This is a genomic window from Echinicola strongylocentroti, from assembly GCF_003260975.1.
Lineage (GTDB): Bacteria > Bacteroidota > Bacteroidia > Cytophagales > Cyclobacteriaceae > Echinicola > Echinicola strongylocentroti.
On sequence record NZ_CP030041.1, the window covers coordinates 57,672 to 115,342 of the forward strand.

49 protein-coding genes, 5 tRNA genes and 1 pseudogene (2 of these 55 cut by a window edge) are annotated in these 57,671 nt (G+C 42.0%); 18 read left to right on the forward strand and 37 right to left on the reverse strand.

Annotated elements, in window-relative coordinates:
* On the forward strand, positions 1-844 hold the 3' portion of the coding sequence (locus tag DN752_RS00240; RefSeq protein ID WP_112782116.1) for a phytanoyl-CoA dioxygenase family protein. The gene continues 386 nt to the left of window position 1, outside the view; the window shows 844 of its 1,230 coding nt (coding positions 387-1,230); the start codon falls outside the window, past its left edge; the stop codon is at positions 842-844.
* A 151-nt stretch (positions 845-995) separates the two neighbouring features.
* Here the strand turns inward: DN752_RS00240 and DN752_RS00245 are convergent, their stop codons facing one another.
* A complete protein-coding gene (locus DN752_RS00245) occupies positions 996-1,595 on the reverse strand; it encodes a tetratricopeptide repeat protein (protein WP_112786365.1) in 600 nt (199 codons plus the stop codon).
* 67 nt (positions 1,596-1,662) lie between these two features.
* Positions 1,663-2,478 carry a 2,3,4,5-tetrahydropyridine-2,6-dicarboxylate N-succinyltransferase gene (locus DN752_RS00250; protein WP_112782117.1) on the reverse strand — a complete coding sequence of 272 codons (816 nt, stop codon included), beginning with the start codon at positions 2,476-2,478 and terminating at the stop codon, positions 1,663-1,665.
* A 45-nt stretch (positions 2,479-2,523) separates the two neighbouring features.
* Here DN752_RS00250 and DN752_RS00255 point away from each other — a divergent pair, with 45 nt between their 5' ends.
* From DN752_RS00255 to DN752_RS00280, 6 genes are all read left to right on the forward strand, one after another.
* Positions 2,524-3,636, forward strand: a complete 1,113-nt coding sequence (locus DN752_RS00255; protein ID WP_112782118.1) for a glycosyltransferase — start codon at positions 2,524-2,526, stop codon at positions 3,634-3,636.
* A gap of 759 nt (positions 3,637-4,395) precedes the next feature.
* Positions 4,396-5,064, forward strand: a complete 669-nt coding sequence (locus tag DN752_RS00260; RefSeq protein WP_112782119.1) for a metal-dependent transcriptional regulator — start codon at positions 4,396-4,398, stop codon at positions 5,062-5,064.
* Entirely contained in the window at positions 5,061-6,005 is a 945-nt protein-coding gene (locus DN752_RS00265; RefSeq protein ID WP_112782120.1) for a metal ABC transporter solute-binding protein, Zn/Mn family, read from the forward strand. Before DN752_RS00260 ends, DN752_RS00265 begins: the two co-directional genes overlap by 4 nt.
* Positions 5,974-6,762: a metal ABC transporter ATP-binding protein gene (locus DN752_RS00270; protein ID WP_112782121.1), complete on the forward strand. Its 789-nt coding sequence runs from the start codon at positions 5,974-5,976 to the stop codon at positions 6,760-6,762. The genes DN752_RS00265 and DN752_RS00270 overlap by 32 nt, the downstream gene beginning before the upstream one ends.
* 1 nt (position 6,763) lies before the next feature.
* Positions 6,764-8,056 carry a metal ABC transporter permease gene (locus tag DN752_RS00275; RefSeq protein ID WP_112782122.1) on the forward strand — a complete coding sequence of 431 codons (1,293 nt, stop codon included), beginning with the start codon at positions 6,764-6,766 and terminating at the stop codon, positions 8,054-8,056.
* On the forward strand, positions 8,053-8,949 hold the full coding sequence (locus DN752_RS00280) for a metal ABC transporter permease (protein ID WP_112782123.1): 897 nt from the start codon (positions 8,053-8,055) through the stop codon (positions 8,947-8,949). Before DN752_RS00275 ends, DN752_RS00280 begins: the two co-directional genes overlap by 4 nt.
* Before the next feature lie 342 nt (positions 8,950-9,291).
* Here the strand turns inward: DN752_RS00280 and DN752_RS00285 are convergent, their stop codons facing one another.
* Positions 9,292-9,732, reverse strand: a complete 441-nt coding sequence (locus DN752_RS00285; protein ID WP_112782124.1) for a rhodanese-like domain-containing protein — start codon at positions 9,730-9,732, stop codon at positions 9,292-9,294.
* A gap of 321 nt (positions 9,733-10,053) precedes the next feature.
* Here DN752_RS00285 and DN752_RS00290 point away from each other — a divergent pair, with 321 nt between their 5' ends.
* A complete protein-coding gene (locus DN752_RS00290; RefSeq protein WP_112782125.1) occupies positions 10,054-10,614 on the forward strand; it encodes a type 1 glutamine amidotransferase domain-containing protein in 561 nt (186 codons plus the stop codon).
* A gap of 477 nt (positions 10,615-11,091) precedes the next feature.
* Here DN752_RS00290 and DN752_RS00295 read toward each other — a convergent pair whose 3' ends face one another.
* The gene (locus tag DN752_RS00295; protein ID WP_112782126.1) at positions 11,092-12,171 is read right to left on the reverse strand and encodes an AI-2E family transporter; all 1,080 of its coding nucleotides are present in this window, start codon (positions 12,169-12,171) and stop codon (positions 11,092-11,094) included.
* A gap of 822 nt (positions 12,172-12,993) precedes the next feature.
* Here DN752_RS00295 and DN752_RS00300 point away from each other — a divergent pair.
* Positions 12,994-14,322, forward strand: coding sequence for an ammonium transporter (locus DN752_RS00300; protein ID WP_112782127.1), 1,329 nt, complete (start codon positions 12,994-12,996; stop codon positions 14,320-14,322).
* Between the two features lie 323 nt (positions 14,323-14,645).
* On the opposite strand, the gene DN752_RS00305 is transcribed toward DN752_RS00300, so the two are convergent.
* The 11 genes from DN752_RS00305 to DN752_RS00350 all read right to left on the reverse strand — a co-directional run bounded on the left by DN752_RS00305 (position 14,646) and on the right by DN752_RS00350 (position 21,313).
* The gene (locus DN752_RS00305) at positions 14,646-16,058 is read right to left on the reverse strand and encodes a DUF1593 domain-containing protein (protein WP_112782128.1); all 1,413 of its coding nucleotides are present in this window, start codon (positions 16,056-16,058) and stop codon (positions 14,646-14,648) included.
* A 253-nt stretch (positions 16,059-16,311) separates the two neighbouring features.
* Positions 16,312-16,692: a PH domain-containing protein gene (locus DN752_RS00310; RefSeq protein ID WP_112782129.1), complete on the reverse strand. Its 381-nt coding sequence runs from the start codon at positions 16,690-16,692 to the stop codon at positions 16,312-16,314.
* A 236-nt stretch (positions 16,693-16,928) separates the two neighbouring features.
* A complete protein-coding gene (locus tag DN752_RS24280; RefSeq protein WP_162633055.1) occupies positions 16,929-17,075 on the reverse strand; it encodes a hypothetical protein in 147 nt (48 codons plus the stop codon).
* Positions 17,076-17,190: 115 nt separating this feature from the next.
* A tRNA-Thr gene (locus DN752_RS00315) sits at positions 17,191-17,274 on the reverse strand.
* 1 nt (position 17,275) lies between these two features.
* Positions 17,276-17,569, reverse strand: a complete 294-nt coding sequence (locus DN752_RS00320) for a GIY-YIG nuclease family protein (protein WP_211324103.1) — start codon at positions 17,567-17,569, stop codon at positions 17,276-17,278.
* Positions 17,570-17,604: 35 nt separating this feature from the next.
* Positions 17,605-17,688, reverse strand: a tRNA-Thr gene (locus tag DN752_RS00325).
* Position 17,689: 1 nt separating this feature from the next.
* Positions 17,690-17,983, reverse strand: coding sequence for a GIY-YIG nuclease family protein (locus DN752_RS00330; RefSeq protein WP_211324105.1), 294 nt, complete (start codon positions 17,981-17,983; stop codon positions 17,690-17,692).
* A 35-nt stretch (positions 17,984-18,018) separates the two neighbouring features.
* A tRNA-Thr gene (locus tag DN752_RS00335) sits at positions 18,019-18,091 on the reverse strand.
* A gap of 178 nt (positions 18,092-18,269) precedes the next feature.
* Positions 18,270-18,342, reverse strand: a tRNA-Thr gene (locus DN752_RS00340).
* A 465-nt stretch (positions 18,343-18,807) separates the two neighbouring features.
* Entirely contained in the window at positions 18,808-20,688 is a 1,881-nt protein-coding gene (locus tag DN752_RS00345; RefSeq protein WP_112782130.1) for a DUF349 domain-containing protein, read from the reverse strand.
* 55 nt (positions 20,689-20,743) lie between these two features.
* Positions 20,744-21,313, reverse strand: a complete 570-nt coding sequence (locus DN752_RS00350; RefSeq protein ID WP_112782131.1) for a YqgE/AlgH family protein — start codon at positions 21,311-21,313, stop codon at positions 20,744-20,746.
* 96 nt (positions 21,314-21,409) lie between these two features.
* Between DN752_RS00350 and pdxH the strand changes: the two genes are divergently transcribed.
* Positions 21,410-22,045, forward strand: a complete 636-nt coding sequence (gene pdxH / locus DN752_RS00355; protein ID WP_112782132.1) for a pyridoxamine 5'-phosphate oxidase — start codon at positions 21,410-21,412, stop codon at positions 22,043-22,045.
* Between the two features lie 27 nt (positions 22,046-22,072).
* Here pdxH and bshB1 read toward each other — a convergent pair whose 3' ends face one another.
* From bshB1 to DN752_RS00395, 8 genes and pseudogenes are all read right to left on the reverse strand, one after another.
* Entirely contained in the window at positions 22,073-22,789 is a 717-nt protein-coding gene (gene bshB1 / locus DN752_RS00360) for a bacillithiol biosynthesis deacetylase BshB1 (RefSeq protein WP_112782133.1), read from the reverse strand.
* A gap of 63 nt (positions 22,790-22,852) precedes the next feature.
* Complete coding sequence (locus DN752_RS00365; protein ID WP_112782134.1) at positions 22,853-23,881, reverse strand: M23 family metallopeptidase; 1,029 nt, start codon at positions 23,879-23,881, stop codon at positions 22,853-22,855.
* 6 nt (positions 23,882-23,887) lie between these two features.
* The gene (gene trxB, locus DN752_RS00370) at positions 23,888-24,832 is read right to left on the reverse strand and encodes a thioredoxin-disulfide reductase (protein ID WP_112782135.1); all 945 of its coding nucleotides are present in this window, start codon (positions 24,830-24,832) and stop codon (positions 23,888-23,890) included.
* A 191-nt stretch (positions 24,833-25,023) separates the two neighbouring features.
* The gene (locus tag DN752_RS00375; protein WP_015267200.1) at positions 25,024-25,887 is read right to left on the reverse strand and encodes a sigma-70 family RNA polymerase sigma factor; all 864 of its coding nucleotides are present in this window, start codon (positions 25,885-25,887) and stop codon (positions 25,024-25,026) included.
* A gap of 83 nt (positions 25,888-25,970) precedes the next feature.
* Positions 25,971-28,111: pseudogene (gene pnp, locus DN752_RS00380) on the reverse strand (polyribonucleotide nucleotidyltransferase).
* A 110-nt stretch (positions 28,112-28,221) separates the two neighbouring features.
* Positions 28,222-28,497 (reverse strand): 30S ribosomal protein S15, encoded by a 276-nt coding sequence (rpsO, locus tag DN752_RS00385; protein WP_112782136.1) that lies wholly within the window; start codon positions 28,495-28,497, stop codon positions 28,222-28,224.
* Between the two features lie 79 nt (positions 28,498-28,576).
* Positions 28,577-30,397, reverse strand: coding sequence for an LptF/LptG family permease (locus DN752_RS00390; protein ID WP_112782137.1), 1,821 nt, complete (start codon positions 30,395-30,397; stop codon positions 28,577-28,579).
* Between the two features lie 84 nt (positions 30,398-30,481).
* Entirely contained in the window at positions 30,482-30,877 is a 396-nt protein-coding gene (locus tag DN752_RS00395) for an START-like domain-containing protein (RefSeq protein WP_112782138.1), read from the reverse strand.
* A 158-nt stretch (positions 30,878-31,035) separates the two neighbouring features.
* On the opposite strand from DN752_RS00395, the gene DN752_RS00400 reads away from it, so the two are divergent.
* Positions 31,036-31,109: transfer RNA gene (locus tag DN752_RS00400), tRNA-Met, on the forward strand.
* Positions 31,110-31,809: 700 nt separating this feature from the next.
* Here DN752_RS00400 and rplT read toward each other — a convergent pair.
* From rplT to DN752_RS00430, 6 genes are all read right to left on the reverse strand, one after another.
* The gene (gene rplT / locus DN752_RS00405) at positions 31,810-32,154 is read right to left on the reverse strand and encodes a 50S ribosomal protein L20 (RefSeq protein ID WP_112782139.1); all 345 of its coding nucleotides are present in this window, start codon (positions 32,152-32,154) and stop codon (positions 31,810-31,812) included.
* A 109-nt stretch (positions 32,155-32,263) separates the two neighbouring features.
* Positions 32,264-32,458 carry a 50S ribosomal protein L35 gene (rpmI, locus tag DN752_RS00410; protein ID WP_112782140.1) on the reverse strand — a complete coding sequence of 65 codons (195 nt, stop codon included), beginning with the start codon at positions 32,456-32,458 and terminating at the stop codon, positions 32,264-32,266.
* Between the two features lie 22 nt (positions 32,459-32,480).
* Positions 32,481-33,032 carry a translation initiation factor IF-3 gene (gene infC / locus DN752_RS00415; protein WP_112782141.1) on the reverse strand — a complete coding sequence of 184 codons (552 nt, stop codon included), beginning with the start codon at positions 33,030-33,032 and terminating at the stop codon, positions 32,481-32,483.
* A gap of 89 nt (positions 33,033-33,121) precedes the next feature.
* Positions 33,122-35,071, reverse strand: a complete 1,950-nt coding sequence (gene thrS / locus DN752_RS00420; protein WP_112782142.1) for a threonine--tRNA ligase — start codon at positions 35,069-35,071, stop codon at positions 33,122-33,124.
* A 509-nt stretch (positions 35,072-35,580) separates the two neighbouring features.
* Positions 35,581-37,290 carry a sodium:solute symporter gene (locus DN752_RS00425; RefSeq protein WP_112782143.1) on the reverse strand — a complete coding sequence of 570 codons (1,710 nt, stop codon included), beginning with the start codon at positions 37,288-37,290 and terminating at the stop codon, positions 35,581-35,583.
* A 93-nt stretch (positions 37,291-37,383) separates the two neighbouring features.
* Positions 37,384-39,861 (reverse strand): PIG-L family deacetylase, encoded by a 2,478-nt coding sequence (locus tag DN752_RS00430; protein ID WP_112782144.1) that lies wholly within the window; start codon positions 39,859-39,861, stop codon positions 37,384-37,386.
* 267 nt (positions 39,862-40,128) lie between these two features.
* Between DN752_RS00430 and DN752_RS00435 the strand changes: the two genes are divergently transcribed.
* The 4 genes from DN752_RS00435 to DN752_RS00450 are packed head-to-tail and all read left to right on the forward strand — an operon-like array spanning position 40,129 to position 42,631.
* The gene (locus DN752_RS00435; RefSeq protein ID WP_112782145.1) at positions 40,129-40,788 is read left to right on the forward strand and encodes a DUF4136 domain-containing protein; all 660 of its coding nucleotides are present in this window, start codon (positions 40,129-40,131) and stop codon (positions 40,786-40,788) included.
* A gap of 2 nt (positions 40,789-40,790) precedes the next feature.
* Positions 40,791-41,396, forward strand: coding sequence for an OmpW family outer membrane protein (locus DN752_RS00440; protein WP_112782146.1), 606 nt, complete (start codon positions 40,791-40,793; stop codon positions 41,394-41,396).
* Positions 41,397-41,412: 16 nt separating this feature from the next.
* Positions 41,413-41,961, forward strand: a complete 549-nt coding sequence (locus DN752_RS00445) for a DUF4136 domain-containing protein (protein ID WP_245949403.1) — start codon at positions 41,413-41,415, stop codon at positions 41,959-41,961.
* 55 nt (positions 41,962-42,016) lie between these two features.
* Complete coding sequence (locus tag DN752_RS00450) at positions 42,017-42,631, forward strand: hypothetical protein (RefSeq protein WP_112782147.1); 615 nt, start codon at positions 42,017-42,019, stop codon at positions 42,629-42,631.
* A 115-nt stretch (positions 42,632-42,746) separates the two neighbouring features.
* Here DN752_RS00450 and DN752_RS24285 read toward each other — a convergent pair whose 3' ends face one another.
* Both DN752_RS24285 and DN752_RS00460 read right to left on the reverse strand, forming a co-directional pair.
* Positions 42,747-42,986 carry a hypothetical protein gene (locus DN752_RS24285; RefSeq protein ID WP_162633056.1) on the reverse strand — a complete coding sequence of 80 codons (240 nt, stop codon included), beginning with the start codon at positions 42,984-42,986 and terminating at the stop codon, positions 42,747-42,749.
* 593 nt (positions 42,987-43,579) lie between these two features.
* Positions 43,580-47,872 (reverse strand): PDC sensor domain-containing protein, encoded by a 4,293-nt coding sequence (locus tag DN752_RS00460; protein WP_162633057.1) that lies wholly within the window; start codon positions 47,870-47,872, stop codon positions 43,580-43,582.
* 58 nt (positions 47,873-47,930) lie between these two features.
* Between DN752_RS00460 and DN752_RS25080 the strand changes: the two genes are divergently transcribed.
* Positions 47,931-48,065, forward strand: coding sequence for a hypothetical protein (locus DN752_RS25080; RefSeq protein WP_262511687.1), 135 nt, complete (start codon positions 47,931-47,933; stop codon positions 48,063-48,065).
* A gap of 206 nt (positions 48,066-48,271) precedes the next feature.
* On the opposite strand, the gene DN752_RS00465 is transcribed toward DN752_RS25080, so the two are convergent.
* Positions 48,272-48,778: a hypothetical protein gene (locus DN752_RS00465; RefSeq protein ID WP_112782150.1), complete on the reverse strand. Its 507-nt coding sequence runs from the start codon at positions 48,776-48,778 to the stop codon at positions 48,272-48,274.
* A gap of 1,559 nt (positions 48,779-50,337) precedes the next feature.
* Between DN752_RS00465 and DN752_RS00470 the strand changes: the two genes are divergently transcribed.
* Positions 50,338-50,691 carry a hypothetical protein gene (locus DN752_RS00470; RefSeq protein ID WP_112782151.1) on the forward strand — a complete coding sequence of 118 codons (354 nt, stop codon included), beginning with the start codon at positions 50,338-50,340 and terminating at the stop codon, positions 50,689-50,691.
* A 126-nt stretch (positions 50,692-50,817) separates the two neighbouring features.
* Here DN752_RS00470 and DN752_RS00475 read toward each other — a convergent pair whose 3' ends face one another.
* Both DN752_RS00475 and DN752_RS00480 read right to left on the reverse strand, forming a co-directional pair.
* Complete coding sequence (locus tag DN752_RS00475; RefSeq protein WP_112782152.1) at positions 50,818-52,128, reverse strand: O-acetylhomoserine aminocarboxypropyltransferase/cysteine synthase family protein; 1,311 nt, start codon at positions 52,126-52,128, stop codon at positions 50,818-50,820.
* A gap of 181 nt (positions 52,129-52,309) precedes the next feature.
* On the reverse strand, positions 52,310-54,355 hold the full coding sequence (locus DN752_RS00480) for a sulfatase-like hydrolase/transferase (protein WP_112782153.1): 2,046 nt from the start codon (positions 54,353-54,355) through the stop codon (positions 52,310-52,312).
* Positions 54,356-54,808: 453 nt separating this feature from the next.
* On the opposite strand from DN752_RS00480, the gene DN752_RS00485 reads away from it, so the two are divergent.
* Positions 54,809-55,948, forward strand: a complete 1,140-nt coding sequence (locus tag DN752_RS00485) for an ATP-binding protein (RefSeq protein WP_112782154.1) — start codon at positions 54,809-54,811, stop codon at positions 55,946-55,948.
* 141 nt (positions 55,949-56,089) lie between these two features.
* On the opposite strand, the gene DN752_RS00490 is transcribed toward DN752_RS00485, so the two are convergent.
* From DN752_RS00490 to DN752_RS00500, 3 genes are all read right to left on the reverse strand, one after another.
* A complete protein-coding gene (locus DN752_RS00490) occupies positions 56,090-56,803 on the reverse strand; it encodes a nickel uptake transporter family protein (RefSeq protein ID WP_112782155.1) in 714 nt (237 codons plus the stop codon).
* A gap of 17 nt (positions 56,804-56,820) precedes the next feature.
* The gene (locus DN752_RS00495) at positions 56,821-57,147 is read right to left on the reverse strand and encodes a DUF6686 family protein (protein ID WP_112782156.1); all 327 of its coding nucleotides are present in this window, start codon (positions 57,145-57,147) and stop codon (positions 56,821-56,823) included.
* Between the two features lie 190 nt (positions 57,148-57,337).
* A protein-coding gene (locus DN752_RS00500) for a TonB-dependent receptor (protein WP_112782157.1) crosses the window boundary here: on the reverse strand, positions 57,338-57,671 show its final stretch. It continues 2,030 nt past the right edge of the window; only the last 334 of its 2,364 coding nucleotides appear in the window; the start codon falls outside the window, past its right edge; its stop codon occupies positions 57,338-57,340.

Sequence of the window (57,671 nt, forward strand, 5' to 3'; positions counted from 1 at the left end):
TGAAATTTTGACCCTAGGTCATTCCGATCCGTCTTCGGTGATACCTGCTATAGAAAATACGCAGAACGAAGTGGAAGACATAAATAAGCAGTCTCCCCTCCTTCTAAATGAACAAAGACTGTCTGCATTGGATTGGAAATTACGTGAGAGAGGATCGTATATTTTTCCTCCTATTTACACCCAGAACGAAATTAAACTGATCACTGAGCACATCGACAAGTACCTGTATGAAAACAGTACAAATAACTCGTCTTCGTTAATTCACAGCCTATTTCAAAAAATACCTGAATTATCCCCTTTGATTTTCAATAAAAACCTGACAACTATTCTAAATGCTGTGGATATTGACTTGTTTGTGATGAAAGCTGCTGTAGTCGACACCTTGTCACTTGGAGACCAACGCGCTAACAATTGGCGCGAAGACATCACTATCAATGTAAAAAACAGTACACCAATAGCAGGATATACAGACTGGCGTGAATGCGATGGTTATTATAATGTCCGTCCTCCTGCCAAATTATTAAAACACGGCTTGGTCATCAGGATCCATTTAGAGGAAACGATCGAAGAAAATGGTGCATTAAGAATCTTGCCAGGCTCCCACAAGAAGAAATTGATTGAAGATGAAGTATATTCACCACCAATTAACCGGTTTCCTGCGATTGCGGAGGTGAGTTCAGGAGGCCTTCACCTGATGAAACCGTTACTGGTACACAGCACTTCCTATAACGAGATGGGAAATTCGGCAAAAGTTATCCACATCGCACTTAACTCCCTGAACCTCCCCCGTGGCCTTGATTGGGCCGAAAAGCATGAAATTGGGATGGAACGCAGTTACCACTGATGCGGCAGATAAATCGCTGATATTCTCATAAACGGCGGCTGAGCGAAGCCGAAGCCAACGGAGCCGAAGCCAAATGACCCCAAGCCATAAAAACCAAAAGCCCAAGGAAAAATCCTTGGGCTTTTGCGTGGACAGATGAGCTGCATCTACCTTACTTGCAGTACTTTTCCACCGCTGCTTCAGCAGCTGCATAGTTCAGTGAAGCGGCTTTTTCAAAGTCCGCACAAGCACTGCGTTGTTTTTTGGTGGCATACTCCAGCACGCCACGATAATAATATGCCTGACCAAAATCCTTATCTTGTTCGATTGCTGCGGTATATTCCTTCATAGCTTCTTCGGTACTTCCTATCTGGTGAAGTGCCCTGGCTTTCATGAAATAGGCCATGGCGGGAGCACCGGGGGCAGTTGTAGCATATTCCGCATACAACAGCGATCGTTCGTGATTACCTTCCTTTTGATAGACATTGGAAAGTGCCATGAGAAGTTTTACATTCTTATCATCCAGCTTAAATCCTGCCTCAAAGTCGGCTTTTGCACTCTCTAGGTCGCCCAGCTCCTCATAAGCCCGACCTCTGCTGTAGAGTGCTTCCACATCTTTGGGCTTAGTGGCCAAGCGATCTGAATAAGCAGCTATCGCTTCTTGGTAGCTTCCCTGTTGGAAGAGTGCATCCCCTTTGGATTCTCCACTATTTCCACATCCCGAAAAAAGGGCTGCACATACGCACAGCCCCATAAATGATCTTTTTAGCATAAACATATTTTTATTAAGTCCATTTGATAGCTGCCGCTATGGCGCTATTCGGTGTTCCTCCGCGGACCTATACGGCTACGTTGTTTTCACGCAATGCCTCATTTAGTGAGGTCTTGCGATCCGTAGACTCCTTGCGCTGTCCAATGATCAAGGCACATGGCACCTGGTATTCTCCAGCGGCAAATTGCTTGGCGATAGATCCTGGGATCACTACTGATCTTGGAGGAACATAGCCTCTATATTCTTTTGGCTCATCACCAGTAACGTCAATGATCTTGGAGCTGGCTGTCAAAGTGACTCCGGCACCAATAACAGCTTCTTTGCCCACACGGACACCTTCCACGATGATTGCCCTTGATCCTACAAAGGCTCCATCCTCAATGATCACGGGAGCGGCCTGTATAGGCTCTAGTACGCCACCTATTCCCACGCCACCGCTAAGGTGTACATCTTTGCCGATCTGGGCACAAGAGCCTACTGTCGCCCAAGTATCCACCATCGTGCCACCTTCTACATAAGCACCGATGTTGACATAGGAAGGCATCATTACCACTCCACTTGCAAGAAACGCGCCATATCGTGCCACTGCATGAGGAACCACCCTCACTCCTTGCTTGGCATAATCAGACTTAAGGGCCATCTTGTCATGAAATTCAAAAGGCCCTACTTCGATAGTGCGCATTTTTTGGATGGGAAAATACAGGATGACAGCCTTCTTTACCCAGTCATTCACCTGCCACTCGCCATCTTCCAATGGTTCTGCCACACGGAGCTTACCTTTGTCCAATTCTTCGATGACCGTTTTGATGGTGATTTGAACATCCTTTTCCTTCAGCAACTCCCGGTTTTCCCAGGCGTTTTCGATGATAGTCTTTAATTCCATAAATTTTATATTAGATTCGCTCTTGTTAAGCACATCACGTTGTACATGAAAAAAACCAATATTGTCATTGCTTCAATATTAAAGCCTCTTACCGATAGTAGGGCTTTTTACAAGCTGGCAATTTCACTTCGTGAAACAAATAAATACCACATTAACATCATAGGATTTTTAGAAAAAAATCCGCCAAAACTGGAAAATATTGAATTTACTGCAATCTTCGACAAGGACCGGTTGCACCCTACACGACTGCTAGTGCCTTTTAGGTTTTTTTCACAGCTGCTCCACATTCGACCGAGCTTAGTTATTGTTACCACCTACGAACTCCTCTTTCCTGCCTTGATCCTAAAGCCGTTTGTGGGATATAAACTAATCTATGATTTGCAGGAAAATTACGCTAAAAACATACGGCATAACCGGACTTTGAGTAAATGGCTCAGGTACCCAGCGTCGGTATATATACAAATTGTGGAAAAAATCGGCAAGCCCTTCGTGGATCATTACTTCATGGCAGAGCAATGTTATCCACAGGAGTTTCCTGATATCAAAAATTATACAGTACTGGAAAATAAGCATCATGGAAATGTGGATAACAAACCTAGTTTTTATCTTCCGACAACGGCGATTAAATTTATCCTAACAGGAACCCTCACCAAGGTCTATGGCATCGAAGAAGGCATCCAATGGTTCAAGCGCCTAAAGTCGCATTTTCCACAGGCACAATTATCCATAGTAGGTTATGCCCCGATGGCTGACTTCAGGTCAAAGATCAGGGAGCTTTCCATCAACTCACCTGATATACACCTTCAGCTCAGCGACCACCCCCTCAACCAACAAGTCATTATTTCAGCCATGAAAGAGGCTGATATCCTGCTTTTGCCATATCGGTGGCTACCCAGTATTTGGTCCAAAATCCCGACCAAAATCTATGAAGCCCTGGCCATGAAAATCCCCATGATCATCCCGGAAAATCCATTGTGGATAAAGTTAATAGCGCCTTATCCAGCAGGTACAGCCGTGGACTTTTCCCAGCTAAATGCTGGTCAACTCCGTACCATGATTGCCCAACAACAATTTACCCAGCCAGTAGGTGAAGAAGTAACATGGGAAAGTGAAAAACCAAAGCTCCTTCAGCTTGTGGAAAAGTTGCTCGGACAATAATCAAATCGGTACAAATAGCCCAAACACCTTGGAAAAGAGGTTTATTGCTGAAAGTGAATGGGTGAATTTCAGTGTTTTGACCCGGGTTCTAAGACTTAGAGAAAGTAACGTAAAGTAGCTAAGTTATAGGAGAACCACATTAGGCACATAGGGCACAATAGGGAATTCCTTAATCAGTTTACCCTGTACTTTTAGATGGGTTCTTTACTCCAACTGGGGGAACGTAGCGAGAGCCTTATAAACCCGCAAATCACATCCTACGCCCTGTCAGGCACTAGGCAGTTTAGACGAGCCTGCCCTTGGCTTTAGACTAGGCCGCAGTGCATGTTCCGACAACCCCATTTATGAACAGGTGAAAATGAGGGATTTCAGTATCCTGTCCCAATGAATGTTGGGCAGTATTGAAGAGTCAAGATTATAAACCCGTCTCTGTACGGTTTTCCTTCCCTATCCACATCAATTTTCCACTTATTACTTATCCACATTTTTGGAATGTGTAAACTGGGAGGCTCATTTTGGAAACGCTGTCCATTTGGCCTAATGGTAAAAATACGGCTATGTGGATAAGTTGTCAAGTAACTGTTATTCAATAATATAGATCATAATTTAGACATAAACGTAATTTATTTTTAGCTAAGACTAAAACCGTAATCACATATCGAAATCAGTTATCCACAGGTGATTTAGGTTTTATTGAAATATTTTTTTAGTATTACCTAAAAACCATATATTTGTATTTATAAACTTTAGAGAACAGAGATGCTATCATTGACATACGCAGAAGAGAATTATTTAAAAGCCATCTACCATTTGTCAGAAGGCGGTCAACACAACGTATCCACCAATGACCTCTCCAAAGAGATGAAAACCAAACCTGCCTCGGTGAGCGACATGCTTAGAAGGTTGTCCGAAAAAGCAGTGATCAACTACCGGAAATACTACGGCGTCACCATCACAGAGGAAGGCAAAAAATCAGCACTTCAGATCATTCGTAAGCACCGTCTCTGGGAGGTCTTTTTGGTAGAAAAATTGATGTTCAGCTGGGACGAGGTACACGAAGTAGCGGAGGAATTGGAGCATGTCAAATCCAACTTGTTGATCCAGCGTTTGGATGACTTCCTTGGCAATCCCAAATATGACCCCCACGGCGACCCCATCCCTGATGAATACGGCGATGTAAAAGCCCGACCGAGAATGCCCCTGAACGGACTTCATATCAATGATGGAGGACAGATCGTAGCAGTTAAAGACAGCAGCGCAGCATTTCTGCGTTACTTGGATAAAGTAGGTGCCTATATTGGCGCACGGATCAAGATCCTCGATAAAGTGGAATTTGATGGATCATTGGAAATTTTGGTTGACAATAAAAAAAACTTGTTCATGTCCAAGGACGTTGCAAGTAACATCTTAGTCATACAAACCTCATGAGAATACGGATCTTGGTGCTGATAGGCCTCGTCCAGCTCAGCGCATGTAAATTCGACAAAGACGGGGAAAGGGAAAAATTCCATATTACGGCCACTACCAACATCATGGCCGATGGTGTGAAGGCGCTTGTAGGCGACAGCGCAGTAGTCACGCCCATCATGGCCGTCGGCGTGGACCCACATCTATACAAAGCCTCCCAACGGGATTTGGATCTGCTCTTTGAAGCAGACCTGGTGGTGTACCATGGGCTGCACCTGGAAGGGAAAATGGTGGAAGTCCTTCATAAGTTTTCACGTACACACCCTGTCGTCAATGTAGGAGCTACACTCCCCCCTACTCTACTGATCTCAAGTCCGGATTATGCCAATACCGTGGATCCCCACATTTGGTTTGACGTGCATCTTTGGAGCATCGCCATGCGTAACCTCAAAGATAAAATCATCGAAAGGAAACCAACATGGGAGCCTTATGTCAATGCCAACTGGGAAAAGTATAAGGCCCAACTCGATGAGCTTGACCAGTATAGCGCCCAAAAGGTCAAATCCATCACCAACCAAGGCCAGGTGCTGATCACTGCCCATGACGCCTTTTCTTACTTTGGCAAAGCTTACCAAATAGAGGTAAAAGGGCTCCAAGGACTGTCCACACTTAGCGAACCGGGACTGAACGACGTGTCCAGTTTGGTCAACTTTATAATAGAAAAAGACATCAAAGCCATATTTATAGAACAATCCATTTCTCCTCGGGCCATTAAAGCGGTGGTAGAAGGGTGCAGGCGGAAAGGACATCAAGTAACACTTGCAGGTCCACTCTACACTGATAGCTTGGGAGACCCTGAAGGCCCTGCGGGGACTTATGTAGGCATGGTAAAGACCAATGTGGATGAGATTGTAAATAACCTGAAACAGCATGATACAACAAATAGAGAACCCGGCAGTTGAGGTCCATGACCTGATGGTCAGTTATGGCCAAAACCCGGTACTATGGAATATCGACCTTACCTTGCCATCAGGAGCACTGATAGGTATCTTAGGGCCAAATGGCGCCGGCAAATCCACGCTCATCAAGGCCATCATGGGCTTGATAGAAGCCAACAGCGGTTATTCAAGGTTGTTTGACCAAGAGTTAAACCAAGTCAGAAACAGGGTGAGCTACGTCCCTCAGCGTGAGTCGGTCGACTGGGACTTCCCCGCTTCCGCATTGGACATTGTTATGATGGGGACCTACCATCACTTGGGACTGTTCAAAAGACCCGGAAAGAAGGAAAAGGAATTGGCCCTAGCGTGTTTGGAAAAAGTAAACATGAAAGCATTTGCCAAGAGGCAGATCAGTGAGCTCTCCGGAGGCCAACAGCAAAGGGTGTTTATCGCAAGGGCTTTGGCACAGCAAGCAGACATCTATTTTATGGATGAGCCTTTTGCCGGGGTGGACATGAGCACCGAAAAAGCCCTCGTAGAGCTGTTCAGGGAAATGACTGCCAGTGGCAAAACAGTAATCGTCGTCCACCATGACATCTACTCTGCTGGCACCTACTTCGACTGGCTGATCATGCTCAATATGCACTTGGTGGCCTCTGGCCCGACCAAGGAGGTGCTTACCGAAGAGCTATTGACCAAAACCTATGGTGGCAAGTTATCCACACTCACCGATATTGGAGAAGTGATCAAGAAAAGTGACTTCAACCCATTAAAGAGCTGATATGGAAGAATTCATCTATTTCTTTTCCTTTCAGGATCCTAACGTCCTTATGGTCGTCACAGGCATCGTTTTGCTGTCCATTAGTACTGCCATGGTGGGGACATTCACCTTTCTGGACAAAAAGGCATTGGTGGGCGACGCCATTTCACATGCAGTTCTTCCCGGGGTCTGCTTGGCATTTATGCTTTCGGGTAGCAAAAATCCTTATTGGATCGTTTCCGGGGCTTTTGTTACGGGTGCCTTGTCCACCTATGCCATCACTTGGGTATCCAATTACACCAAGCTCAAAGAAGACACGGTCATTGCTTCAGTATTGTCGATATTCTTTGGCGTAGGGATCGTGATGATGACCCAGCTGCAGCAAACCGGAAATGCCTCCCTTTCAGGCTTGGACCATTTTATTTTTGGCAATGCCATTTCCATTGTCGGTCAGGACTTATGGGTTTATGGCTTTTTGGCTTTGGCCATCATCATAGTGATATTGCTTTTTTATAAGGAATTCCAACTTATGGTGTTCAATCGGTCTTTTGCAGAAAGTATTGGACTTCCGGTCAAGCGACTTGAATTTTTGTTTAATTCACTCATGGTGCTGGCAGTGGTGACTGGCATCCAGGCCATTGGTGTGGTGCTAATGGCGGCGCTATTGATCACCCCTGCTGCTGCCGCCAAATTTTGGACCAATCGTCTTAGCATAATGCTCTTGATCGCGGTCATCTTTTCGGTGATTTCCGGCATTGTCGGTGCCTATATTTCATTTGTGCTGCCCCATATGCCCACCGGACCTTGGGTGGTCATCGTACTTTCTCTGATCGCCTTTTTATCGTTTTTCTTCTCCACCAAAAAAGGAATCCTTACCAAGTGGATTGCCAAAAGAAATTATCAACGCAAGATCCATCGCGATCATATTCTAAAAGCGCTGTTTGCCGCCAATGAAAAAGGTAAGGAAGGTCTGGCCACTCCAGATGTCCATGCCAACTTCCCCGGAAAAAGCTTTAGGACGCAGTCTGCCATCAACAAATTGGAAAAAAACAATTATATCACCGAAAGTCAATCAGTCATCTCACTAACCCAACAAGGACTTAAAGAAGCCGGTAGAATCGTTCGGCTACACCGTTTGTGGGAGCTGTACATGACCGAATACATGAACATCGCTCCTGATCATGTTCATGACAGTGCCGAGAAACTGGAGCACATCATCACTCCTGAGCTAGAAAAACAATTGGACAAAAACTTGAACTTTCCCCAAGAAGATCCACACCAATCCATTATTCCACGAGACCAAGATAAATCATGAGTTTTGACCCAAATGCATTTCTGATCATCACCACTGGATCCATGATTGCCATTTCATGTGGGTTGTTGGGGGTTTTTCTGATGCTCCGCAAAATGGCCATGACTGGAGACGCCATTTCCCATGCTGTATTGCCTGGAATTGTCATTGCTTTTTTGGTATCGGGAAGCCGTCATGGACTGACCATGGTCATTGGTGCAGGACTGGTGGGGATCATCGCCACGGTATTTATCGAATACCTGAGCAATAAAGCAAAACTACAATCTGATGCTTCCATCGGGATTACATTTACTTCACTCTTTGCGATCGGTATCATCATGATCACCTTTTTGGCCAATGAAATCGACCTTGATCAGGACTGTGTGCTGTACGGTGAGATAGCTTATGTGCCCATTGACTTGTGGATCACTGGGACAGGAAAGATCATGGGGCCAAGGGTAACCTATCTTTCCCTGATCAATATGGTGTTGGTAATTGGCTTTGTCACCGTGTTTTTCAAAGAGTTAAAGATAAGCACCTTCGATAAGGAATTTGCCGCTACTATAGGCTTAAGTACTGTCGGGGTGAATTATGCCTTGATGGGCATGGTGTCCTATACGACTGTCAGTTCTTTTGAAGCGGTGGGAGCTATTTTGGTGGTAGCGCTGATGGTCGTGCCACCCGCCACCGCTTATCTCTGGACAAAGAACCTTTACAAACTGATCCGATTGACCGTAATCTTAGGAGTTGTTATTTCGTTTTTGGGTTATTACTTAGCGTACTTTCTCAACAGCTCCATAGCTGGAGCCATGGCTACGGTAGCAGGTTTTTTCTTTTTTACGACTGTCATCCTGCAACACAAGCAAATTCCCCGAATTAAGAAAAAGCTGGCCAAGGCCAAACCATCTATTAAATAAAAACCAATATTATCCCGGAATATGCATTAGCCTATCTATTGCGGTCTGAAACTGCTTCAAAATCAGTTGCTTCGCTGCTGTTTTCGATTTCACCATAGCGGTGCTATGCCTCAATCTCCAAACAGTCTGATTTTCTTGCAGTTTCAAACCTCATGACGATTCCTAATGCATAAACCGGGATTATTGACCTTTGTTCAATAAATAAAGTTCTACTTTGTTGACTTCGAGTAAGTGGCTTATAATCAGCATAGTAAATACTGTCAAGTTAATTAGTTATTCAGACCATATACTCCGCAGTACCAAGGCAAACTCATCTAGTGTATACCTCGGGTTTAGCCCGGTTTACTCTGTTTGAGCAGTTGGGTATCCTTTGTCGATCCAGTCTGTCTTGATGTTGTTTAGAATGGCCAACAATTTATGCTGATTAAAGCCCAGGTCATTTAGTGCTTTAAATGCAGGCCTCACATTGGGGCATTTTTGTAACGGGCAGCAACCACAGTAAATGATAATTTCCTGATCTTTGTCCAGCTTCTCCACTCGTTGGATCAATTTATCAATATTCTTTCCATCTTGCCCAGGCCCAATATCCACAGATCCCTCGATCACCGCTTCCGGTCCCACACTGAGTAAAACAGGGATAGTTTTATCGTCTAAACGCATCTGCTTATTCAGCTCATATGGAGAGACCATTTGCTTGGCAGTCCAAGGTTCTTTTGTCTGGAAGCCAAAAACACCTATCAAAATTATTAAGGTAGCTAATGCTATTGTTTGCGTATTTTTCATGATATAGGTCCGTTATCAGTTGTAAACATACAGTTTCCGTGTGAAAACTGCAAAATCCACTGTGTCTAGATGCCTAGTCCTCCATAACAGTTAATTTAACCCGAGGATTGGGCAAATAAGGATTGTTTTTTTGTTCTGCATGATTTACCATGTGTTGCTGTAAATACAGCTGCTTGAATTAAATTGATATTTACCAATAAAAAATAGACTTAATATATGTTAAAAATATAAAAACATGATTAATACATACCTCATTGGAACAGTCATTGCGTTATATCACCTGAATTGATAAATAGATTTGTAACCAAAACCACAGTAACCATGAAAGATCTAAAGAACAAACGTGTCGCAATTCTAGCAACCGATGGGTTTGAAGAAAGCGAATTGACCAGTCCAAAATTTGCACTTGAAGAAAGTGGCGCCGAAGTAGACATCATATCGCTGGAAGAAGGCAGGATCAGAGGCTGGAAAGATGGCAACTGGAGTTTGGATATTGGAGTGGACAAGGCCATCACGGAAGCGTATGATGGTGATTATGATGCCTTGGTTTTGCCAGGCGGAGTGATCAACCCGGATAAACTAAGAAGAAACCAAAAGGCCATTGAATTTGTCCGTTCCTTTTTCAGGACCCATAAGCCTGTAGCGGCTATTTGCCACGGACCTCAGGTGTTGATTGACGCAGAAGCTGTTAGTGGCAGAAAACTCACTTCTTTCCATTCAATCAAGAAAGACCTGGAAAATGCAGGCGCAAAATGGTTTGATAAAGAAGTGGTAGTAGACCAAGGACTGGTGACCTCAAGAAGCCCTAGCGATTTGGAAGCTTTCAATAACAAGCTGGTCGAAGAAGTATATGAGGGATCTCATATGCAACAAACCTTATAAGAACCACATGTGCAACGGGAACCCGGAATATGCATCAACCGGGATAAAAATGTAACTCGTAAAGAAGCGTACTCTCCATAAAGGGTACGCTTCTTTTGGTTTAGGTGACATGGGCAAATGACGGATCAAGCGGAAAAGCTAGGTGCTGATAGAACGCTGATGACGCAGATGATTATGATTTGCACTGATTTTTTCTTTAAATGGAAAAGCCAAGTAGCATAAAAAAAGCCCTGAAAGGGCGTAACACCCTTAGCCATGGGCAACGCCCATGGTGAACATCAAAATAATCTTCTGGTTTTAGCAGCAACCATCTTCCTAGCGCTTATAAATTCACGCTAAAACCCAATACACACCAATAGCACTTTTTTCAATGATCAGTAGGGAAAGAAACTCAAGTAAGTGTGTCGAAAATTATTCCCCAGAAATATTGCTTGGTCCCAGATTGCCATGAAGTATAAGGCATCATTAAACCCGGAGTTATTCCAGTTTATTCTTGGTAAAAATGTTGTTTTTTTCTTCAGCCAAAAGAAAAGCAAAGGGCTTGGTACTTTCGCTTAGCTCAAATATCCTCCTCAAAATCGCCAAACTCGGTATAATGACTATCATACCGGAAATCCCCCAAATAGCTCCGCCCAACAACAGTCCAAGCAAGGTGATAAAGGCATTTAAATTGACATTTGCCCCTACGATTTTAGGAGTGAGAAAATTACTCTCGACCAACTGGATGATGGTAAATAGAATGACAATGATAAATGGTGAAAACATCGAATCAGAAGTCAACATGGCATAGAAAAAAGGCAAAATAGCCCCCAGAAAAGGCCCTAAATAAGGAATAATATTCAAAATAGCCGCAAAAAGCCCAAAAAACAAGGCATGCTTGATCCCTAGAATATATAGTGCCCCGGTATTCAATACAGCTAAAATGGCCATCACCTTCAATACGCCAATAATATAGCCCTGTACCATTTTTCTAATGTTAAAAATCTCTCCTTTTACTTCATCTTGTTTCTGGTCTTTAAAAAGCTGTACCAAAAAATAAGTTAAATGACGACGGTAAATCAGCATAAAAAAAACAAACACCGGCGTCAAAACCAGTCCCGTGAGCGAACCAATGGCGTTGAGCAAAACCGCTTGAATGCTTTGGTCTCCAGTTTGTAAAAAACTCACTATCTGTCCTTTATTGATTCCATTTTCCAGGCCAAGATTCACTCCCAATTTATTGGTGAAAAAACCATTCATACTGGCAAAAAACTCATCGGCCCGCTGCCCTACATCACCAAGGTCTTGACTTACCCCTTTGATCTGTAGTACAACGAGGGTAACAATAGCACCAACAATGATAAGTCCACTGAGCAAAGAAAAAAGTGCACTTAAGGTTTCTGGAACCTTCCATTTTTCAAGTTGCTCACAAAGTGGTGTCAGCAAGATCGAAAGCAAACCGGCTACCATCAATGGCACAAGTAACTTTTTACCTAAAATCATTATAAAAACGATGGTAATGATCAATAGTAAAACAAAAAGTACTCTTAGAAACGTAGGTATATGTAATTTTTGCATAGAATAAATGTATAACTTTAAAAACTTAAAAGTACAATAACAGTGCCTATACCTATTATATTTATTTTTTACGTAATTAAAGTCAAAGGTTTTATGGTTAACAACATAGGCACATAGAGCACAGCAGTAACCTGTTGTTCCTGCAGCTGTGCTGCGGAACCACGAAAATTGAGTTTTTAACTCACCACCACTTATGATAGCTGCTTTTGGGGAGATGCCAAATGTAGTTGAACAACATAGACACATAGGGCACAGTAGAAAAGGCTGCCACAATTGGCTGCTAGTTGTAAAACCTAAAAAAAATCAGTGAAAATCAGCCTGATCAGCGTTATCGGCGTTCCATCATTAGTCAAAAAATCTATGTTTTCTATCTTCCTATGTGGTTAAATACAATACCATCTCCAAGTAATTATTGGTTAACAACATAGACACATAGGGCACAGTAGAAAAGGCTGCCACAATTGGCCGCTAGTTGTAAAACCTAAAAAAATCAGTGAAAATCTGCCTGATCAGCGTTATCAGCGTTCCATCATTAGTCAAAAAAACCTATGTTTTCTATCTTCCTATGTGGTTATCAAATAAGTTAGCTGTTTTATGTTACTTTTTCGATGCCTTAGAATCTGGGTTTAATATATGTAGGCGGCCACCAATCCTTCTATTGAAGAATAATGGGTAAAAGCTCCATTAATAGTCATCCTCCAATAGGAAATTTATGTAAAAATCATAAAAACGTAACATTATTTAGAACCAAGCTAAGTTTTGATTAAAATTCTGAAAAACCAGAAATTTGGATTAGTTTTGTAGCCAAATTTTAAAAACACAATGAAGAAAAAGTGGAAAGTCGCCTTCGGGACAATTATTTCAGCATCTTTAGCAGGGTTATTTTGGCAAGTAGAAGCTCCAGCAGCAGAAAATTTCGCTTCTGAAGACCAACTGGTTTTTTCGGACATTGCATGGTTACTGACAGCCTCTTGCCTGGTCCTTCTTATGACCCCAGGGCTGTCGTTATTTTATGGAGGAATGGTCGGCAAAAAGAACCTTATTTCTACCATGCTCCAAAGTTTTATCTCACTGGGCGTGGTGACCATGGTCTGGACGGTAGTGGGTTTTAGCTTGGCGTTTGGTGATCCCATTGGTATAGAGATCGATGGACAGTTATATGGTCTCATCGGGAATCCTTTCCAATACATGTTTTTTGACCAAGTGGGTAAATTGCCCCATTTGACCATTGCCAGCAGTATCCCATTTGTTTTGTTTGCACTTTTTCAAATGAAATTTGCCGTCATTACCCCAGCGATCATAACAGGATCATTTGCTGAGCGGGTTCGATTTATTGGGTATGTGTTTTTTATAGGGCTTTTCTGTGTGTTGGTTTATGCACCACTTTGTCACATGGTTTGGCATCCAGATGGATTGATCGGTGCCTATTTTGGTGTATTGGATTTTGCAGGAGGTACGGTGGTGCACATCAGTGCAGGTTTCGCCTCATTGGCTGGTGCCATGTTCATTGGTAAGCGTCGCAATCAACACCATGCCCCTTCTAATATCACCTACATCATGCTGGGAACAGGTATGCTTTGGTTTGGCTGGTTTGGCTTTAACGCTGGCTCTTCCCTAGCGGCCAACGGGACGGCAGCTGTAGCCTTTGCCACCACCACTATAAGCTCTGCCACGGCCATGATGACCTGGGTCTTCTTTGACAGGATCCAAGGTCGTAAGATTACCGCCATGGGCGCCTGCATCGGTGCGGTGGTAGGACTTGTCGTCATCACCCCTGCGGCTGGCTTCATCACGGTTCCCCAAAGCATGTTCTTCGGGTTTATCGGTGCTATTGTGTCTAATCTGGCCCTATCTGCAAAGTCATTGAAGAAAATGGACGACACCCTTGATGTATTTGCCTGTCATGGTGTAGGAGGTATTATGGGGATGATTTTGACGGCCATCTTTGCCAGTCCAGAAGGCTCCAGTTTATTGCATGGCGGTTGGGCAATCTTTGGCTCCCATATGGTGGTACTGGTAGGTGTTTCGGTATTTTCTTTTGTGGTTTCCTACGCCATCTTCTTTGTGTTGAACAAATTTGTGACCCTAAGGGTCCGTGACGAATACGAGGAAGTCGGATTGGATATCTCCCAACATGGAGAGTCCGCATAAGGGCATTTTAACTTGGTAATAAAGCATTTAACCCGGATTATGCGTTAGGAATCGTAGTGAGAGCTGAAATTGCAAGAAAATCAGTTAGTTTGGAGGCATTAGCGTAGCACCGCTACGGTTATGCCGAAAACTAAAGTGAAACGGCTGATTTTGAAGCAGTTTAAGGTCGCAGCAGATAGGCTAATGCATATTCCGGGTTTAAAGGTCACCTGGCAAGAAGGGTGACCTTTTTTAATGGAAAAGCACACCAAAACAATTTGTTTATAAAACTTGGCTACGTGCACGATTCAGGAGACTCATTTTAATGGAATAAAAAAAACAACTTATTTCACTTCCAATATAATCCTCCTGTAACTCGTCAGCTGCGGCTCTCCGACATCAGTGACTTCACAGATCAAATGAATAGACGCACCTGTCGCTTCTAATGGAACATGGATCTTGGCAATTGGTGACGTTGCATTCTCTACCTTTACCGTTCCTTGATAACCACTGATTTCTGAAAGTACCCACCATTTAAAATTCAACTTGTCTCCATCTGGATCACTTGATCCGGAAGCATCCATCGTCAGTATTTCGCCTGTTTTGGCGTTTAAATTGATCATGGAAATTCCTTCGTGTTCGTTTACCGTTACTATTGGGTTCTTATTGCCCTTTCCTGTGTTTGCCCAGTCCATCCGAGCCACAAAATTATTGAAGGTAGCTGGGTAAAAATAATCCTCATACTTTAAGCAGATTTCCTTTGCCTTACCTCTCCAATTGGTAAAGGCCTTGGTGTAGTCATCCGGCCCTATCCCAAATTCAAAATAACCTCCCCAGCCTACATGACCTGGCTTGGTAGGATCATTAAGGCCATTGGGCATCAAATGCAAAAAAGCCGGGGTATCCCCTTCAACGCCATATTTGTATTTCGGATAGACCTTGCCTAGATTGCCGTGAGTTTGGATATGCTGGGCATATTCTTCCCAATTGGCTTTTCCTGTTCCGTTTTGGTATTTCCAAGCACATTCATCCCATATAAACATTAGATCCGCTGAAAATTCCCTACGTAACCATTGATGCGAACTAATATCAAAGGGCGTTCCTGATTTGTAAGAACGATCTTGATCAGTAATGGCATAGGTGGGGATTTTTTTCAAGAATGCTTTCAGTTCTTCTTCACTCCTCTCCTGCTGCACGTCCCATATCGCCTGTGCCAAGGTATTGCCTCCGCCCCAAACAGTAATCCACAGGGGACGCTCGTCCTCTTGATCGGCCAAGTCAATGATCCAGTCACTGCCAGGTGATTGGTTTCCCTCCCCAATATGTTCCATGCCTCTTTTCTTGCTACCAAACATCGTGATACTCCTCAGGTATTCAGGACTCGGCCAATAGCCCATGTTTTGGGTAGATTCATCTTCCTTAAAGCCTTTTTGACCGCTTCTCTTCATCAAATTGGGAAGGTCTTTCTCATAAGCATCTATGGCATCATGGATCAATTGAATAAAGTCCTCCTCAGTCTCCTCCAAGCTCCAGCCAGTGGTGTAGATCAATCCTTCAATTTCGTAAAGATCAGCATGTACCAAAAGTCTCACCAGCGATTCACTATCATCTGTTTCCCAAGTGGAGACATCCGTTAAGACCACTAACCGTGGCTTTGGGGAATCTATTGACTCACGGTCAATGGATTGTTGCTGGGCAGCGCTTTCTCCAAAACTAATTAACAAAGCAAAGGCGGAAATGATGAAGAAACGTTTCATAGGGTTATTATAGGTGGTTACATGCTACTCTAGCAATAATTTATCCCGGATTATGCGTTAGGAATCGTAGTGAGAGCTGAAATTGCAAGAAAATCAGTTAGTTTGGAGGCATTAACGTAGCATCGCTACGGTTATGCCGAAAACTAAAGTGAAACGGCTGATTTTGAAGCAGTTTCAGGTCGCAACAGATAGGCTAATGCATATTCCGGGTTTATACAATATTCTATCATTCATGATGGTCCAGCATGGATAATCAACCTAAAACATGCCGTGCTAGTACTTTCTGCACATCATAAACATTGACCGATTTATTGAACTTCTTCACCATTGATGGCTGCTGCTCACCAGAGATCCAGATTTTGAGTTCTGCATCCAGGTCAAAGGTCCCGGCAGTCTCGATGCTAAACCTTGTGATGCTTTTATAGGTGATGGATTTGTATTCCACTTTTTTACCCGTCAAGCCCTGTTTGTCCACCAGAATCAATCGTTTACTGGTAAAAATAAAGGTATCACGTATCAACTTAAACCCAATCTCTAGCTCTTCCCCATCAATCAACAACTGACCGTAATCGGCTCGAAGTTTCTCAGGTTCTACGGCTCCAGCATTGCCGAGCAGCGATGAAAATATTCCCATAACGTATGATTTTTATTTCTTTCTAAATTACTGCCGTCCGAGTAAATTACGAAGATGAATATTATGCCCTCCAATTTTGATTTGGAAGGCTTTTTTATTGTGAGTCAAAAAGTACCCCTATCCGGAAAGGAACAATTCAGTTTGTATATTTTGAAGGTCCTTTTGAAATATACTTTTAAAGTAAGCTTCCGAATGAAGCAGAAACCTTTCCAGACTAATATAAGAAGATAAATTTTTTACACCACCATCACCACAGTAGAAAAATCCTCGGCTTCTTTTATCCTTTTATGGAGAACTGTAAACAGCAGGTTGAGAATCAAAGCTGTCCAGATCTGGATTTTTATCCCGTTCTCGCTGTCCGTATGGTGGTTATGTTGCCCCACCTTTTGGTCAAATTCTCGGTATAAACGATATAAAACCTATCTATTTTTTGTGAATGTATAATATAAATCCAGAACATCATCCAATAAAAAAGGCAACCGATTTACGGTTGCCAAGAGCCTCCTGTCGGGATCGAACCAACGACCTACTGATTACAAGTCAGTTGCTCTACCATCCCGATAGCTATCGGGATAAGGAGGCTTTAGCTCCCGCTATAACGCATTTTTAACTTATTTGAAATTTCCGGATATTTTCGGAGATTATCTAAATACGTTCTTGATTTACATTTTTTGAGATGCCCTTCTATCCCGATAGCTTGCTTTTCGCCGGAACATTCAATGGTATAAAAGAATTGCCAATCCGCTGCTCTATTGGTAAACGCGTCCTTAAAAGTATGGTGGTTATGTTGCTCCAACCTTTTGGTCAAATTCTCGGTATAACCGATATAAAACCTGTCTATTTTTTGTGAATATATAATATAAACCCAGAACATCATCCAATAAAAAAGGCAACCGATTTACGGTTGCCAAGAGCCTCCTGTCGGGATCGAACCAACGACCTACTGATTACAAGTCAGTTGCTCTACCATCCCGATAGCTATCGGGATAAGGAGGCTTTAGCTCCCGCTATAACGCATTTTTAACTTATTTGAAATTTCCGGATATTTTCGGAGATTATCTAAATACGTTCTTGATTTACATTTTTTGAGATGCCCTTCTATCCCGGTAGCTTGCTTCTCACCAGAACATTCAATGGTATAAAAGAATTGCCAATCCGCTGCTCTATTGGTAAACGCGTCCTTAAAAGTATGGTGGTTATGTTGCTCCAACCTTTTGGTTAAATTCTCGGTATAACCGATATAAAACCTGTCTATTTTTTGTGAATATATAATATAAACCCAGAACATCATCCAATAAAAAAGGCAACCGATTTACGGTTGCCAAGAGCCTCCTGTCGGGATCGAACCAACGACCTACTGATTACAAGTCAGTTGCTCTACCAGCTGAGCTAAGGAGGCTTATTACTCTACCATCCCGATGGCTATCGGGATAAGGAGATTTTATATTGTCTTAACTACCTAAGGAATTATCAAAAGCTTTCCTATATCCTGATAATTTCCTAGGTTAAACAAATTAATGTTTTTTGAAAAGTTTTATTTAAAGACTTCTCTCTTTTCGGCTTATCCGAAAATACAGAGCCTCCTGTCGGGATCGAACCAACGACCTACTGATTACAAGTCAGTTGCTCTACCAGCTGAGCTAAGGAGGCTTATTTACTCTACCATCCCGATAACTATCGGGATAAGGAGGCTTATTTACTCTACCATCCCGATAACTATCGGGATAAGGAGGCTTATTACGCTACCATCCCGATAACTATCGGGACAAGGAGGCTTAAATTGCTCTACGGTTCCGATGGATAATGGAATGTAAAACGTTGCTTACACTAAGCCTATCCCTCAGGGATATTACCTAAAAGGACATTTTGTGTAATTTATTATCACTACATTTTTTCAGATAAATAAGCTATGGAATAATAATTAAATAACTTATGCGCTGTCGTGATAACTAAGGATCAAAATCTGTCAATTAACATAATAAGATATGGAATGAGTTACTTTCTCATTCTCTTTTCCCTTATTGCGAGTGCAAATATATATGGATAGGTATATGATCCCAAATGATTTGGTGAAAAAATTAGGGAGATTAATATATCTCCCTAATTGCTAGTTAATTAAAATTCCCTTAAAATGGATAGTTTTTTCTTAAGCTTTTCTATTTCTTCTTCAGCTTTTTCAATTTTCTCATCAAATTGATTTTTCAATTTGTCAGCCGTTTTTGAAGATGCAAAAAACTCAAGGTTATTTTTCCATAAAGTAATATTGTTTTCCAGATCTGATATTTGTTTCCTGATGCCATGTTCTTTTTTATTGAACACTCGATCACTATTAGGATCACCTTGAATCTTGTTCAAATTCAGCCTGAATAGGAACTCTTCCCTATTTTCACCATCCGTATCAAGCTTTTCAACGCATGATTCTACCGCCTCATTGAATTTGCTTGCTATTTCTTTGATGTTTTTTCTTGGAACAAAGCCAATGGCATTGTACTCTGCCACTAACTTTTCGAGATTTTCTACTGTAAATTCACCTCCCTCTGGCAGGGATTTAATTTTTTCGCAGACTTCCTCTTTTAGCGTTAAGTTTTTATCAAACTCCTCATTGATTTCCTTGTTGGCCTGTCTCCTATTGTCAAAAAAAGTATCGCACGCTGTCTTAAACCTTTTATAGAGATCATCACGTACCTTTTCTGGAGTTGGCCCTAGCTTTTTCCAATCCTGTTGGAGCTTAATAAGGGAATTTGAGGTGTTTTGCCAGTCTGTACTGTCTTGGTATGATTCTGCTACTTTGATGAGCTCTTCAGCCTTTTCTTTGTTGATTCTTCGGATTTCATCCAATTCCTTAAAGAAAAGGTTCTTGTTATGGAAGAAATGTTTAAATGCTCCCCAGAAAGACCGGTTGATTTCTCGCCCAGATTCTCTCGGAACAGGTCCGATGGCTTCCCACTGCTTTTGGATCTCAAGAATTTCTTTTGTCTTCGCATTCCACTCCTTGATACGGTTGGCTTTGAAGTCCTTAAAACCATTGAGTGTTTGGATAAGCTCTTCCTTTTTTGTTTGGTTATCTTTAAAAACTTCTTTTTGGCTTTCATAGTAAGCCTTGCGTTTTGCATAGATCGCATCAGATGCAGCCTTGAACCGTTGCCATACTGCTTCCTGCTCATCCCTCGGGACTGGGCCGATATGCTTGAACTCCTCATGAAGTTCATTAAGGGTTTTTATGGCTGTCCGGAGGTCTTCTTCCTTATCTAGGGCTTCGGCTTTGGAACAAAGCTCCAGTTTACTTTCTAGGTTTTTCTTTCTGTCCAGCTCTTTCAGCTCAAAATAAATGCTCCTATTATCATAGAAACGATCCATAAGGGCATTATAAGATGCCCAAAGGTTCTTGTTTTGCGAACCAGGGACCGGACCGATCTCTTTCCATTCTTTTTGGATATCTTTTATGGTACTGATACTATGGGTAGTTTCCTCACCATCAACAAGTTCACGCAGTTGTTCCAGAATTTGGTTTTTAGCGTAAAGGTTTTTTTCTTTTGACTCTTCCAGTTCCTTAATTTGGGAACTTCTCCTGTTCTTGAATTCTCCATATAAGGCAAAAAACAGTTTGTCATCTTCACTTTGCCTATAGAAAAAATCATCTTCAGCACCTCCTTCTTGAACAAAACTTTTTAACGCTTCCTCCTTTTCTTTATTGAAGTGATCTTCCTCAAAATGAGTCTTAATATCGTTGACTACAGGGTCATATTTGACATAATTGCCCTTTTCCATCAGTCCTTTAAGGGCTGATAGCAATTGTTTTTTGCTGAAATTCCCGTAATCTACATGATGCTCTTCCTCATGGTGGTCATCATGATCGTGGTCATGTTGGTTCTCCTCGGGATTTGCATCTTCTTGACTTACCTCGTCCTTAGATTCATGCTGATTACCCAAATCGGTCTTTTCTACCTGTTGTTGGGTCACCTTGTTTTCTTCTGATATTTCCTTATCGTTCTCCATAATATGCTATGAGTACTTCTTTCCAAATATGCTATAAACAAAAGTAATAAATAATTTAATTTAATCTTGGGTCAATAGGATAATTTGCCAGTACCTGAAAATCTCCTCCCATATTTCTTAAAGCAACCCTCCAAAGGTCATCCGGTGAGGAAGTGAAAATAGATTCAGCATCGATATCATCACATATTATCCAGGTTTTCTCAGCAAGTTCACTTTCAAGTTGCCCACTTGACCACCCTGAATATCCAATAAAAAAACGGAAGTTTTCCAAATCGATATGGCCTGCTTTATATTTAGCGACAAATTCTTCGAAATTACCTCCCCAATATAAGTCCTTGGCAAGCTCGATGCTTCCTTCCACTACAGGTTCTCCCCAATAGATAAAATGAAGCGTATTTTGCTCTACTGGCCCGCCCACATAGACTTCCATGTCTAGAAAATCGAGTTCATCCAACAAGTCCTTTATCCTTAATATCGATAATTTGTTCAAGACAAGACCAAAAGATCCTTTTTCATTGCTCTCACACAGTAAAATAACAGACCTTACAAAATTCTCATCCTGTAAAAAGGGCTCTGAAATCAACAATTGCCCAGATCGGGGTGGTATGTGCTTGTTTTCCTCCATCAAAATATTCTCGATATCCGACTTTTAATATAGGTCAAAATTTCATAAATGCAATTACTAATAGTACTTTTATGATTATAATATTTTGATTTTATTATGGATTTAGCTTCGATTAGAACCGAATATTCACTTAAGTCTTTAGATGTCAACAAGCTGGATGCATCTCCCCTAAGCCAATTTCAAATCTGGTTGGATGAAGCTATCCTGTCAAAGGTAAATGAACCCAATGCCATGAACCTGGCCACTGTAGGGCCGGATTATAGGCCAAGCGCCAGAATAGTGCTACTAAAAGGTATCGATACTGGTTTTATTTTTTACACCAATTATGCGAGTAAAAAGGGAGAAGAAATTGCGCAGCACCAAAGTGTGGCATTGACATTTTTTTGGCCTGAGCTACAACGTCAAGTCCGGATAGAAGGCAATGCGGAAAAAGTTAGTCGTGAAATGTCTGATGAATACTTCTTGTCCCGCCCAAAAGGAAGTCAGGTTGGAGCCTGGGCATCTCCACAGAGTCAAGAAATTCCAGATCGTAGTTTCTTGGAGCTAAGGGAGAAGAAAATGCAAGCGAGATTTGTATCCGAACAGCTCAGCCGCCCTCCTCACTGGGGTGGTTATCGGGTAGTGCCTGACCGTATCGAGTTTTGGCAGGGAAGACAATCACGTTTGCATGATAGAATTGCATACCAGTTCCAAGATGGCGGGAATTGGATTAAAAAAAGACTGGCACCATAAAACAAGGAAGGACTCGCCTTCCTTGTTTTATTTCAGATCAAATAAATTTTTGACGCCTATTGTTTTTTCTACCGTATATCCTTCGCCATATTTTTTGTTGATCATATGACCAAACTCCCTGGCCCTCGCTTCCACAAAATCAAAATACTCTTTGCTACTAATGAAGCTTTCTGGTTCCTTATTATTGGGGTCGAAAAATTGTGACTTGAAGGCTTTGATACTGTTCAATTTATCTTCCCAAAATTCAGAAATATCAAAGACAAAATCAGGTTTGATATAATTATTTTGTATGTAATGATAGACATACGTTGGTCGCCAGGCTTCTTGTTGTTTTCCTTCCAGTTCAGTAGTTACCTTTCTCAGTCCGCTGATAAAACATGCTTTTGAGGCTAGAGCACCTCCCCTTCCATGGTCAGGATGTCTATCCGTAACGGCATTGGCCAAGACTATTTCAGGCCGGTATTTTCTGATGATTTTGACTACTTCAAGGTGATGGGCTTCATCATCTGTGAAAAATGCGTCCCTAAAACCTAGGTTACCCCTAGCAGAAAGCTGAAGTATCTTAGCAGCTTCTGCTGACTCCTCCAAGCGGATTTCCGGTGTCCCACGAGTGCCCATTTCGCCTTGGGTAAGGTCCAATACTCCGACTTTGTACCCCTCCTTGACATGAGCTGCGATGGTTCCAGAACACGATAATTCAGCATCATCTGGGTGAGCGGCTATAGCCAGTATATCTAATTTCATAACGACTTAATAATGTTTAGATTGATAAAGTTGTAGTAAAACACCAAAGCTTACCCAAAAAGTTTATCGGATCCTTAATCTTTGTCCTACGCGGAGAATAGATTTTGAGGAAATGTGGTTTAAACGGGTGATACTCCTCACAGAAGTACGATACCTGTTGGCTATGACGCTGAGGTTTTCACCGCTTCTTACCCTGTGGTACACCGCTTGTCTCATTTTAATGATATGTTCAAAGCTACTAGCTGTCACGGTATACACAGAGCTTTTGAGCCTTCCAACAGAAAAATCAAACAGTTCGGTAGGGTTGATGGATAATCCTTGATACCGCACCTCAAAATGCAAATGAGGCCCCGTACTCCTACCAGTGCTGCCTCCATAAGCAATCAATTCACCGGCTTCTACTTCTTGGCCTACTTCTACATTGTATTTTGAGAGATGGCCATATAGCGTTTCCAAGCCATTCTTATGCCTTACCACCAGATAATAACCATAACCATACCGATCATATGACCTCATCCGGACGATCCCGTCAAATGCACTGTAAACGGGATCTCCCCTATTCAGGTCCAAATCAGTGCCATGGTGCCACCTATATCTCCTAAATCCAAACTCCGAGTTGATTTTGGTGTGATCTAAGGGACTACTCCAATTGGTTCCGAAAAAAGGATCATATAGCTTGATATAAACTGTATCCTTAAACTCTTTCGGCTCAAAACCATAACTATCTATCCGTTGGCTGTCCCAAGAGGAATAATATTCATAGGCTGTGATCCAGATACTGTCAATTAGAATTCTTTCTGAAACTTGGGCCAGCTGATGGGTAGGTGCCCAAATCAGGGACAACGTATCTTCACTCACGGTGCTGAGCCGCCTACGGAGGTCCACTTTATCCTTGTAAATAAGGGAATCAGTGCCCCTTTGAAGATTATAAAGGTACTCTTGGACATCAAAGGTCTCTAATTTACGGGCATCAGGCACCTGTACAGGCTGCGTTTTATCCTTTTTTATAATTTTAGGAAAAATCTGTGCATGGGCTTGGGACAAGCTCATGCACAGACCAATTATTAATAAAATGACTATTCTAATGCCCATTCGTATTTATGCCAACTCTTTTTCTGCGAGAAAACGCTCCGCGTCCAGCGCTGACATACACCCTGTACCTGCTGCTGTCACAGCTTGTCTGTACACATGGTCTTGGGCGTCGCCACAAGCAAATACCCCATCTATATTGGTTCTAGTACTGCCTGGCTGGGTAATGATGTAACCTGCCGCATTCATGTCCAAATAATCCTTAAATATATCTGTATTTGGTTTATGGCCAATGGCCACAAAAAAGCCTGTTACTTCGAGTTCTTTTTCTTCACCAGTATTATTGTTCTTTACCCTGACACCACTTACTTCCTCTTCTCCAATAATTTCTTCTGTTTCTGTATTCCACAAAATCTCTATCTTGGGATTGGACATTACGCGTTTTTGCATGATTTGAGAAGCCCTCATCTCATCCCTGCGTATAAGCATATAAACTTTTTCACATATATTGGCCAAATATGAAGCCTCTTCACAAGCTGTGTCACCTGCTCCCACGATAGCTACTTTTTGGTTTCTAAAGAAAAAGCCATCACACACTGCACAAGCAGAAACTCCCTTTCCGTTCAACCTGGTTTCGCTTTCCAGACCTAGCCATTTGGCTGAGGCACCTGTAGATATGATCACGGTATCAGCAAGGATTTCATCTTTATCATCCACCGTTACTTTATGCGGGCGTTGTGTGAAGTCCACTGCTGTCACCATACCATAGCGCACATCAGTGCCAAACCGCTCAGCTTGCTTTTTGAAGTCTTCCATCATCTGTGGTCCCATGACGCCGTCTGGATAGCCAGGATAATTCTCCACGTCATTGGTGATCGTCAACTGCCCGCCTGGTTGGCCGCCAGTGTAAAGGATCGGGCTGAGACCAGCTCTGGATGCATAAATGGCTGCTGTATAGCCTGCAGGCCCAGAACCAACAATTAAAACCTTGATTTTTTCTGCTTCTTTATTCATTGACCAGTGTTTTTTGGTTGGCAAATTTTAGAATTTTAATCTTTTTAACAAAGCTTACCAACGTTAAAATTCCCTAAAAGGAAAATTAAATTCTTTATAGTAAATAGGTTTGGTAACTCTAATAAAATGTGTCAGGTGATTATATACAAAAAAAGGGGCTATAGCCCCTTTTTTCTTCAATATATTGGTCTTTATCCCAAATAAGGTTTCAACGTTTTACTTCTTGAAGTATGTCGTAATCTCCTGATGGCTTTTTCTTTGATCTGCCGTACCCGTTCTCTGGTGAGGTTAAATTTTTCACCTATCTCTTCCAATGTCATGGCATGTTCACCATTAAGGCCGAAATAAAGCGTGATAACATCGGCTTCCCGCTGTGTCAGCGTCGAAAGAGCACGTTGTACTTCTTTTCTCAAAGAATCATTCATCAACCCGTCATCTGGCTTCTCTTCGCCATCGTTCTCCAATACATCCAAAAGGCTATTTTCTTCGCCTTGTACAAAAGGAGCATCCATGGACACGTGACGACCAGAGATCTTCATCGTATCCACGACTTCTCCAGCGGTGACTTCCAGTACTTCAGCAAGTTCTTCCGGAGATGGCTCACGCTCAAAACGCTGTTCCAGCTCACTGAAAGTCTTACTGATCTTGTTCAGGGAGCCTACTCTATTGAGCGGCAACCTCACAATTCTGGATTGCTCCGCCAATGCTTGCAGAATGGATTGACGGATCCACCAAACTGCATAAGAGATAAATTTAAAGCCCCTGGTCTCATCAAAGCGTTGTGCAGCCTTGATAAGGCCCAAGTTTCCTTCATTGATTAGATCACCCAATGACAAACCTTGATTTTGGTATTGTTTGGCCACAGACACCACAAACCTCAAGTTTGCTTTTGTTAATTTTTCAAGAGCAAGTTGATCACCTTCTCGGATTCTCTTGGCAAGTACCACCTCTTCATCTGCTGTAAGTAGGTCTACTTTACCAATCTCTTGTAAATATTTATCGAGCGATTGACTCTCTCGATTTGTGATCTGTTTGCTAATTTTAAGCTGCCTCATTCAGGAATTTCTTTTTTTGTTAGGACTTACTTATAACAGATTTTTATCTTAAATAAGTTCAATTTAGTAATTGACTTGATAATTTAATCTTTATTTCCAGATTTTTCTGGTTTTGGCAAAAGTGCCTTTCTTGACAATTTGAATTTGCCCGTCTTTTTATCAACATCGATAAGCTTCACCATTATTTCTTCTCCCGGCTCTAGCACTCCATCCATGTTTTCCAATCTCTCCCACTTGATCTCAGAGATATGAAGTAAACCATCCTTACCTGGCATAAATTCTACAAACGCACCAAACGGCATAATGTTTTTCACTTTACCAGTATAAGTTTCTCCGATTTCGGGTTGTGCCACGATTGCCTTTATTCGGCTGATGGCACTGTCCATCGATTCTTGGTTATTGGAGAAGATGTTGATCTTACCAGAGTTATCCACTTCTTCTATGACTATGGTAGCTCCAGTATCTTTTTGGATTTCCTGGATTACTTTACCTCCTGGCCCGATCACCGCACCGATCAATTCCTTAGGAATGGTCATGTTATAAGACCTCGGGGTATGTGGCTTCAGATCCGGTTTCGGAGCAGCAAGTGTCTTGTTGATCTCCTCTAGGATGTGTAGCCTTCCGTCCTTGGCTTGGAAGAGTGCTTCTTTTAGCACGTTATAATCAAGACCTTCTACTTTGAGGTCCATTTGGCAAGCGGTAATTCCTTTTTCGGTTCCAGTCACCTTAAAATCCATATCTCCAAGGTGATCTTCGTCACCTAAGATATCAGACAGAATAGCATATTTGCCCGTCTCGGCATCTGAAATCATTCCCATCGCTATACCCGTAACAGGAGCTTTGATCGGAATACCGGCATCCATCAATGCCAATGACCCTGCACATACAGTAGCCATGGAAGAAGAACCGTTAGACTCTAATATATCTGATACGACTCGAATGGTATATGGGTTTTGATCCACTCCAGGAAGCACCTTTTTCAATGCTCTCATGGCCAAATTGCCATGTCCTACTTCTCTTCTACCAGGTCCCCTATTTGGACGAACCTCACCAGTAGAAAATGCTGGAAAATTGTAGTGAAGGAAAAACTTATTGTATCCGGAGATGACAGCACCATCGACCATTTGTTCATCAAGCTTCGTGCCAAGTGTACAAGTCGTTACCGATTGTGTTTCCCCACGTGTAAATACCGCGGATCCATGAGCAGAAGGTAAATAATCCACCACAGACCAAATCGGTCTAACTTCATCAAGCTTTCTTCCATCCAAACGCTTCTTCTCGTCAAGCGTTAGGTTTCTGGCTGCCTCTTTATGGATTTTCTTGAAATATGGGCCGATTAGGTCCTCTTCGTATTCATGCTCTTCTCCCAAGCTTTCGACAAAAGCTTCTTTGATCGCATCGATCGCCTCACTTCTTTCTGTTTTGTTGGGAACTTGCTTACTGACTGCTTCGTAGCATTTGTCGTACAGCTCTGTTCTCATTTTCTCAAAAAGAGCCTTATCTTCTTTTTCGTGACAATATTCACGCTTTTGTTCTTTACCTACTAGCTTGGTAAGTTCATTTTGTACCTGGCAGTGCTTCTTGATTTCCTCGTGGGCAAATTGCATCGCCTCTACCATCTCATCTTCGGAGATTTCATCAGCTTCACCTTCTACCATAAGAATATAGTCTAAGGATCCTGCTACGATAAACTCAAGACTTGCTTTCTCCAATTCCATTGGAGATGGGTTGAGAATCAATTCACCGTCAATCTTTGCTACCCGTACCTCAGATATGGGGCCATTGAACGGAATGTCAGAAACGGCCAATGCTGCAGAAGCAGCCAAGCCGGCCAAGCAGTCAGGGAGCACCTCAGCATCTGATGACATCAAGGTGATCATGATCTGGGTGTCTGCATGATAGTCATCAGGGAATATCGGTCTGATGGCCCTGTCCACAATTCGGCTGATCAGGATTTCGTAATCGGATAACCTTCCTTCTCGCTTCAAAAATCCCCCGGAATTTTTCCCGATGCCGCGAATTTTTCTTGGTAGTCAACTGACATAGGGAGAAAGTCTACCCCTTCTCCAGCTTCTTTTTTAGAAACAACGGTTGCCAGAAGCATTGCACTGCCCATTTTTACAACGACGGCTCCGTCTGCTTGCTTGGCCAATGCACCGGTTTCAATAATGATTTCTCTACCATCCTCTAGGGTGATAGTTTTTGAAATTACGTTTGGTAACATACGTTCTTTTTAAGAATAAATCTTCGGATAAGTTTTAAAAGTAAGGTTTAAATAAAGGGGGAAATCAAAAAAAAAGTAAGGTTCCCCAATCAGGGAACCTCACGTTAAGCTTATTTACGTAATCCTAAGTCAGCGATGATCGCCCTGTATCTTTCAATATCATTCTTCAAAAGATAGTTTAACAAGGCTCTGCGCTTACCTACCAATTTCAATAGACCCAATCTTGTAGAGTGATCTTTTTTGTTGTTTTTCAAGTGATCGGTCAAGTGCTTGATTCTGTAAGTGAATAGCGCAATCTGAGACTCAGGAGATCCTGTGTCTTTATCAGATTTTAACCGACCATGATTCTTAAACAGCTCTTCTTTTTTCTCTGTAGTTAAATACATGCTTAGCTAAAATTAGTTTTATGAATATTTAAAGCAGGTACAAAGATAGAAGGATTATTTTTAATAGGAAAGTGGAAGATCACTTTTTGCTCGATTTTATATTCAAGCGCTGTTTGATCCGCTCCAAAAATGCATAATAAATATCTGGATCAAAGATACGTGCATCTTTCCGAGCTTGTCTCAAAAAGAAAAAACCGATCGGGAGTAAAGCCAAGTTCGAAAACCACGTCCCGAACAGTGGATTGGCCATGCCTTCCTTGGCCCATTTTTCACCAGTAATGGTAAGCATATAGAAAATGATAAAAAAGATAATGGACACCAGCACCGGCATACCCAAGCCTCCTTTTTTGATGATGGCTCCCAGTGGCGCCCCTATCATAAACATCACGATGCAGGCAAATGCTTGGGTGTATTTTTGGTACCAAGAAATCTGAAACCGGCGCTTTTCCCGTGATAGATTGGATAGATTACCCATGTTACTACTGAAGTTGTTCTTTAGCGTTCGGGCACTTTGAAGTCCTATGGTGGCCGCCCTGTTCATATAGTTCCCTCCCTTCAGTACAGAGTCGATTTTTGCGATCTGTACATCAGAGAAGCTAAGGTAAGCTTGTTTTATGGCTTCTTCTCGTTGTTGCTTTTCAGCAAGAAGCTTTTTGGCCTTGTTTTGAGCTGTGCTATCACCTTCAGGAGGCGCTGGTCCTGCTGGTAAAGTGTCTTCGTTATTCTTTTCCTTTTCCACTATGGCTCCAAGGTCATTGACTTCATTTTGGGAAGCTTTCCTGCTGACGGTAACCGGGCGTTCGTTGGGATTCCTGCTTACTTCAGCACTATCCTCTGTGGCTTCCTCATCTTCATCTTCGGCCGGCATAGTTGAGGATGTCCCCCCTTTTAATCCAGGTGATCGGTCTTGTCTGTTTTTTTCTTTCCACTGAATGTTTTTCAGTGAGTCTACAAGGGCTTTTTTCCGTTGCAGGTCTGAGGGGATTTCTATTTCCCTTTGCTTCGTAAAAAACGAATAGGCAGATTTTAACTGGGCATAATTATAATATTGGTAATTCACCAATTGATTGGACATGCTGTCTACATCGGCCTTGATCTCATTGATATTTTTTATAGATCGATTTGATGACCACAGGTTTTCGGGGGTCCTGTTCATCTCGAAAGCATCAAGACTAAAGACGATTTTATTGACATCAAATTTTGTTCTGGTAAAAGGCGCCGGTTTTCCTCTAATGCCTCTTTTGGGATTCTCTTCGTTATAGTTGTACCCATTATAGAGGGTGAGCATCATATAGCGATCGTTAAAAAAAGGTTCCATTCTTCCTGAATCGGCAAGAATTATGGCATTATTACCATTGTTTCCAGTGTGGTCATAGATTATTACATCCCTAAGGCGAACGTCATCGACCTTCCGGTTTACCTTAATGCTATATCCTGGTATGCCATTATAAAAGACACCTTCTTTAATGTCCAAGGCTGGCGATTTCATCCTTATGTCGTATAGTAAACTAAAAGTTTTTAAGTTCACTTTTGGCACGAGGTAATTATTGGAATAAAACGCAGCAAAAGAAAGTCCCAAAACAAAGATACCAATAGGCAATAACGCCCGCAGCAGGGATATACCACTACTCTTGATCGCCGTCAACTCAAAATGCTCTCCCAGATTACCAAAGGTCATCAATGCTGAAAGCAAAACCGCTAATGGCAGTGCCATTGGGGATATGGAAATCACAAAATAGCTGATCAGTTCCATGTACACTCCAAATCCCAACCCCTTTCCAAAGATCTCATCGAAGTATTTGAGCATGTTGACTGTCAGCAGAATGAAATCTACTACAATAAATGTCAATAAAAATGGGCCAATAAAAGACCCTAAAATTAATTTATCTAATTTTTTCATGAGGCGTAACTACCACCGGTTTTCACGTAATATGAAGCCACTAAGTTCATCATATTAAATGAAAAATGATAACGATCACCTTAATTATCCACCTATAATTTCTTTAAGGTTCATGATAAGACCTTCCCAGATTTTTTCTTGTTCATCCTCATCATAACTATCGCTGTAATCGATCACTTTCAAGAACAGTGTCTGGGTAAGCTCGTTTTCTTCCAACCTTAACTCGACGAACGAATGGTCATCTTCTTCTGGGATATTGGGATCGAAGAATTCAAATTTAATTGAATGATTCGTCCTTATGGCCACTACCTTTGCATAATGATCCACACCGTCATATTCTATGTGGAAATTTTTATCTTGATCAATACTGACATCATCAGCAAACCACTCCGAAAGACCGCTGGCGGTACTTATATAAGGGAAAATTATTTTTTTTGAAGCATTTATCTGATAGTCAGCAACAAACTTATTCTTAACCATAACTTTAAAATTTAATTCTGTAAAAAGTTAACTTTTTTCATCCGTAAGACTTGCATTTAACCTTATTACCCTACATATTTGCATTCCCATTCAGCAAGGAGATAGCATTTACCAGCGCTATCGTTTACTTGTTAGGGAAAACTCTTAAGAGTTTTTACGGCGAGGTAGCTCAGTTGGTTAGAGCGCAGGATTCATAACCCTGAGGTCACGGGTTCAACTCCCGTCCTCGCTACAAAGAGCACAGGATTCATATCCGCCGCGGTGGACACAGGTTTTACTGCCGTCCTCGCTACATTCAAGGCTTCCTTTTGGGGAGCCTTTTTTGTTTTATACACCTTTTTTATCTTTTCTCTCATGACTTCTCCTTTTTCCATTTTGTATTATACTCTGCCCACTCTGGGGAAATCTATACAGGAATGACTTAACTTCATTTTCAAAAGATTTCAAGGACTGACCTGTTACCAAATCTAATCGTATACCTCCTGCTTTTGCTTCCGCTGTAGACATCCCTACCTGACTGTTTTAATGTACGTGTTCCTGTATGGACGTGATTTATCAGGGGATACCTCATTGAGTTAAACCTTCCTGTGTCGTTGGCTAAGTAAAATCTCCAGTTTAGTATACTGGGTTTTATTAAAGAAAATTCTACAGAACAATAAGCTTTATTTAACAGTATTGGCTAGCTACTGGTGATTAAAATTATGCTTACCCTTTACCATCCCTTTTTTTCTGGAGGGGTGTACCTAAAGCTTTAGCTTTCTAGTCTTTAGCTATTTAAAAGCCGCCTTTTGCTTGATATTGGCGATCATTTTGCTTTCTGCTTGGTGTAATATAGTGAAATTTAGCATATGACCATGCTTCTGTAAAAAAAATATTGGACAACAAAAAAGCCCCTCGATCGAGGGGCTTTCGGTATCGTAAGTTAGTGCACCTTACTTTACTTTTTCAACTACAGCTTTAAATGCCTCTGGATGATTCATAGCAAGGTCGGCCAAAACTTTTCTGTTCAGCTCAACTTCTGCTTTCTTGAGCAGACCCATGAATTGTGAATAAGAAATGCCCTGTTCTCTGGCACCGGCATTGATACGCTGGATCCAAAGCTTTCTGAACTCTCTCTTCTTAGCTTTTCTATCCCTATAAGCGTACTGTAAACCTTTTTCGTATTTGTTCTTGGCTACTGTCCATACGTTGCTACCTCTTCCGAAATAACCTCTAGTAGCTTTAAGTACTTTTTTTCTTCTTGCTCTTGACGCGACTGCGTTTACTGATCTTGGCATAATTTGATGATTTTTTGACTCTTGGTGGCATCATGACCATGTCACTTCGCTCTTTTTACATACCAAGCATCTGGTGAATAAATAAACCTTAATTTTGATTTGTTGACAATCAGATTCTCAACATGTCTTTTACTCGGCTCACATCTGACTCATGAACTTCGCCCATTTTTGTAAGATTTCTCTTTCTTTTGGTCTCTTTCTTAGTCAGGATGTGGCTTTTATAAGCATGTTTCCTTCTGATTTTTCCCGATCCAGATAATTTGAATCGTTTTTTTGCACTTGATTTAGTTTTTACTTTAGGCATAACACTGTATTATTTGTTGAAATTATTTCTTACTTGCTTTTGGAGCAATAAACATATTCATCCGCTTACCTTCCATTCTGGGAAGCTGTTCTACCTGTCCATACTCCTCAAGTGATTGTGCGAATTTCAACAACAACATCTCTCCCCTTTCCTTGAAGACAATCGATCGACCTACAAAGTGTACGTAAGCCTTCACTTTTGCCCCATCCTTAAGGAAGTTCATGGCGTGCTTTAATTTAAAGTCAAAATCATGGTCGTCCGTATTCGGACCAAACCTGATTTCTTTAAGAACAGTTTTGGCAGCATTGGCTTTGATTTCTTTCTGCTTCTTCTTCTGTTCATATTTAAATTTCGCGTAATCAATCACCTTACAGACAGGTGGATTAGCGTTTGGAGAAATTTCGACGAGATCAAGATCTTGCTGCTGGGCAATTTTGATGGCTTCATCTGTAGACATGACCACATTGCCTCCTTCTACAAAATCACCTACTACCCTTACCTCTCTGGCGCGGATCTTTTGGTTTACTTTATATGGTTCTTCTCGTCTCGGTTTAAACGGTTTTCTTCCTCTCAAAATAGTTATGGTTGATTGAATGAATTTGACTGCAAATATCGGATATTTTTTTAATTATTAAAATACCCCTTCTTTTTTAGCTTTTATTTTTATTTACTTAAGGATTCCGAAATAATATTTTTGAAGTATTTCACGAACTCCTCTGGTGTAAAACTCCCTTGGTCACCCTCACCGTGCTTACGCACAGATACTTTGCCTTCTTCCTGCTCTTTTTCGCCGACTATAAGCATATAAGGCACTTTTTTTACTTCCGCGTCCCTTATCTTTCTCCCTATTTTTTCATCACGATTATCTATTGAACCTGCTATATCATGTTCATCTAGTAGTTGGTTAATGGTTTGGGCGTACTCAATAAATTTTTCGGAAATAGGCAAAATATTTATTTGCTCAGGTGATAGCCATAGTGGGAAGTTACCTGCACAATGCTCTATCAAAACGGCTACAAACCGCTCCAACGACCCAAATGGTGCTCGGTGGATCATCACTGGCCGGTGCTTTTGGTTATCAGAACCTACGTACTCCAGCTGGAAACGATCCGGTAATTGATAATCGACCTGAATGGTGCCTAATTGCCAGCTCCTTCCTAATGCATCCTTGACCATAAAGTCCAGCTTTGGCCCATAGAAAGCGGCCTCTCCCAATTCAGTGATGGTTTGCAGACCTTTTTCCTGAGCTGCTTCAACAATAGCGGACTCTGCTTTGTTCCATTGCTCGTCACCGCCTATGTATTTTTGCTTGTTTTCTGGATCCCTTAGGGAGATTTGTGCCGTGTAGTCATCAAAACCCAATGCCTTAAACACATAAAGCACCAAGTCGATTACTTTGATAAACTCCTCTTTCACCTGATCTGGTCTACAGAAAATGTGCGCATCATCCTGTGTAAACCCTCTCACCCTGGTCAGGCCATGTAGCTCCCCGCTCTGTTCGTAGCGATAAACCGTACCAAATTCAGCATAGCGAATTGGGAGGTCTTTGTATGACCTGGGCTTATGTTTATATATCTCACAGTGGTGAGGACAGTTCATTGGTTTTAGCAAAAACTCTTCGCCTTCATGGGGCGTGGCAATCGGCTGAAATGAATCTTTTCCGTATTTTTCATAGTGGCCAGAAGTCTCATAAAGAGCTTTATGACCAATATGTGGGGTCACCACTTGTTGATAACCTGACTTGTCCTGTGCCTTCTTCAAAAAGCCTACCAATCTTTCTCTCAGCAGGGTTCCTTTTGGCAACCATAACGGCAAGCCCATTCCGACTTTTTCGGAAAAGGTAAACAACTCTAGTTCACGGCCAAGTTTCCGATGGTCACGTTTCTTGGCTTCTTCTACCATGGCCAAATATTCCTTAAGCTCCTTGGCCTTGGGAAAGGAAACACCGTATATACGGGTAAGCATTTTGTTGTTTTCATCACCACGCCAATAGGCTCCGGCAATGTTCATCAATTTTACGGCTTTTATAAACCCTGTATTTGGAACGTGTGGTCCACGGCAAAGATCCACGAAATTTCCTTGTTCATAAAAGGTGATCGTTCCATCTTCCAGACCATCTAACAGGTCGAGTTTGTACTCGTCACCCTTATCTTTAAAGTAGCTTACAGCTTCTTTCTTTGAAATGTCTTTTCTGATGTACTCGTTTTTCTCCTTAGCGAGTTCGATCATCTTTTTTTCTATCGCTTCCAGCTCATGACCATCGATCTGCTTATCGCCAAAGTCCACATCATAGTAAAAGCCGGTTTCAATGGATGGCCCTATCCCAAACTTTACGCCTGGATAGAGTGACTCCAATGCTTCTGCCAGCAAGTGGGCAGACGAATGCCAAAAAGTGGATTTTCCATCCTTATCATTCCATGTTAATAATTGCACCTCAGCATCTTGGGATATAGGACGTGTAGAATCCCATACTTCTCCATCCACTTTGGCGGCCAGGACATTCCGTGCTAATCCCTCACTGATACTAAGCGCAATTTGTAAGCCGGAAGTGCCTTTTTCGTACTGCCTTACTGACCCATCTGGCAGTGTAATGTTAATTAAGTTGTCAGACATTTAAAATTGTTATACTAAATATGAAACAAAGCACCTTTACAAACAGGTGCATTAAGAATGCAAATATGCAAATTCACTGACGTAATTGAAAAAAAACGAGGCTACTTTTATTATAGGCATTGTAAGGAAAATTCTACCCGGTTTCATTTGGCACGCATATGTATATCCGCAATGATCCCAGTAATCACAGAGATATGAAATAGGTCCTCACAGAAACCACGGAAATCTCAGAAAAGCGTTGTTTTATTCTGGGTTTTCTGTGCGTTCCCCGAGAAATAAAAACTACTGGAATGAAAGCGTGTCATCAAATGGTACAATAAAGTGCGCTGTCTTTTAATAAATCCTATCAAAAATTAATGTTCAAAATATTATCATTGATTACGAATTAGCCAGTTTTGCTTGAAAACACTTTAAGTAATAATCATAACAAACTGAATGTCTGACAGTAATAATCGATTAATTCTGATTCTTAGTATAATGTGTCTTTCCTGTATCCGCCATATCGACTATCAAGCCTTCCTTCCCTTCATCAGCTGAATCACTGCCGAGAGGGCCATCACCAGTAGACAGCCGATGGCATTGTACCAAAGGTAGCCTATATCAATGTGGATCCCGAACAGCTCACTACCATTTTTCCAGTGGATCAAAAGAATCATTGCCTCCGCTACCAGTGCGGCAATAAACACGGCATTTCCCCTTACCCATTTCATATAAAAACCTACCAAAAATATCCCCAAGATGGTTCCATAAAACAACGAACCCAGCAGGTTCACGGCTTGGATCAAGTTTTCAAATAGCGTCGCATAGGTAGCAAACAAGATAGCAAAAACACCCCATAGTGCGGTCAGTAGCTTTGAGGACAGTGTATAGTGTTGTTCTGATTTACCTTTGTTGATGGAGCGTTTGTAGATGTCCACAGAAGAGGTCGCCCCCAGTGCATTAAGCTCTGATGCCGTGCTGGACATCGCCGCACTGAAGATCACCGCAAATAACAATCCCACTACGCCTTTTGGCAGGTAGTCCATCACAAAGCGCATAAACACATAATCCGTATCGCGCGTCTCTGCATTGGGGTCATTCTTGGTAATCAAGTCTTTGACGCCTGTGCGGATGTCTTCCTGTTCCTGCTGTTTTGCCGAAATTTCTCGCTGAAGGTCATCCACTTCTGTTGCCTTCCCTTCCTTTTGGGCAGCAATCAGTGATTTGATGGCCGTGTTTTTTTCTTCAAACACTTCGTCATACGCACCTTGTAGTTGCTGGAATTCATCATTGTAGTCACTTTCAACCAGCTTTTCGGTTTGTACCTTGTTGAAGAAAATAGGTGGCTGATAAAATTGGTAAAAGACAAACACCAATACCCCGATAAACAGGATGACAAACTGCATGGGCACCTTCAAAAAGCCATTCATGATCAATCCCATGCGACTTTCCCGCAGCGATCGACCGTTCAAGTAGCGCTGGACCTGGGACTGATCCGTTCCGAAATACGACAAAAACAAAAACAACGCCCCCGTAATCCCAGACCAGAAATTATATCGGTCGCCAAGATCAAAGTCAAAACTGACGATATTCAGTTTGCCCATTTTTCCAGCCACATGCATGGCATCATTTAAGGAAACTGGCAGCATATTATAGACCAAAATCCCTGCAAGGATCATCCCTCCCATCATGACGGTCATCTGTTGCTTTTGGGTAATGGAAACAGCCTTGGTACCACCAGTAACGGTATAGATGATCACGATCAGACCAATGAAGATATTGGTGAAGGTAAGGTTCCAATTGAGCAACGTGCTCAGAATGATTGCCGGACCATAAATGGTAATGCCCGCTGCCAAGCCACGCTGGATCAAAAACAGAAAAGCTGCCAATGTCCTCGTTTTCAGATCAAACCGCGATTCAAGGAATTCGTATGCAGTGTAAATCTTCAGCTTATAATAAATAGGAATAAAGGTCACCGAAAGGATAATCATGGCTATGGGCAACCCAAAATAAAATTGGATAAAGCGCATACCGTCTTGATAGGCCTGGCCGGGTGTGCTCAGAAAAGTGATAGCGGAAGCCTGTGTGGCCATAATGGACAATCCTATCGTCCACCAGCCCATTTCACTGCCTCCCTTGAGATAGCTATCCATGTCTTTGGGACCATACGTCTTATAAATCCCATAGCCTATAATCGCTATCAATGTACCAAAAAGTACTATCCAATCAATATAACTCATGAGTAATAGCGTGTAATGGCATAAAACAATCCGATTAATCCCGCCAGCACCAAAATCAGCAAGAAATACAGTCTATTCCAGTTCACGGACGGTTCACTCATGGTTTTGTTCGATTAAGTTTACAAATAATTTAATAGCCCCCGGCACTCCTGCAGGCAGTAACCTGAACCAAGATATCCCTGAATAGGTGTACGTCCCTTTGCCGTAATTGGCCAGTAGCAAGCTTCCTTCACTGGCTGACTCTCCGGGATCGTGCATAGACAGTGGTGTGACGTAATGCTCATCCCAGTTGTCAGTAAAATAAAGCCCCCTTTCTTGGATCCATCCATCAAAATCTTCCATGGTAATGGCATTGGGGCCTTGCAATGCAGGGTGTGCATCAAAGTCTACCTCAACAGGAGCACGCTCTACCGCTACCCGCTTCCGGGTAATGTCAAAGGGATATGGCCCCAACCTATCCGTCTTAAGGGAAGCTGTCGTATTGTATTGGAGAATGAGGTTGCCTCCATTTTCTACATATTTCATCAATTGATCAAATTGATCCACTACCTGCTGGTTCACATTAAATGCCCTGATACCGACAATGACAGTGGAAAACTGCCCTAAACGACCTGCATCCAAACTCCCGGTTTCCAATTCCGTCACCGCATACCCTAAGTTACGCAGGACCTCAGGTACATCATCGCCTGCTCCCGGAATATAGCCAATATTTTGGGCAGTAGTCTTTAGGTTCAGCTTGATCAAGTCGAAGTTGGCCTTGGGAAAATACGTTAATGCTGGAATGTGCTTGTAATCGATATGCTTTACCCCCTCTTCATAGACATTGCCATCAGCAGTAATATACTGGGCAGTTACCACCGTTTTGCCTATTTTGGTGTCTCCATTGACACTAAGCCGGTAAGTTTTCTCCTTTTTGGCTTCATTGACAGTGCTTTCCAGTACCTTATAGGCACTTTCCTTGAGCCCTTGCAGCTGTAAATCTCCGGGGAGAATTTCAGTTCCAAAAGACACTTTTACCGAAAACTCAGCAGCTTTGTCCGACAGGACATACACCTGATCATGATCGATCGACACCTGCACAGGCGGTAACAACACGAAGGGCTGATTTACTTCCCCGTCCACAGGGTCATTATATTTGTACTTCAAAGGAACTTCAATATTAAATTCCTCACCTTCGATCTGAAACTTTAACCGTCCATTGAAAGTAGGATCATTAAAGGGTTTTCCGATCTTTTCTTGGTCTTTTACTTGATAGAGGTTGTTTTGGGGAGGGTTTTCGATCCAGTATGGCTGGGAAACCATCATGGTAGGCGCAAACTCCAATGCCATCCCATCCCTTAGCACCGCATTATCGTTGACAGCCTTGTCAAAAGAATGACTAGTGCCCATTACCGTAAACTCCTGGACTTTTACATTTATTGACGAAGGATTATTCACCACCAATGTCCCTTCTATCTCCTCTCCAAGATATGCTTCTTGCTGAGCTGCAGTAAAATCAACCTTTAAGCCCAACAATTCGATGATCAAGTCATCAATCTGTTGCTGTTTTTCCTTAAGCCACTTTTCAGAAGGAGCTAGTTTGCCAAGGAGTTGCTTTACCACTAAAAAGCGGGGCAAATTATTCTCAAGGTGGACAAAATCAAACTGGCTTACCGCCTCATCCAACGCATCCTGTATCGCTTGGCCGTTATTGACTTCATCCCACCTGTTTGGAATACCTTCAAAAGGTGACTCCTCAAAGCGGGCGCCATCTACCAATTCAATAAAATCCACTGCCCCTCCGTACGGCGCCGTGGATCCGAAGCCTTGGGATTTGTGCATGGTCCTGCTGTCTGCAGCAATCTGTGCGTAGGTAACCCCCAGTAGATCATCGTATGCGCCTGTTTCGAAGGCATGATATAGCTTTCCTTCCTCTGGCTGGTACGGCGCTCTCCAATTATAAGCATTCCAAAACACCCGCTTGGCCTGCCATGGCTCTACCATGTCCAGTTGATCCGGAAATACCGTGGGATCAGCGGCGGCCTTAAAGGCTTCCAGAGAAAGGATAGCTGAAGTAGTATGATGGCCATGGGTAACACCCGGAGTGGTATTGAACCTGTTGATGATGATATCCGGCTGGAAATTCCTGATCATCCACACCACATCGGCCAAGAGCTTTTCCTTATCCCAATTATTGAGCGTCTCGTCCGGGTTTTTGCTATAACCGAAGTCAATGGCCCTGGAAAAAAACTGCTGCCCACCATCAGTCTCTCTGGCCCTTAGCAATTCTTGTGTCCTGATCATACCCAATTCGACACCAAGCTCTTTCCCAATGAGGTTTTGTCCTCCATCACCACGGGTGAGCGACAGGTAACCTACCTCGGCATGTACATGATTGCCCAAATACGCAATCAACCGTGTATTCTCATCATCAGGATGAGCGGCGATGTACAGCACCCTTTTGGTCTCCCTTAGCTTCAGGAGCTGGTGGTAGATCGTGGAAGACGGATATCGGGGCTGTTCATAGCTCCAAGTGGGAACATTTAGCAGCAGAAAAAATACAATAAAAAGAGACAGGTATTTAAGCTTCATAGACGTGAGGTTAACTGGCGAAAACTAAGGGAATCAATCTAAACTTCAAATCATTTTTATATTAATGGTAGGTCAACGGATTTATTCCAAAAGGGTTTACGAAAGTACTGCAATAAGCTTGCTTATGGAGCAACAGACTGATTTTTGATAAATATAAATTGGTAATATTTATAAATCTTATCAAGCATTTAAGATTTAGTTTTACCTATTCCTACATTATTTGATTACTTGTACCAACAAAAAATTTAAAGTTCACAATTTAAGCTAATGATGCAATTTAAATCACTACTCTTTTTCGGTAGTTTACTTATCATTTCCGCTTGTACGCCTCAGGGTGCGGATTATGTAGAAGATCTTGATATCGCCCTTACGTTTCAGGATCCTGAAGTAAATTATGATAGCTACGGCAGTTATCACCTTCCAGACACCGTAGTACTTATTTCCAATGATGATAATACTGAACTCACTTCAGAAATGGAAGACTACATTCTATCTGAAGTAAACCAGCAATTCCTCAGTATGGGTTGGGACAGAAACACTGATCCTGTCAGCGACGGGTCAGATGTGGTATTAATGGTCTCAGTAGTCAATCTATTGGATGTCCAATATGTGTCTTGGTGGGATTACTGGGGCTGGTGGCCAGGATGGGGCTATTACCCATACCCTGGTGATGGCTGGTATCCTTATTACCCAGGAGGCTGCTGCTATTTCGGAGGAGTATACAGCTACAGGGAAGGGACCGTAATCATCGAAATGGTAGATCCCAATAGCATCGAAGCGGTAGATGATGGAGAACCCGACAGACTTCCTGTCATGTGGGCTGGTGGCCTGAACGGCATTCTTCAGGGGGACGAAACCAATATCAAAAACCGAATTGATCGCGGAATGGATCAGATTTTTACCGATTCACCATATCTTAACAAGTAACCATGAGATTTATCAAAACCTTATTTATACTATTTGCACTGCTGCTAAACGTACAACTCCTAAAAGCACAAGGAACTAGCCAGTTCCAAGTGAATTATACTCCAAGTCTCCCACTCGGGGATGTGGCTGATTACACGGGAGACTTCAGCTTTAGGGGTATCAACATCGCCTATGAGTACCATGTATCAGAGTATCTTGGGCTCGGGATCACCACTGGCATCAACACCTATTATGAAGATATCCAAGGTGTGGAAAATGTCAAAGTCAACATAGATGGAAAAATAGTCACCCTTTCTGGTAAACGGTACAATTACACGAACTCCGTTCCGATCTTGGCTACGGCCAATTATTACCTCTCCCCAGAAGGCCAGTTAAGACCCTATGTAGGACTGGGAATAGGAGGATACTATGTAATGAAATGGACAGAAATAGGCCAATACCAAGTCAGGGACAATGGATTCCAGTTTGGTCTGGCGCCTCGAGTAGGTGTTTTACAGCCGCTGGCTTATGGACTGGATCTCCACTTGGCAGCACAGTACAATGCCGGATTTGGAGAAGATCCCTTCAGCAGCGTCGACTTTATGGTTGGCTTTGCTTGGAAATTTTAGCACTTAAACCGTAATAATGATGCGCAATAAAATCTATGCTTTCTCAGCCCTTTTATCGCTCTTGGCCGTTGTATCCGCTTGTACGGCGGGAAAGGTAATCGACACCAATCAGGCGGAAAACTTCAAACTGGAAAATTATAAGAGCTTTGACTTTTATAAGACCGATTTGGAGATTGACAAAATGCCCACATATGCCCAACGGGTGGACTGGATAAAAGAGGCCATCAAAGAAAACCTCGAGTCCCGGGGTGTCCAAAAGGACACTGAAAACCCGGAAATGCTGGTCAATATAGGGGTATTCATAGAAGAAAAGGTGCAAACCCGCGAAACCGACCTAAGAAGTGATCCCCCCATGTATATGGGACAGCGAAACTATCACTGGGAAGTACAGGAAATCCCCGTCGGCACGTATAATGAAGGCACTTTCACGTTGGACTTTGTGGATAAAGTCTCTCAGGAAATGGTCTGGCAAGGGGTAGGTAAGAGTATCATTACGAAAAAAGACGATGCTGCCAAAAAGAACATAGAACAAGCCACCCAAAAGCTATTTGCTGAAATAGAATAACACCCATCAGGAATAGCAAACCTGAAAACTAATACACACTAAACTTAACAAAACGATGATTAAACGATTAATGATTTTTGTTATTGCCATTGCTTGTGGATGTTCTAGCTCCACATCAATAGTAAGTTCTTGGAAAAGTCCGGATGCTAATCCCCAGGATGTACAGCTATCCAAGGTTATGATAGCAGTATTGGGCAACTCAGAAGCCAGCAGAAGGATCGCTGAGGATAAGGTATCGAGCCTCAATGCCAAGGTTCACCCCTCCTACCAAGTTCTCATGAACGCATCGGCGGCTACAGACACCACCAGAAGTAGCAATATCCTAAGAGAACAGGGTTTTGATGGCATTATTGTCATGAAACTAGTGGACAAGGATAAATCCACCGATTGGGTACCGGGTTCTTATAACAGTTATTGGTCCATGCACCCTTATTATTGGGGAGGCTTTGGATATGGTGGCTATTATGATCCTGGCTATTATACCGAAGATATCACTTATGTCGTAGAGACTAGCCTCTATTCGCTCAAAGGCGATACCAGACTGCTTTGGTCAGGCATTTCCTCTACGGTGAACCCTTCATCTGTAGAAAAAACCGTACAGGATATCGCCATGAAATCCTACGACCAAATGAAAACGGATGGGTTATTGCCCGCAGAAAGTGGCAAATAGAAAATTACTGGTACTTTAAACGCAATCAAGGCTGTCCCAAATCAATTGGGGCAGCCTTTTTATTATCCCGGATTCAATGCCGTTTAGTTAAGGGCATTTCCTTCTTTTCATATACCTAAAAGTCCTTTTTTTGATTGACTTTGGCTGGGGAAACCTGATCATCTTGGTGGATTTTATCCTTTTCCTTTTTTCCATTGATGAAAAAAGAAAGAAAAAAATCTAGGCCGGTGGTATGCCCTTTAAAATGGGACATGGATTTACCCTGCGACCGAGATCCGTCACCCATTTTAATTTCCACCCGATGGCTACGGCCTAAAAGAATGTTGGCTGCTAAAAAGGAGGAGTTTGCCTGCATGAGGGGAGGTTTTAATTTTAGGCCAATAGATGCACAGCGGCGGGGTTTTTTGGTTACTTTTTTGACCTGAAGCAAAAAAGTAACAAAGGTAAAGGGATGAAAAACACCTAGGAATTTAGCTAGAAAAATAACTGCCCAAGGAAAAAATATAGAACCCATATTTTCCAGATACACACTAACTAAACGGCATTGATCCCGGATTATGCGTTAGGAATCGTAGTGAGAGCTGAAATTGCAAGAAAATCAGTTAGTTTGGAGGCATTAGCGTAGCACCGCTACGGTTATGCCGAAAACTAAAGTGAAACGGCTTATTTTGAAGCAGTTAAGGTCGCAACAGATAGGCTAATGCATATTCCGGGTTTAATCAAATATGACGAAGCAACGCCTATGCGTCACTGCGAAGAGGAACGACGCGACAGTCCCATATTCCGGAAAGGAGATTACTCATTATATCCTCCCCCCGTCCCCCTTTGTCCCCTGAGCGGAGCCGAAGGGAACGAAGGGGAACGGAGCCTACGGGAGCCGAAGGGATATCCCAAAATGCTATTGATCTCATGATCGAACTTAGGTGAGGAGAATCTTCCTATTCCCTCCTACTTCACCACCTTACTGATCGCAAACAAGCCACCCAGCCTCACCAAAAGGGTCATCGCCGCTCCTGCAGAAGCGACAATGGTATTGATTTCGTTGAGCACATGGATTCTACCAAAGGAAATAAACACTAGCAAGCTGATCACTACTAGGATCAACACCGCAAATGTGATGTTCCAAGTTCCTTTTTGCTTGGATTCAAGTTCCCGTGCCAGTGCCTCGTCACTGCTCACCTTGGACAGTACAAAGTTCCCAAAGCTCTCATTCATCAGTCTCAGGGAATGATCAAAAATCAAAATCCCCTTATGCAGCAGGTCAATGATGCCGTCCACATTATTGGTATTGACAAATTTATCCCTGGCGATGTCATAGACAATGTAGCGCTCCTCTTTTGAGAGGTTGTTCCAAATAGAAAAGTAGTACGTATAAGAGGTCTCCTGGACATGTAGGATGACATCTTCCTCATTATCACATCCCTTATACAGTTTCCTGTTAAAGAATAGCTGATTGAGGTACTTACCATGTTCAAACTCCCCTTTCATCACGTCATATTGAGCGGATTGTTGATCTCCACTTGACCAATCAATCTGGGTGGTGTCAAAAGGAACATTGATCCGATAGAAGCCTCCCAGGACATTCAGCCAATTCTTATAGTCCATCTTAAGTGACATCATTTTTTCGTATGCCTCATCTGTCTTGGCACCGGGATCGGTAGCAAAGTGATTGATTTGATCCTCATAGTGCTCGTAAATTTTTATGGGGCTTATATTACTTGAAATGACCACTCGGATAAGTGGATTGTGTACTATTTGCTGAAGGACATGGAGTTTGACTCGGTTAAGCTCCATATCATCATACGAAAATTCGAAGTGCTCGATATAGATCAAAAGTGGAAGTTTAGGTAGGTTTTTATCCTTTTTAGACACTTCTTCTTCATTCAGCCCTTGGCCGCCAATAGAATTTCTGAGTACCATTTCCAAGGCTGTGTACGTAGATACAGGAGATTTGATAATTTGGTCCAATGCCACATCCAGCCCCAATTGATCATTCTTAAAGCGGTACATGGTGCCGGCAGGACTTTCGACTGCCTCATCATCGCCCTTTTGGTTTTTAAATCCTTGTGGCAAGTCTATCATGTCCATGGTGTAAAGGGTCGTTGGAAATTCACGCTTCAGCTGATGGTAAACTTTCCTTACACTGGAAGCATTTACTCCTACCAAAAAGCTATTGTTAAAACTGTCCTTGCCAACCCCCTTGTCATACTTTAATCGCCATTTATCGGCTTCTTTGTAGATGCTGACCAAGTCATGTTTACGGTTTTTAGTAGACTCGCTAAATTTGGGAATAAGATGATCCACATATCCCTTAAACGCCAGTCCGCAGATTTTACGCGAAGTTCCCGATAGCAAAAAGAAGATCACTGCCATCAGCAGTGGAATAAGTACCAACACCAACATGGCCATATTATCTAAAAAGAATTCAGAAAATGCCTTAGGAGATCCCGCCACGATATACTTTTCGGAGGGACCATAGTAAGTAAAGGTGTCCGTTTTATACTTCCATCCTCGGTTCCTGTCGTCATTTGTCAAATACCCCTCTGAAGCCATTCCGTAAGGATTAAAAGGAATCCTTATGTCTCCATATACTCCTCCAATCAAAAAGTAAAACATAAAGTCCTGCGACAAACTATCTATACGCTGCTCATCTGCGGTATCATATGCCACTGTTTCGATGGCTATATCCTCAAAAGTCAAGTGGCGCAAATCGTCATTTTTCATGCTCGCTACAAAATCTTCCAAGTCTGGAACCCTACTCGATTTTTTAGGGGCTGATACATTATAATATTGCTTGGCTTTATTGGACGTCCAACTGGCATGTTGGGCGGTCAGGTCATGGTTATAATATTTATGAAGGATCTCCCTTTCCTTATTATAGCTGATCGAATAAAAAATAAAACTGGGTATCACCGTAATCAAGCAAATCAGCGAAAAGGTAAATAACTTATACGCCTCCAGCATCGGGCGTTGCTGATACTTCTCTAATAGAAGTGCTCCTTGATCCAACACATTACTAATTGATATGGGCCTTGTACCGCTTTTCTGTGCCAGTGGTATCAGGCTCACCATTTTATAAATCCCCATCGCCAAAATCCCCAGTAATACCAAACTCCAAAAGGCTTTTAGGTCCTTTGCATACCCCATCAGGATAAATTTACCCATCATCAGCACACCCAAAATCACCCAAAAGCTAGTTTTTAAAAACCTGTTATGGCTTGCCTTACCAAAACGCGTATACATTTTTTTGCTGGGTGGCAATAAATTGGACAGGACGTAATAGTTAATACCGACCACACAGACTCCAACCAATATCAAGTCATGTATGACAAAATCCTCAAAATCAGCATGTAATATACTTTCCGTTAAACAATATATTCCGGCCAGAGCATTCATCATAAACAGACATAAATAGGCGCGATTATACTGATGATCATCAGAACTGTAAGGCCTTAGCCAATTAAAAGCAAAAACCTTCTGCTTCAGTTTACTCGGTTTGGTCGATAGCAAGGATAAAGATATGCCCTGTAGAAAAAGTAGCGCCAAAAAAGCCAATTGCATCTCTATGGTGAGCATAATGGTCATGGAATTGGCAGTATTAATGTATTCCTTGTCCAGGAAAGTGGCCAAATAATAGCCATCAATACAGTCTACCTTTCTGAGATAGACGTAGTGGGGCTTGCCAAGATAGTCCACCGACGCAAACTGGGGGCGATCGCTCGTGACAAAAGAAGTGAAATCCCCCCCGGTTTCTTCAAGAAAATTCTCATTGAGGTTCCGCTCTTTTTCAGAATGGAAAAGTGTTTTGCCGGATTTATCAATCAAGCAATACCCATAACCGCTCTTTACCAAGGGGTCAATTAAGCTGGCAGATGAAAAGCTGACCGCCAGTACCGGTAGTGGGTCGATTCCTGATGGAATACCAATCCCGATTTCATAATTACCATCACTGACCGACCGGATAGACTCCATAAAAAGTGGCTGCTGCCGCTTAAACAGCCTTGTTTCATTGTTGGCCACTTTCATGATGTACTTTCGGTGAGAAAGATCGGTGACCTTTTCAGGATTTCCTTCACTGGAAATATAAATACGTATTTTCCCATCTGGGCTACACCAAAAAATAGAATTGAAATAGTTGAAGTGATGCGTGCCATTCAAATTAAGGTCATCGTACTGTAGCCCTCCAAATGACCAGTATTTACCATTTTCTGTATCACGATAGTCTGTGGTATCATCATCATCTTTGGTTGGAAATGAATCACGCCCATCGTTTTGGTATAAACTGTGGAAAAAAGCTGAATTTTCTGGTTGGTTAAAACCTTTGATCCAATTGAAAACATTTCCTGAAGTATCATCCCTGTTTTTCCATTCCAAGGTAGTGACTGAATCAATGTCATTCAGTAAGCCCATGATACTGGTGACCTCTGCTTCGAAGTTTTCATCTACCCGATCATTTAATGTCGCCAGGTTTTCCCTGGCCTCATTTTTATCATCCTTTAGCTGTGTGGTCAGGTACATAAACAGCAAAATAATGCCCATGGGAATCACTGTAACAGAGGCTCCGGTAAATAGCACGTCCTTCGTGTATAACCGCTCCATATTACTCATGACAAAGAGCTTAAGAATAGGCAGCGCCAGCAAAATGATAATCGTAAGGATCACAGCTATGGATATCGTGTGCGCAGAGACTTCACGCTTTTTGTCCTCAAACTTATCCATATTCACCAATCCCGTAAGGTAAACAGCACCATCCTCTGATTTGCACAAGAGCGTATTATAGGCTTTATACTCGGCCAATCCCAGATCCAGTTGGAAGATTTTTTTACTCTCAAAGACATTTATCACGCTGTCTCTCGTATAATAAAGCTCCCCAAAAGTCGGGTTATTCGTAAAGAGTGTATTGAGCTCCTTTTTGGAATCCACGATAGACACACAGTTGATGCTGATAAAATCAAACATGTCCTTTCGTACGATCAGCGGATTATTAAATAGCTCTTCATAATTTTCTTTGGCTTTTATTATGGAGACTATACTGTCTTTTGTCGAATTTTCGCCGTTCCTTGTGGTATCTTCAGCGTCATCCATTAGTTTAAAGACCACATGATCTTGATCAAATCGGTACTCATAATCCCCTGGATGCTGAATACTCAGATCGGTAGTGATTATTTTTTTTTGGCCTTCTATCAGGTTTTCGATATTGGTCTTGACATTGCCCAGTACGCGCATATTATCTGCGTTCATGGTTTTCTCATTACCCGCTACGTGCACAAAAAAGTAGTAAACAAAGGCCAAGGAAATAATGACCAAAGTAGAAAGCACAACAACGCCTTTTTTGGAAACCCGCATAACAAATTCAGTTGTAAATGATGAAGATGGCCAGCAAGGAGATTATGCTGGCGGTAGTGATAAAATATCAAGCAAAACAGCTTGGTGAAGGCCGCTTGGCTTACCGGAAGGAGCGTAGTTCGTGGTAGTAAAAATTACCAATAGTGACTTTAAAAACTATCGGTACTAAATGGTACTTATTTCAGATCTCAATCCCCTCCTATCAAGGGTAAAACGCATTATATAATCAATAACTTCACGCTCATTCTAGTGTACTGTTTTAAAGGTAGTACCTTTTTTAATAGAACTCAATACCTATTTTACGGTATTTTGAACCTTTTTTGAATGAGATTCAAGTTCTTCGACAAGGGGTTGATAGTCGAATTGTAGGTCTGGGTGAAGGGTCGAAATAAGTTTCTGGATTTTGGAAACCTGTAGTTCATACAGGTTAATGATCACTTGGTGGTTAAAATCAAGGTACTTATATGAAACCAAGGCCTTGCAAAAATAAGCGACCAGCTCCAATTGAATGGTTTTGTCCTTGGTGAATTTCAGGTATTTGTTCAATTTACGCCTAATGGCCTGAGCTGATTTTTTGGCAAAATAGGCATGATCCATATTGGCAGATTCGAAGGATTCCGCTAATTCCTCCTCCACCATCTGTTGAAAAAATTCAGGATTTTCCCTGCCATATAACTTAAAAAAAACAAACTGTTTATTGTCTTTTGTGAACTTGGCAGTCTCTAAAAGTAAATTGATCAACTCCTCTTCGTTGAGTTGATTAAGCTCTTTTTTGATATGGGAAAGGCTTGGTAATTTCATATAGTAAAGTTAAGACAGACTGTGAAAGACAAACCAATAAAGCTGACTTTTTTCTAATTCCTACTTTTTTTCTCCCAATTCTACGGTACCAACTCCATGAAAAAACAATGGATCCGAAGTAAGTTATTAAAACAACACAAATTAAATAAATCAGCGTAAATTGATGATGAAATGATTGTTTTTGACAACAAACTGTAATTTTAGATTATAAATTATAGTTAACAACATAGGCACATAGGGCACAATAGGAACCTGTTGTTCTCCTGTTGTTCCAGCAGCTGTGCTGCGGAACCACGAAAAGTGAGTTTTTAACTCACCTCCACTTTCAGAGCTGCTCTTGGGAAGATGGTTTGGGGTTAGCCAAATTTATTTGAACAACATAGACACATAGGGCACAGTAGGAATGACTTCCACGATTGGCTGTTTGTTGTAAAACTAAAAAAATCAGTGACCATCTGCCTGATCAGCGTTATCAGCGTTCCATCAGTAGTCAAAAAAACTATGTTTTCTATCTGCCTATGTGGTTAAATACTATTCTTTAGAGCATGATGTAGTTGAACAACATAGACACATAGGGCACAGTAGAAAAGGCTGCCGCAATTGGCTGCTAGTTGTAAAACCTAAAAAAATCAATGACCATCTGCCTGATCAGCGTTATCGGCGTTCCATCATTAATCAAAAAACCTATGTTTTCTATCTGCCTATGTGGTTAAATACTATTCTTTAGAGCATGATGTTGTTGAACAACATAGGCACATAGGGCACAGTAGGAATGACTTCCACGATTGCCTTTTTGTTGTGAAACTAAAAAAATCAGTAATCATCTGCCTGATCAGCGTTATCGGCGTTCCATCATTAGTCAAAAAACCTATGTTTTCTATCTGCCTATGTGGTTAAATACTATTCTTTAGAGCATGATGTAGTTGAACAACATAGACACATAGGGCACAGTAGAATTGACTTCCACAATTGCCTGTTTGTTGTGAAACTAAAAAAAATCAGCGTCCATCTGCCTGATCAGCGTTATCGGCGTTCCATCAGTAGTCAAAAAAACTATGTTTTCTATCTGCCTATGTGGTTAAATACTATTCTTTAGAGCATGATGTTGTTGAACAACATAGACACATAGGGCACAGTAGAAAAGGCTGCCGCAATTGCCTGCTAGTTGTAAAACCTAAAAAAATCAGTGACCATCTGCCTGATCAGCGTTATCAGCGTTCCATCATTAATCAAAAAACCTATGTTTTCTATCTGCCTATGTGGTTAAATACTATTCTTTAGAGCATGATGTTGTTGAACAACATAGACACATAGGGCACAGTAGAATTGACTTCCACAATTGCCTATTTGTTGTGAAACTAAAAAAAAATCAGCGTCCATCTGCCTGATCAGCGTTATCGGCGTTCCATCAGTAGTCAAAAAACCTATGTTTTCTATCTGCCTATGTGGTTATCAAATAAGTTAGTTGTTTTACGTTACTTTTTCTATGGTTTGGAATCAGGGAAAAATCATTATTTCACTTTGTTTTTGGTTTTACCGCAAATCACTAACTTTCCTGTATGCAACACACTTGGAAATTCAATTTATCCTCAAAGAAAGACGAAGATGTAACGAAGTGGGTCAGTGAATGCCTCGTTGACCAGCAAAAGGAACTGGAGATATTCCTTTCCTTTTACACCAAATCAGAGGGAGCAGTAGCAGAAAACACCACCATCGAAAAAGTCATTTTCCAAGACACCAATGTGGACGGAAAAATAACAGTGGCCTTTCACAAGGTATTTTACAATGCCTGTCTGAACATCCATGAAACCGATAAAGATCACATGCAATTGACCTTCAAAATAGATCAAGACAATGAAACCTTACAAGTAAGCGGGCCTATCGTCGAAGAGCGTGGTATGGACGAGATATGAGTAATTGCCCTTTGGTAGGCTCACTTAGGTGAATAAAGAGAGGCATTCATCTTTTCCTTATGAATGCCCCTTTTCTAGCTACCAAGATAGCGACAAGAACTAAACCGGAAGCTTGGTTCTTTACTGTTAGCCGATTTTTTGGAAGGCCTGTTCCAAGTCAGCACAGATGTCATCTATATGCTCAATGCCCAGGCTAATTCTCAACATTCCAGGGGTGACGCCAGCAGCTGCTTGTTCTTTATCGGAAAGTTGCTGGTGGGTGGTAGCTGCAGGCTGTATGATCAGTGTCTTGGCATCTCCTACATTGGCCAAATGACTGATCAGTTCCAAGCTGTCCACCAGTTTTTCTCCAGCCTCATTGCCTCCCTTCACTTCAAAAGTCAATACTCCGCCAAATCCTTGCGTAAGGTATTTTTTAGCAAGCGTGTGATGAGCATGGCTCTCGAGACCGGGATAATTGACTTTTTCTACTTTAGGGTGTTTCTCCAGCCATTTGGCTAAAGTCAAGGCATTTTCTACTGTCCGCTCAGCTCGCAGGGAAAGGGTTTCCAAGCCCTGTAGCAATAAGAAACTGTTGAACGGACTAATGGCCGGGCCAAAATCACGCAGACCTTCTACTCTGGCACGGATAGTAAAAGCAATGTTAGGAAGGCCTAGTGGGTTTCCTTCTCCAAAAACCTCCCAGAAATTAAGCCCATGGTATCCTTCTGAAGGTTCTGAAAACTGGGGATATTTACCGTTCCCCCAATTGTAATTACCACCATCTACGATAATTCCTCCTATGGAGGTTCCGTGTCCACCGATCCACTTGGTGGCAGAGGCTACCACGATATGTGCACCATGCTGCAATGGCTTAAATAGATAGCCCCCAGCACCAAAGGTATTGTCCACCACTAATGGAATAGCATGCTTTTCTGATAACGCTGCCAGCTTTTCAAAATCCGGTACATTAAACCCTGGGTTTCCGATTGTCTCGACATAGAGTGCTTTGGTCTTGTCGTCAATCAGTTTTTCCATGTCTTCTGCCTTTTCACTGTCTGCAAAACGGGCTGAAATCCCCAAGCGCTTAAAGGACACCTTAAACTGGTTATAAGTACCTCCATACAGGAAAGGCGAGGTGACAAAATTTTCTCCACTTTCAAGAATATTGCTCAAGGCAATAAACTGGGCAGCTTGCCCGGAACTCACCGCTAACGCTGCTACGCCACCTTCCAGTGCTGCCATTCGCTTTTCGAACACATCATTGGTAGGGTTCATGATGCGCGTGTAAATATTCCCAAATTCCTTTAGCCCAAAAAGATTCGCACCATGCTCGGCTGAATCAAAAACATAGGAACTTGTCTGGTAAATGGGTACAGCACGGGATTTAGTATTGGTATCTGGCTCATGCCCTGCATGAAGTTGTAAGGTTTCGAATTTTAGGTTTTTTAAAGACATAGTAATTTATGGTTATTTTAGAAGATTAAACTCGTATAAATCATGTTCATCACGAACATATTCAAAAATAACAATAACCATCATATTTTAGAGGGTATTGCTAGGTATATATGCCCGGAAACAATACCGTTATAATAGAGCGTTTTTTGAGATAATTTACCATCACTATTCCACTTCACTTTTATCGGTACCAGACTTTCGTAGGGATTTCCTGATAGTTTCCTTCTGGATCATTCCAAAATAGGCTTAAGGTAGGGTGATTAGTATCCCGTAGATAATAAATTCTCACTGGATGAAAGCCCTCTTCAAGATAAAGGGCTCCTTCAGGAGTATTTTCAAGTGAATAATTACCGTCCATGACAGCTATATCATGTATTCTCATAAAAAAATGATGGCTTCCCCGCTCAGCAGAAAAGGTAAATTTGCCACTTTTAGGAACCTTGATGTATCCTTTCCACAGCACTAAATTACCTTTGTCGGTGATATCATCAAAAGTCACCCCGTCTACTTTCGTTTTTGACTGGGCTTTAGTGGTTGGTTGAGGGATCCATGGACTGTTGGTAAGGTAAGTCTCAGCAATTAATCCCGCTTTTGGCTTTTTAAGGCTTATAGCAGGCACCAACGCTTCATCATAGGGCCTTGGCGCTTCTTCATCAGCAATTCGCTTTCGCAAAACGCTCGTTTTGAAGATGCCTTGTAATTCTTCGTTGCTTGCCGATACATCATTTCCTTGCTGGGGATCCTTGGTCACATCATAAATCTCAAAATCATCCTCCTGATCTTGTACATTGTACCGAACCCCTACCATATCTCCTTTCCTGATCATCTGCATTTGTCCCCGTTTTTTACCTTGATGGGACTCCAAAAACTCTGCATAATTGGGGACTTTGCCACCTTGGGCATATTCTACATAAATTTGGCTTGGAGCCTGTTTTCCTTTACCACTTAAGGAAGGCAATAGGGAAACACCATCTGTTCGTACAGGCACAGGAGCTCCTGCTGCATCAGCAAAAGTAGCCATCCAATCATAAGAAATACTGGGCTGGGACACCACTGTGCCGCCGTCTATAGTTGCTGGCCAATGCGCTATCGTAGCAGTACGTAGCCCTCCTTCATAAACATCCCGCTTGATGCCATCAAAATCGCCGAAGTTATTAAAAAACTCTGGCGTATAATCGGCATACTCCTTTGGAAGATAGGATTCCCTGGAAGGGCCATTGTCAGATGTAAATACCACTAAGGTATTATCCCCTATTTCCAGATCCTTGAGCAACTGCATCAGGTCTCCCACCTGGTCATCAATCCGTCTATTGACAGTGGCATAGCGCTTGTAAGTATCCGGCCAAGGGACCTCTGGAGTATTTATATCCTTATCATGGTCATAAGTAGCCTTGTCAAATTCTGGATAAATAAAAGAATCGACTTCTCCTGAAGCTGTATTGATCATCTTACCTTGGGTTCCCAGCCATTGCAATCCTCCATTAAGACCACCGCCAGATGGATAATCTTGCGTAGGCAGTTCGATTACCGCATGTGGGGTGTCAAAAGCCAAATACATAAAGAACGGCTGATGTGGTTTTTCTTCTTGGTGATGCAGGATATAGTCCTTTGCTTTTGCAGTAAACAGGTCTCCTGTATAACATTTATCCAGTCCTTTAACTACTTCATACCCCTCGTACACTTCCTTGCTTCCTCTATATATGCCTTCCACGGGATAGTGCTCATGGCCGTCTCCGTGACGGATATATCCGAAATAGTGATCAAAACCTACTTTCATTGGATGGGTTGGCCAATTGGGCCCTTTACCATCTCCCTGCAAACCCCATTTCCCTATCGCAACAGTTTCGTACCCTGCGTTTTTGAGTACTTGGGCCATGGTATGGTTATCCCCTATTTCTTTATCGAACTGATTATCTCGTACGTGAGCATGGCCTTGGTTTACCCCCATGAGAATGGAAGCCCTAGAGGGAGCGCAGACAGGTGCTGCTGTATAATGGTTGGTTAGCATTGCTCCTTCTTTGGCCATTTTGTCAAGGCTTGGCGTCATGATCCATGGTTCGCTTCTATCATTCTTAGACTTACGCTCATTCTGAAAGAACACGCCTATATCTCCATAGCCCAAATCGTCTACCAATACAAAAATAATATTGGGTTGCTGAGGTGATTGTCCCATAGAAGGAAGGCTCAAGCAGGTCAATGCAGTAAATAACAAAAATAGGTCTCTCATATTAATTTTTGGTTCATTTAATTTTCTACAAATAAACGTAGGCGGTATTCACCTTGGATACAAACAAGCGTTTCGTCAAATAACGAAGGTACATAATTTTCAAATACTAACCATTTTTTATAACTAGTTACAATTGCCCTTTCATTAAAAAACCTTCCTATTTTACTGGTTTACAGCATTTGTCAATTATTAATGGTGATTTTTACTGATGAAGAAAAAACCTGAACTGACCCAATTTAAGTTTCTATTGTCATTTTAAATTAACTTCTAAAAAAAAGCATGAATGATATGGCAAAACGAATATTTTATAACATATTAGGTAGAGGTAATAGTTTAGTGTGTACAATAGGGATATAAAAACCTTCTTTTCACCATGTAGCTTTAATTCCTCAGATCACTTAAAACCATTCAAAAGATTCTTCCAAGGGATTGTTTGTATAACGTAAGATTTGAATGCAGGAAAACAACTTTAATAACTATTCCAATTCGGATAAATTGAAACTCTTATCGCTAGTTAGTCATGAGATACGAACGCCTCTACATGGTATCATCGGACTAACTGAGCAACTTCAGGATACCACACTTAATGAAGAACAGACAGGTCTGGTCGAGCACCTCATTCATACTGAAAGAATCCTTATGAACCTGATCAATGATGTACTCGATTATTCCAAACTCAAAAATTCAGCATTTGACATCAGACTTAAGCCTGCTAGTCTTGTGGGGATCTTAGAAGAGATAAGAACATTATTTGCTCCCTTGGCTGCACAAAAAGGATTAGCCCTGAATACAAAAATAAATATCATTTCAGAATACGTTTTGGTGGATATCCTACGGGTAAAACAAGTCCTTTCCAACCTGATCAATAATGCCCTGAAATTCACCGACAAAGGATCCATTACCCTACTCTGTAACCAACTCACCCCTATCGATGATAGCTCCGCACATTCTTACCGGTTTGCTGTCGAAGACACTGGGACGGGGATACCAAAAGGCAAAGAGAACAGTATCTTCGAAGCTTACGGACAGGCCACCGCAGCCAATGACCGAAATGGAACAGGCTTAGGATTGACAATTTCCAATATGATCCTAAACAATATGAACAGTCATTTGCAACTGGCGAATCCTTCTGATGGAACCAAAGGTGCCATTTTTTATTTTGAGCTGACATTGGATCAGACCTCAGCCCCACCAAAAACAAAGAAGAAACAGTTAACTCATGAGTTTGCGGGAAAACATGCGCTATTGGTAGACGATGACCCACTGGTCCAACAGATTACTGCCTCGATGCTATGTAAAGAGGAAATTGATGTAGCCACGGTATCGTCCATCGACGAAGCATTGATAAGAGTGAAACAGACCAACCCCGAACTCATCTTTATTGACTTGGAATTGGGAGATCAAAATGGGGCAGATTTACTGTCGGATATAAAAAACAACATTGCTGATCCCGGACATCTCATTTGTATGACGGCTTCAGAAAACAGCAAATCTGAAATCCTACACCTGGGTTTTGAGGCTGTTTTGCGGAAGCCATTTAACCGAAGGGCCTTGGCCAGAGTGCTCTCAAACTTGTCACAACCCCCCCAGTAAATAACGAATCCTAATTAATGAATTGGCAAAGGCCTCATTTGCTTGTACTTTTGTGGCATTGACAAAAAAATCCCCGCCAGATTACTCTTTTAGTAAGCTAGCGGGGTTGCTATTAGTCAGTCAGATAAAAAAATTACAAACCTATTTTTGAATACTTTGTGTGGCACAGCGCCAGATAAATTTATAGGGAGCCCCAAAATGCTCACCGGAAGTTTCTTCCGTATCCACAGCCTCTACAATGTATTGGCCTTCCCAAGGTGTTTCCACAGTGATTTCTCCATTGACATCTGTGGTGTATTCCTTTGACCAGCCCGTAGGGCCATCCACTGCCACGGTTACGCCTTCTTTTGCTTCTCCCTTGAACAAGACTTTGTAATGAAGAGGTTTTTTGAGTCCTCCTTTATCAGGAGAAGTCATCACCAATGCCAGATCGGTTTTGGGACCTTCTACTGAAGTTTCTTTCACTTTCCCCACCCATACTTGAGATGCGGTATTGAACTGGTAAACATATTCTCCACCAAGGTCTTTGGCAGAATGGCCAATTTGAAGACGATAAACACCGTCCATGCTTGGTGTAAAGCTAGCGGTAAAATGATCTGAAGAAGGTGACGTCTCCAAAAGCGTCTTCTCTCCTTGTGGGTCGATCAGCCATAGCTCAAATTCTTTTACGTCAGAGTACCAATCATCCACTTCTTCGATGACTCCTTCGCCATATTCACCATAATAGATTTTCACTTGTTGTTCCTTGCCTTTTTTACCGGCCACTGCTGTTTCGATCCACAGGGCATGCGCCATGGCCATTCCAAGATTGGCAAACAATGCCAAGGCAACTAATACACTAAATTTCGTTTTCATCGTTTTGATTGTCTTAATTAGTTATTTAATAAATCATCAATCTGAAGCTGCATCTGAGCTTCTCCCAAACAGCTTTTGAGTCTATAAAACTCCTCCTCCATCAGGGTAAACTGGATATCCATGTGGTATGTCTCAATGACGACCCTGTCCACTCCATCATAAAATGGACTGTGGTCTCCCTCAAAAGACAAGTCATCAATGTATCTACAAAAACCACTAAAGTCCACTTTGCTAAAACTCAGCATGCACTGACAGTACATCATGCCTATCCGGCCGCAATGTTCGCACCTGGTCAGGATAAAATCATCTTTCATCATGATGACCTCCGGATTACAATAGTTCATGCCATTTTCAGTTTGATAAAAATCCAATTGGTGCCTGTTATGGAGACGTTCACAAGTTACTTAGCTGTCACCCGATTGCGCAGAACATAACCACACAGGACTTAATTTCTTTTACAATATCTATATATAAACCATGGCATTTGTCTGTCCTTTCAGGCATTCGCTGCCTGAAAGGACAGGTACCATAAATCTAGAATTTAAAGCCAACACTCAAACGGGCATTCCTTGGTGCTTCTGCCTGATAGTAATAATAGGCGGCATAAGCAGATCCTGAATAGAGGTACTCGTTCAAGAGATTAAATACATTGGCGCGAATGGTCAGGTTGTCATTTTCCCATGATACCCCACCGTCTAGCTTAAAGTAATTGGGAAGAGCCAATTGATTATCACCCGGCCAGTTCCAAGTGCTTCGGTCGCCCATAAAGGTAAATCCACCAGAGATGCCAAAACCTTTTAACGTCCCATTTTGGACAGAGTAGGTTAGCCAAGCATTGGCCACATGCTTGGAAAAGCCAGGTACTAAA

Coding starts and splice junctions, on each gene's coding strand:
- DN752_RS00245 (WP_112786365.1), bottom strand. CDS start 1,595: ATGCTAAAAAGATCATTTATGGGGCTGTGCGTATGTGCAGCCCTTTTT.
- DN752_RS00465 (WP_112782150.1), bottom strand. CDS start 48,778: ATGAAATTACCAAGCCTTTCCCATATCAAAAAAGAGCTTAATCAACTC.
- DN752_RS00250 (WP_112782117.1), bottom strand. CDS start 2,478: ATGGAATTAAAGACTATCATCGAAAACGCCTGGGAAAACCGGGAGTTG.
- pdxH (WP_112782132.1), top strand. CDS start 21,410: ATGGATTTAGCTTCGATTAGAACCGAATATTCACTTAAGTCTTTAGAT.
- DN752_RS00365 (WP_112782134.1), bottom strand. CDS start 23,881: ATGGGCATTAGAATAGTCATTTTATTAATAATTGGTCTGTGCATGAGC.
- DN752_RS00395 (WP_112782138.1), bottom strand. CDS start 30,877: ATGGTTAAGAATAAGTTTGTTGCTGACTATCAGATAAATGCTTCAAAA.
- DN752_RS00475 (WP_112782152.1), bottom strand. CDS start 52,128: ATGTCTTTAAAAAACCTAAAATTCGAAACCTTACAACTTCATGCAGGG.
- bshB1 (WP_112782133.1), bottom strand. CDS start 22,789: ATGAAATTAGATATACTGGCTATAGCCGCTCACCCAGATGATGCTGAA.
- DN752_RS00310 (WP_112782129.1), bottom strand. CDS start 16,692: ATGGGAATATTTTCATCGCTGCTCGGCAATGCTGGAGCCGTAGAACCT.
- DN752_RS00280 (WP_112782123.1), top strand. CDS start 8,053: ATGAGTTTTGACCCAAATGCATTTCTGATCATCACCACTGGATCCATG.
- DN752_RS00320 (WP_211324103.1), bottom strand. CDS start 17,569: ATGATGTTCTGGGTTTATATTATATATTCACAAAAAATAGACAGGTTT.
- DN752_RS00460 (WP_162633057.1), bottom strand. CDS start 47,872: ATGAACGCAGATAATATGCGCGTACTGGGCAATGTCAAGACCAATATC.
- DN752_RS00260 (WP_112782119.1), top strand. CDS start 4,396: ATGCTATCATTGACATACGCAGAAGAGAATTATTTAAAAGCCATCTAC.
- DN752_RS00300 (WP_112782127.1), top strand. CDS start 12,994: ATGAAGAAAAAGTGGAAAGTCGCCTTCGGGACAATTATTTCAGCATCT.
- DN752_RS00425 (WP_112782143.1), bottom strand. CDS start 37,290: ATGAGTTATATTGATTGGATAGTACTTTTTGGTACATTGATAGCGATT.
- DN752_RS00440 (WP_112782146.1), top strand. CDS start 40,791: ATGAGATTTATCAAAACCTTATTTATACTATTTGCACTGCTGCTAAAC.
- thrS (WP_112782142.1), bottom strand. CDS start 35,071: ATGTCTGACAACTTAATTAACATTACACTGCCAGATGGGTCAGTAAGG.
- DN752_RS00350 (WP_112782131.1), bottom strand. CDS start 21,313: ATGGAGGAAAACAAGCACATACCACCCCGATCTGGGCAATTGTTGATT.
- DN752_RS25080 (WP_262511687.1), top strand. CDS start 47,931: ATGACCAAAGTAGAAAGCACAACAACGCCTTTTTTGGAAACCCGCATA.
- DN752_RS00375 (WP_015267200.1), bottom strand. CDS start 25,887: ATGAGGCAGCTTAAAATTAGCAAACAGATCACAAATCGAGAGAGTCAA.
- DN752_RS00390 (WP_112782137.1), bottom strand. CDS start 30,397: ATGAAAAAATTAGATAAATTAATTTTAGGGTCTTTTATTGGCCCATTT.
- DN752_RS00470 (WP_112782151.1), top strand. CDS start 50,338: ATGCAACACACTTGGAAATTCAATTTATCCTCAAAGAAAGACGAAGAT.
- DN752_RS00255 (WP_112782118.1), top strand. CDS start 2,524: ATGAAAAAAACCAATATTGTCATTGCTTCAATATTAAAGCCTCTTACC.
- trxB (WP_112782135.1), bottom strand. CDS start 24,832: ATGAATAAAGAAGCAGAAAAAATCAAGGTTTTAATTGTTGGTTCTGGG.
- DN752_RS00265 (WP_112782120.1), top strand. CDS start 5,061: ATGAGAATACGGATCTTGGTGCTGATAGGCCTCGTCCAGCTCAGCGCA.
- DN752_RS00430 (WP_112782144.1), bottom strand. CDS start 39,861: ATGAAGCTTAAATACCTGTCTCTTTTTATTGTATTTTTTCTGCTGCTA.
- DN752_RS00330 (WP_211324105.1), bottom strand. CDS start 17,983: ATGATGTTCTGGGTTTATATTATATATTCACAAAAAATAGACAGGTTT.
- DN752_RS00275 (WP_112782122.1), top strand. CDS start 6,764: ATGGAAGAATTCATCTATTTCTTTTCCTTTCAGGATCCTAACGTCCTT.
- DN752_RS00285 (WP_112782124.1), bottom strand. CDS start 9,732: ATGAAAAATACGCAAACAATAGCATTAGCTACCTTAATAATTTTGATA.
- DN752_RS00495 (WP_112782156.1), bottom strand. CDS start 57,147: ATGAACTATTGTAATCCGGAGGTCATCATGATGAAAGATGATTTTATC.
- rplT (WP_112782139.1), bottom strand. CDS start 32,154: ATGCCAAGATCAGTAAACGCAGTCGCGTCAAGAGCAAGAAGAAAAAAA.
- DN752_RS00480 (WP_112782153.1), bottom strand. CDS start 54,355: ATGAGAGACCTATTTTTGTTATTTACTGCATTGACCTGCTTGAGCCTT.
- DN752_RS00485 (WP_112782154.1), top strand. CDS start 54,809: ATGCAGGAAAACAACTTTAATAACTATTCCAATTCGGATAAATTGAAA.
- DN752_RS00345 (WP_112782130.1), bottom strand. CDS start 20,688: ATGGAGAACGATAAGGAAATATCAGAAGAAAACAAGGTGACCCAACAA.
- DN752_RS00435 (WP_112782145.1), top strand. CDS start 40,129: ATGATGCAATTTAAATCACTACTCTTTTTCGGTAGTTTACTTATCATT.
- DN752_RS00295 (WP_112782126.1), bottom strand. CDS start 12,171: ATGCAAAAATTACATATACCTACGTTTCTAAGAGTACTTTTTGTTTTA.
- rpmI (WP_112782140.1), bottom strand. CDS start 32,458: ATGCCTAAAGTAAAAACTAAATCAAGTGCAAAAAAACGATTCAAATTA.
- DN752_RS00490 (WP_112782155.1), bottom strand. CDS start 56,803: ATGAAAACGAAATTTAGTGTATTAGTTGCCTTGGCATTGTTTGCCAAT.
- rpsO (WP_112782136.1), bottom strand. CDS start 28,497: ATGTATTTAACTACAGAGAAAAAAGAAGAGCTGTTTAAGAATCATGGT.
- DN752_RS00270 (WP_112782121.1), top strand. CDS start 5,974: ATGATACAACAAATAGAGAACCCGGCAGTTGAGGTCCATGACCTGATG.
- DN752_RS24285 (WP_162633056.1), bottom strand. CDS start 42,986: ATGCAGGCAAACTCCTCCTTTTTAGCAGCCAACATTCTTTTAGGCCGT.
- DN752_RS00290 (WP_112782125.1), top strand. CDS start 10,054: ATGAAAGATCTAAAGAACAAACGTGTCGCAATTCTAGCAACCGATGGG.
- DN752_RS00450 (WP_112782147.1), top strand. CDS start 42,017: ATGATTAAACGATTAATGATTTTTGTTATTGCCATTGCTTGTGGATGT.
- DN752_RS00305 (WP_112782128.1), bottom strand. CDS start 16,058: ATGAAACGTTTCTTCATCATTTCCGCCTTTGCTTTGTTAATTAGTTTT.
- DN752_RS00445 (WP_245949403.1), top strand. CDS start 41,413: ATGATGCGCAATAAAATCTATGCTTTCTCAGCCCTTTTATCGCTCTTG.